Annotated in this window: 54 protein-coding genes and 1 riboswitch (1 of these 55 only partly in view); of the genes, 15 read left to right on the top strand and 39 right to left on the bottom strand. The window is 64.9% G+C overall.

Annotation, left to right across the window (positions count from 1 at the left end):
• Positions 1-422, bottom strand: the 5' portion of a protein-coding gene (locus QM685_RS30340; protein WP_415122499.1) for a haloacid dehalogenase type II. 301 nt of this gene lie to the left of the window's left edge; 422 of the gene's 723 nt are visible here — the first part of the coding sequence; it begins with the start codon at positions 420-422; the stop codon falls past the left edge of the window.
• A 112-nt stretch (positions 423-534) separates the two neighbouring features.
• Entirely contained in the window at positions 535-1,260 is a 726-nt protein-coding gene (locus QM685_RS30335) for a haloacid dehalogenase type II (RefSeq protein WP_415122410.1), read from the bottom strand.
• A 295-nt stretch (positions 1,261-1,555) separates the two neighbouring features.
• On the opposite strand from QM685_RS30335, the gene QM685_RS30330 reads away from it, so the two are divergent.
• The 4 genes from QM685_RS30330 to QM685_RS30315 all read left to right on the top strand — a co-directional run bounded on the left by QM685_RS30330 (position 1,556) and on the right by QM685_RS30315 (position 6,210).
• Complete coding sequence (locus QM685_RS30330) at positions 1,556-2,464, top strand: DMT family transporter (protein WP_415122408.1); 909 nt, start codon at positions 1,556-1,558, stop codon at positions 2,462-2,464.
• A gap of 164 nt (positions 2,465-2,628) precedes the next feature.
• Entirely contained in the window at positions 2,629-3,495 is an 867-nt protein-coding gene (locus QM685_RS30325) for a LysR substrate-binding domain-containing protein (protein WP_415122406.1), read from the top strand.
• Between the two features lie 151 nt (positions 3,496-3,646).
• Positions 3,647-4,942: an MFS transporter gene (locus QM685_RS30320; RefSeq protein ID WP_415122404.1), complete on the top strand. Its 1,296-nt coding sequence runs from the start codon at positions 3,647-3,649 to the stop codon at positions 4,940-4,942.
• Positions 4,943-4,950: 8 nt separating this feature from the next.
• A complete protein-coding gene (locus QM685_RS30315) occupies positions 4,951-6,210 on the top strand; it encodes an amidohydrolase family protein (RefSeq protein ID WP_415122402.1) in 1,260 nt (419 codons plus the stop codon).
• A gap of 51 nt (positions 6,211-6,261) precedes the next feature.
• On the opposite strand, the gene glmS is transcribed toward QM685_RS30315, so the two are convergent.
• The 5 genes from glmS to QM685_RS30290 form a co-directional block, all read right to left on the bottom strand.
• Complete coding sequence (gene glmS, locus QM685_RS30310) at positions 6,262-8,079, bottom strand: glutamine--fructose-6-phosphate transaminase (isomerizing) (RefSeq protein ID WP_415122400.1); 1,818 nt, start codon at positions 8,077-8,079, stop codon at positions 6,262-6,264.
• Positions 8,080-8,138: 59 nt separating this feature from the next.
• Positions 8,139-9,500 carry a bifunctional UDP-N-acetylglucosamine diphosphorylase/glucosamine-1-phosphate N-acetyltransferase GlmU gene (gene glmU / locus QM685_RS30305; protein WP_415122398.1) on the bottom strand — a complete coding sequence of 454 codons (1,362 nt, stop codon included), beginning with the start codon at positions 9,498-9,500 and terminating at the stop codon, positions 8,139-8,141.
• Positions 9,501-9,636: 136 nt separating this feature from the next.
• Complete coding sequence (gene ttcA / locus QM685_RS30300; protein WP_415122396.1) at positions 9,637-10,683, bottom strand: tRNA 2-thiocytidine(32) synthetase TtcA; 1,047 nt, start codon at positions 10,681-10,683, stop codon at positions 9,637-9,639.
• A 3-nt stretch (positions 10,684-10,686) separates the two neighbouring features.
• Positions 10,687-11,082 carry a dihydroneopterin aldolase gene (locus QM685_RS30295; RefSeq protein WP_415122395.1) on the bottom strand — a complete coding sequence of 132 codons (396 nt, stop codon included), beginning with the start codon at positions 11,080-11,082 and terminating at the stop codon, positions 10,687-10,689.
• A 96-nt stretch (positions 11,083-11,178) separates the two neighbouring features.
• A complete protein-coding gene (locus QM685_RS30290) occupies positions 11,179-12,018 on the bottom strand; it encodes an SDR family oxidoreductase (RefSeq protein ID WP_415122393.1) in 840 nt (279 codons plus the stop codon).
• A gap of 13 nt (positions 12,019-12,031) precedes the next feature.
• Between QM685_RS30290 and QM685_RS30285 the strand changes: the two genes are divergently transcribed.
• Positions 12,032-13,234 carry a class I SAM-dependent methyltransferase gene (locus tag QM685_RS30285; protein ID WP_415122391.1) on the top strand — a complete coding sequence of 401 codons (1,203 nt, stop codon included), beginning with the start codon at positions 12,032-12,034 and terminating at the stop codon, positions 13,232-13,234.
• Between the two features lie 31 nt (positions 13,235-13,265).
• Positions 13,266-13,460, top strand: a complete 195-nt coding sequence (locus QM685_RS30280; RefSeq protein ID WP_415122389.1) for a DUF2905 domain-containing protein — start codon at positions 13,266-13,268, stop codon at positions 13,458-13,460.
• Between the two features lie 16 nt (positions 13,461-13,476).
• Here the strand turns inward: QM685_RS30280 and QM685_RS30275 are convergent, their stop codons facing one another.
• The 4 genes from QM685_RS30275 to QM685_RS30260 all read right to left on the bottom strand — a co-directional run bounded on the left by QM685_RS30275 (position 13,477) and on the right by QM685_RS30260 (position 18,401).
• Complete coding sequence (locus QM685_RS30275; RefSeq protein ID WP_415122387.1) at positions 13,477-14,709, bottom strand: multifunctional CCA addition/repair protein; 1,233 nt, start codon at positions 14,707-14,709, stop codon at positions 13,477-13,479.
• Entirely contained in the window at positions 14,706-15,359 is a 654-nt protein-coding gene (locus QM685_RS30270) for a glutathione S-transferase family protein (RefSeq protein WP_415122385.1), read from the bottom strand. Before QM685_RS30270 ends, QM685_RS30275 begins: the two co-directional genes overlap by 4 nt.
• Before the next feature lie 39 nt (positions 15,360-15,398).
• On the bottom strand, positions 15,399-16,352 hold the full coding sequence (locus tag QM685_RS30265; protein ID WP_415122383.1) for a complex I NDUFA9 subunit family protein: 954 nt from the start codon (positions 16,350-16,352) through the stop codon (positions 15,399-15,401).
• Between the two features lie 81 nt (positions 16,353-16,433).
• Positions 16,434-18,401: a transglycosylase SLT domain-containing protein gene (locus QM685_RS30260; RefSeq protein WP_415122381.1), complete on the bottom strand. Its 1,968-nt coding sequence runs from the start codon at positions 18,399-18,401 to the stop codon at positions 16,434-16,436.
• A 20-nt stretch (positions 18,402-18,421) separates the two neighbouring features.
• Between QM685_RS30260 and QM685_RS30255 the strand changes: the two genes are divergently transcribed.
• The gene (locus QM685_RS30255; protein ID WP_415122379.1) at positions 18,422-19,021 is read left to right on the top strand and encodes a 5-formyltetrahydrofolate cyclo-ligase; all 600 of its coding nucleotides are present in this window, start codon (positions 18,422-18,424) and stop codon (positions 19,019-19,021) included.
• A 73-nt stretch (positions 19,022-19,094) separates the two neighbouring features.
• Here QM685_RS30255 and QM685_RS30250 read toward each other — a convergent pair whose 3' ends face one another.
• Entirely contained in the window at positions 19,095-19,607 is a 513-nt protein-coding gene (locus QM685_RS30250; RefSeq protein ID WP_415122377.1) for a winged helix DNA-binding protein, read from the bottom strand.
• A gap of 211 nt (positions 19,608-19,818) precedes the next feature.
• Between QM685_RS30250 and pxpB the strand changes: the two genes are divergently transcribed.
• The 5 genes from pxpB (at position 19,819) to QM685_RS30225 (ending at position 24,483) form a co-directional block, all read left to right on the top strand.
• Positions 19,819-20,472: a 5-oxoprolinase subunit PxpB gene (gene pxpB, locus QM685_RS30245; protein ID WP_415122375.1), complete on the top strand. Its 654-nt coding sequence runs from the start codon at positions 19,819-19,821 to the stop codon at positions 20,470-20,472.
• The gene (locus QM685_RS30240; protein WP_415122373.1) at positions 20,469-21,521 is read left to right on the top strand and encodes a biotin-dependent carboxyltransferase family protein; all 1,053 of its coding nucleotides are present in this window, start codon (positions 20,469-20,471) and stop codon (positions 21,519-21,521) included. Before pxpB ends, QM685_RS30240 begins: the two co-directional genes overlap by 4 nt.
• 19 nt (positions 21,522-21,540) lie before the next feature.
• The gene (gene pxpA / locus QM685_RS30235; protein WP_415122371.1) at positions 21,541-22,293 is read left to right on the top strand and encodes a 5-oxoprolinase subunit PxpA; all 753 of its coding nucleotides are present in this window, start codon (positions 21,541-21,543) and stop codon (positions 22,291-22,293) included.
• Positions 22,294-22,735: 442 nt separating this feature from the next.
• Positions 22,736-23,530, top strand: coding sequence for a DUF969 domain-containing protein (locus QM685_RS30230; protein ID WP_415122369.1), 795 nt, complete (start codon positions 22,736-22,738; stop codon positions 23,528-23,530).
• Positions 23,527-24,483 carry a DUF979 domain-containing protein gene (locus QM685_RS30225; protein WP_415122367.1) on the top strand — a complete coding sequence of 319 codons (957 nt, stop codon included), beginning with the start codon at positions 23,527-23,529 and terminating at the stop codon, positions 24,481-24,483. Before QM685_RS30230 ends, QM685_RS30225 begins: the two co-directional genes overlap by 4 nt.
• 77 nt (positions 24,484-24,560) lie before the next feature.
• Here the strand turns inward: QM685_RS30225 and QM685_RS30220 are convergent, their stop codons facing one another.
• From QM685_RS30220 to QM685_RS30125, 20 genes are all read right to left on the bottom strand, one after another.
• Entirely contained in the window at positions 24,561-24,839 is a 279-nt protein-coding gene (locus QM685_RS30220) for a hypothetical protein (protein ID WP_415122365.1), read from the bottom strand.
• 125 nt (positions 24,840-24,964) lie between these two features.
• Positions 24,965-25,246, bottom strand: a complete 282-nt coding sequence (locus QM685_RS30215) for a hypothetical protein (protein WP_415122363.1) — start codon at positions 25,244-25,246, stop codon at positions 24,965-24,967.
• Positions 25,247-25,371: 125 nt separating this feature from the next.
• Complete coding sequence (locus tag QM685_RS30210; protein ID WP_415122361.1) at positions 25,372-25,650, bottom strand: hypothetical protein; 279 nt, start codon at positions 25,648-25,650, stop codon at positions 25,372-25,374.
• 182 nt (positions 25,651-25,832) lie between these two features.
• Entirely contained in the window at positions 25,833-26,111 is a 279-nt protein-coding gene (locus QM685_RS30205) for a hypothetical protein (RefSeq protein ID WP_415122359.1), read from the bottom strand.
• Complete coding sequence (locus QM685_RS30200) at positions 26,108-26,590, bottom strand: DUF2778 domain-containing protein (RefSeq protein WP_415122357.1); 483 nt, start codon at positions 26,588-26,590, stop codon at positions 26,108-26,110. Before QM685_RS30200 ends, QM685_RS30205 begins: the two co-directional genes overlap by 4 nt.
• Before the next feature lie 4 nt (positions 26,591-26,594).
• Entirely contained in the window at positions 26,595-27,071 is a 477-nt protein-coding gene (locus QM685_RS30195; protein ID WP_415122355.1) for an Hcp family type VI secretion system effector, read from the bottom strand.
• A 743-nt stretch (positions 27,072-27,814) separates the two neighbouring features.
• Positions 27,815-28,975, bottom strand: a complete 1,161-nt coding sequence (locus tag QM685_RS30190) for a TraB/GumN family protein (RefSeq protein ID WP_415122353.1) — start codon at positions 28,973-28,975, stop codon at positions 27,815-27,817.
• The gene (locus QM685_RS30185; protein WP_415122351.1) at positions 28,968-29,987 is read right to left on the bottom strand and encodes a peptide ABC transporter ATP-binding protein; all 1,020 of its coding nucleotides are present in this window, start codon (positions 29,985-29,987) and stop codon (positions 28,968-28,970) included. The genes QM685_RS30190 and QM685_RS30185 overlap by 8 nt, the downstream gene beginning before the upstream one ends.
• Positions 29,984-30,988: an ABC transporter ATP-binding protein gene (locus tag QM685_RS30180; protein ID WP_415122349.1), complete on the bottom strand. Its 1,005-nt coding sequence runs from the start codon at positions 30,986-30,988 to the stop codon at positions 29,984-29,986. The genes QM685_RS30185 and QM685_RS30180 overlap by 4 nt, the downstream gene beginning before the upstream one ends.
• 2 nt (positions 30,989-30,990) lie before the next feature.
• Complete coding sequence (locus QM685_RS30175) at positions 30,991-31,908, bottom strand: ABC transporter permease subunit (protein WP_415122347.1); 918 nt, start codon at positions 31,906-31,908, stop codon at positions 30,991-30,993.
• A gap of 7 nt (positions 31,909-31,915) precedes the next feature.
• Positions 31,916-32,926, bottom strand: coding sequence for an ABC transporter permease subunit (locus tag QM685_RS30170; RefSeq protein ID WP_415122345.1), 1,011 nt, complete (start codon positions 32,924-32,926; stop codon positions 31,916-31,918).
• Between the two features lie 155 nt (positions 32,927-33,081).
• On the bottom strand, positions 33,082-34,713 hold the full coding sequence (locus QM685_RS30165) for an ABC transporter substrate-binding protein (protein WP_415122343.1): 1,632 nt from the start codon (positions 34,711-34,713) through the stop codon (positions 33,082-33,084).
• 206 nt (positions 34,714-34,919) lie between these two features.
• Complete coding sequence (locus tag QM685_RS30160) at positions 34,920-36,578, bottom strand: ABC transporter substrate-binding protein (RefSeq protein ID WP_415122341.1); 1,659 nt, start codon at positions 36,576-36,578, stop codon at positions 34,920-34,922.
• Positions 36,579-36,716: 138 nt separating this feature from the next.
• Positions 36,717-37,088, bottom strand: coding sequence for a type II toxin-antitoxin system VapC family toxin (locus QM685_RS30155; protein ID WP_415122339.1), 372 nt, complete (start codon positions 37,086-37,088; stop codon positions 36,717-36,719).
• Entirely contained in the window at positions 37,085-37,282 is a 198-nt protein-coding gene (locus QM685_RS30150; protein WP_415122337.1) for a type II toxin-antitoxin system VapB family antitoxin, read from the bottom strand. The genes QM685_RS30155 and QM685_RS30150 overlap by 4 nt, the downstream gene beginning before the upstream one ends.
• A 161-nt stretch (positions 37,283-37,443) precedes the next feature.
• Positions 37,444-38,274, bottom strand: a complete 831-nt coding sequence (gene metF / locus QM685_RS30145; RefSeq protein ID WP_415122497.1) for a methylenetetrahydrofolate reductase [NAD(P)H] — start codon at positions 38,272-38,274, stop codon at positions 37,444-37,446.
• 11 nt (positions 38,275-38,285) lie between these two features.
• Complete coding sequence (locus QM685_RS30140; RefSeq protein ID WP_233832590.1) at positions 38,286-38,639, bottom strand: phage holin family protein; 354 nt, start codon at positions 38,637-38,639, stop codon at positions 38,286-38,288.
• A gap of 179 nt (positions 38,640-38,818) precedes the next feature.
• Positions 38,819-40,237: an adenosylhomocysteinase gene (ahcY, locus tag QM685_RS30135; RefSeq protein ID WP_415122335.1), complete on the bottom strand. Its 1,419-nt coding sequence runs from the start codon at positions 40,235-40,237 to the stop codon at positions 38,819-38,821.
• A 33-nt stretch (positions 40,238-40,270) separates the two neighbouring features.
• A riboswitch (S-adenosyl-L-homocysteine riboswitch) is annotated at positions 40,271-40,405 on the bottom strand.
• Between the two features lie 116 nt (positions 40,406-40,521).
• A complete protein-coding gene (locus QM685_RS30130) occupies positions 40,522-41,256 on the bottom strand; it encodes an LrgB family protein (protein WP_415122333.1) in 735 nt (244 codons plus the stop codon).
• Entirely contained in the window at positions 41,253-41,744 is a 492-nt protein-coding gene (locus tag QM685_RS30125) for a CidA/LrgA family protein (protein WP_415122331.1), read from the bottom strand. The genes QM685_RS30130 and QM685_RS30125 overlap by 4 nt, the downstream gene beginning before the upstream one ends.
• A 114-nt stretch (positions 41,745-41,858) precedes the next feature.
• On the opposite strand from QM685_RS30125, the gene QM685_RS30120 reads away from it, so the two are divergent.
• Positions 41,859-42,809, top strand: a complete 951-nt coding sequence (locus QM685_RS30120) for a LysR substrate-binding domain-containing protein (protein ID WP_415122329.1) — start codon at positions 41,859-41,861, stop codon at positions 42,807-42,809.
• Between the two features lie 60 nt (positions 42,810-42,869).
• Here the strand turns inward: QM685_RS30120 and QM685_RS30115 are convergent, their stop codons facing one another.
• Entirely contained in the window at positions 42,870-44,534 is a 1,665-nt protein-coding gene (locus tag QM685_RS30115; protein ID WP_415122327.1) for a GMC family oxidoreductase, read from the bottom strand.
• Positions 44,535-44,883: 349 nt separating this feature from the next.
• On the opposite strand from QM685_RS30115, the gene QM685_RS30110 reads away from it, so the two are divergent.
• Positions 44,884-46,572 (top strand): isovaleryl-CoA dehydrogenase, encoded by a 1,689-nt coding sequence (locus QM685_RS30110; protein ID WP_415122325.1) that lies wholly within the window; start codon positions 44,884-44,886, stop codon positions 46,570-46,572.
• 185 nt (positions 46,573-46,757) lie between these two features.
• A complete protein-coding gene (locus tag QM685_RS30105; protein WP_415122323.1) occupies positions 46,758-48,176 on the top strand; it encodes a coniferyl aldehyde dehydrogenase in 1,419 nt (472 codons plus the stop codon).
• A 680-nt stretch (positions 48,177-48,856) separates the two neighbouring features.
• On the opposite strand, the gene QM685_RS30100 is transcribed toward QM685_RS30105, so the two are convergent.
• The 6 genes from QM685_RS30100 to fliF all read right to left on the bottom strand — a co-directional run.
• Entirely contained in the window at positions 48,857-50,314 is a 1,458-nt protein-coding gene (locus QM685_RS30100; RefSeq protein ID WP_415122321.1) for a flagellar hook-length control protein FliK, read from the bottom strand.
• A 127-nt stretch (positions 50,315-50,441) separates the two neighbouring features.
• Positions 50,442-50,891, bottom strand: a complete 450-nt coding sequence (fliJ, locus tag QM685_RS30095; RefSeq protein ID WP_415122319.1) for a flagellar export protein FliJ — start codon at positions 50,889-50,891, stop codon at positions 50,442-50,444.
• Between the two features lie 278 nt (positions 50,892-51,169).
• Entirely contained in the window at positions 51,170-52,798 is a 1,629-nt protein-coding gene (gene fliI, locus QM685_RS30090) for a flagellar protein export ATPase FliI (protein ID WP_415122317.1), read from the bottom strand.
• Positions 52,792-53,481, bottom strand: coding sequence for a flagellar assembly protein FliH (fliH, locus tag QM685_RS30085; RefSeq protein ID WP_415122315.1), 690 nt, complete (start codon positions 53,479-53,481; stop codon positions 52,792-52,794). The genes fliI and fliH overlap by 7 nt, the downstream gene beginning before the upstream one ends.
• Positions 53,468-54,463: a flagellar motor switch protein FliG gene (fliG, locus tag QM685_RS30080; RefSeq protein ID WP_415122313.1), complete on the bottom strand. Its 996-nt coding sequence runs from the start codon at positions 54,461-54,463 to the stop codon at positions 53,468-53,470. The genes fliH and fliG overlap by 14 nt, the downstream gene beginning before the upstream one ends.
• A partial coding sequence (gene fliF, locus QM685_RS30075) for a flagellar basal-body MS-ring/collar protein FliF (RefSeq protein WP_415122311.1) occupies positions 54,453-56,199 on the bottom strand: 1,747 nt, incomplete at its 5' end. The genes fliF and fliG, both read right to left, overlap by 11 nt.

Raw genomic sequence — 56,199 nt, 5'->3', positions numbered from 1 at the left:
GCATCGAAGTCCACAGCCAGCTTCTCGTTGGTCACCCGGAAGCTACGATTGTCCACATTGGAAACAATCACGAGCTTGAAATACTTCTTCAAATACTGAAGCGTGCTGGCTGAGTCCGGGAATGCCGGCCAGTCACCGACCGACGAACCATAGGCGACGGCTTCGTCCCAGGTGTAACTCGCGTTCCACTCTTCGGCCAACCGCTTGAACACTACCTGCAGCAGCCGGTCATAACGCATGGCCGGTGTGATCTTCTGCTGATATGACTCATGGCGCGCGTGCGCTTCGAGAATTTCGTCCCGCGCCAGCTGTTTTGCGGCGCGTGACGCCAGCTCCGACAGACCCGATGCGATGCCTGACTCCCAGTCGATGAGCGTCCCGTAGCAGTCAAATGTGAGTGCCTTGAAATCCGTCAAAGCCACAACGCCCCCTATGTTTCCGTCGCCTGAAGTCGAATTCGACATTCAGCAGTGGTCTCGTCCGCACCGGCGCGGACAACGGTCGCGCGGCCGCCGCTGACGAGACGACATTGTCTTACTTCTTCGCCAGTGCTTCCTGGTGCGCCTTCGCAAGGTCACCCATGCTGTTGAAGCGGAAGTCGATGTTCGGCTGCGAGCCCGGATTCATCGTGGCGCCGAAGCCCTGCTGCGCGTGGCGGCGATAAATCCAGCACGACGCCAGTCCGAACGCGTTCGCAGGCTTGTGGTCGTGAAAGAGACTCTCCGCCGTATGCAGAATCTTTTCCTTCCTGATGCCACGATCGGCGAGTTTCTCGAGCATGTACTCGAAGTTTCGAGGCGACGGCTTGTACGAACCCACGTCTTCCGCCGTGATGATGGCATCGAACTCAACCTTCAGTTTGGCGTTGCTGTACGTGAAGCTTTCGTTATCGACGTTCGACAAAATCACCAGCTTGTAGTGCTTCTTCAGATACTGCAACGCTTCGGCGCTGTCTTCGAACGCCGGCCAGTTCTGTACCGAGCGACCGTATGCCACGCACTCTTCATGCGTGAACGGCAGACCCCATTCTTCGGCGAGGCGCTTGTACACGATGGGCAGCAATTCCTGATAGCGCTTGGCCGGCGTGTATTTCTGCTGCGACGACTCGTGACGAGCGTGGGCTTCCAGAACCTGGTCACGCGTAAGCGGCGTCCTGGCACGTTCGAGCAAGGATTTCAGGCCCTGGAAGATGCCGCTCTCCCAATCGATCAAGGTGCCGTAGCAGTCGAAGGTCAGCGTGTCGAAGTCGGTCAGTTCCACGGTTACTCCTGTCAGATATGCATGATGGAAGACCACAGTCTATTGAGCCCGTACGGCAACCAGAACTTTTATCGATCGACCACGCAGCAGTTTTCACTGACTCCCGGCGCCTCTTCAGCAGCTTCTGCTGCTGGTGCTCAACCACGCGTCAAATTAGGTACTTACCCTGGACCTCAGTCTTCCCCGCGACACGAGAGCCCTACGAGACATACGAAATCTTGCGCCTCCTTCTCTACGAGGACAACGAAGACAGCGCTGCCCGACTCCTGCAGATTCACGCAATCTGGAGGACAAAATGGCCGTACTTGGGGTCGCGATTACCGTCTTGATGTGGAGCACGCTTGCCACCAGCGTCGACCTCCTGCACGGAGTACCGACGCTGTTCGTCAACGGCGTCGCGCTGACGATCGGTGGACTCATCGGCGTGCCGTGGGCAAAGCACTGGAAACTATCGCTTGGACTTCTGGCGGCAGGTAGCGGCCTGATGTTCGTCTATCACGTTATCTATTTCTACGCGTTGCAGCTTGGCGACCCGATTGGGGTAAGCCTCCTCCACTATCTATGGCCGGTACTGATTCTCTGCCTCGCTAGTCGTCTGTCTTCCGAACAGGCGAGACCTCGCGCCCCATACTTCAGTGCGGCTCTCGGATTCGGCGGGGCCATTGCGGCATGCTGGTCCGTCCAGGGCGCCAGCAATGAACCGACTATGCTCGGCCATCATCTGCTGAACCAGGTTGCCGCGTATGCGCTCGCTCTTCTTTCAGCGTTTGCATGGGCCGGATATTCGGTGCTCGGCAAGCGTTACAGCGCGGTATCGAGCCACGCGGTCGGAGCGTTCACGCTGCTCGCGGGACTAGGGTGTCTTGTTCTTCACTTTTCGATGGAGCAAACACCAACGATAACGACCCGTGACTGGCTGGTGCTCGTCTACATGGGTCTCGGCCCGATGGGGTTGGCGTTTTACCTCTGGGACTTCGGCATGAAGCGGGCGAATACGAGCGTTACGACAGCGTTGAGTTATGCGACGCCAGTGCTCTCCACTGTATTCCTCGCTCTGTACGCTGCACGTCCTCTCACTATGACTCTCTGGGTGGGTGTTTTGCTGGTCACGGCCTCGATTGCCCTCGCCCGGCCGCGCCCCGGTGGCCAAACCACTCAGGCTGATCTTCTTGATGAGCTTACAGGGACTGTCGACCGCTCCTAGAACGCCTGCATTGAGAAAGGCGCACCGACGACCGTATATGTCATCAGGAACGGCCTTCCGGTACTCTACGGCCAGTGACCTCAATCAGGCTATGCTGAGGCGTTTCCACTCATGACATCAGCCTCGCGCACATGGCTCTCTCACCTCTGCCTCCGCTCGCGTGTTTGCAAGCCTTCGAAGCCAGCGCCCGCTATCTGAGTTTCACTCGGGCGGGCCAGGAGCTTCATCTTTCCACGAGCGCGGTCAGCCGACAGATTTCACAGCTCGAGACATTCCTGGGGCGTCGACTGTTCGTGCGTGAGCACAACGCTCTCAGATTGACGCCGGCGGGAGAAACCTACGCCGTCGACGTTCGCCGGATGTTGGAACTGTGCACGAGCGTAACGTCGAGCCTGATGGCCCGAGTTGTCAAATCACGGCTCACCGTGTCCTGCACGGCCGGCGTCTCCACGCTATGGCTGGCGCCCCGGATTGGGTCATTCATCGATGCCAACCCGGACGTGGACCTTCGAATCATCGTTCGCGACCATTTTGGTGTTGTCTCGCCAGCCGAATACGACGTCGGCGTCTTTTATCTGCGTAACGCCGAGGTGCCGGGGACCCATACTCATAAGCTCTTCGACGAAGAAGTGTTTCCGGTTTGCTCTCCAGCCTATGCAAACGGACGCCAATTGACGCCTGATGAATTGCTCTCGAGCACGCTGCTCGTGCTCGAGGATGCCGAGCGAAGCTGGATGTCGTGGCACAGTTGGTTCGAGCGCGTCGGTCTCGAGCGTCCGACTCTCAACCAGACCATCATCGTGAACAGTTATCCCCTCATCGTGCAGCTCGCGACCCACGGCAAGGGGGTCGCGCTCGGATGGAACGGCGTGATTGACCCGCTCCTCGAACACGGCTCACTTGTCCGGGCGTCCGACGCTCACGCAACGATGGGCGGTGCGTACCACATTACGTGGCCATCGGAACGCGCCGAAACCTCCGCCGCGCGCCGCTTCCGCAAGTGGGCGACAGCTCAGGCGAAAGGCGTGTGACAGCCTGAGCCTGAGATCCCCGGTTGCGGTTGCATTTCTTGCAACCGCGTTTGCGAAATTAACGTTATGTCGCCGGCACGCCAAAAATTACATTGGTTACGTGACGACGACATAACGTTCACCTCGCTCAACGTAAACCGGGGAGATCTCAATGGCCGCAGGTGCATCAAACAGTTATCTGGTGGGCAACCCGCCCGCGCATACGGTGACTCGGCGAAAAGCGATTTTCGCCACGGTCATCGGAAGCGGTCTGGAGTGGTTCGACTTCTCCGGATACGCCTTCTTCGCCGCAATCATCGGCAAGCTCTTCTTTCCCGCAGGTAACGAAACGACCTCGCTACTCCTGGCACTGGCGACATTCGGCGTGGGTTTTGTCATGCGTCCGCTTGGTGGCATCGCATTCGGTATCTATGCCGACAAGGTCGGACGAAAGCGCGCGCTTTCTCTTGCGATGCTCGTGATGGCACTCGGCTCGGCCATCATCGCGCTTGCTCCCACGTACCAGTCGATCGGCATTGCAGCCCCCTGTCTTATCGTCGTTGCGCGGATGCTGCAAGGGTTGTCGGCGGGCGGCGAGATGGGCGGCGCGACCGCCTTCCTGACCGAACACGCTCCGGTGAACCGCCGCGCATTCTATTCGAGCTGGATTCAGACAAGCGTCGGCTTTGCCGTCGTTATCGGCAGCATCACCGGCGCAGTTATCACTTCGAGCATGTCACCCGAATCGCTGACCTCCTGGGGCTGGCGTATTCCGTTCATCATCGGCATGCTCGTGGCGCCGGTCGGCTATTACATCCGACTGAAAATCGAGGAAACGCCGGAGTTCGCCTCCGAGAAGCGTCACGCCAGCACGCCGCTGCGAGACGTCATCCGTGAATACCCGCGTAGCGTGCTTTCGAGCCTCCTGATGGTCGTGCTATGGACGGTCTGCACGTACGTGATTCTCTTTTACATCCCAACGTACGTTGTGAAATACCTGCACATGCCCCAGCGTGAGGGATTCATCTCGGGCATCGTCAGTGGTGCAGTACTCATGGTGATGGCGCCGCTCTTCGGCGCCTTGTCCGACCGGGTCGGCAAGCAACGCGTCCTGAGTATCGCGGCCGTCGTCATTCTGTTCGCCAGCTACCCGTTGTTCTCGCACCTCATCAAGTCGCCTACGTTCGGTACGTTGCTGACGTTTCAGGTCGTTTTTGGGGTTCTCATTGCGGCCTATACCGGTCCCATCCTCGCGCTGTTCACCGAGATGTTTCCGAGCCGTGTTCGGACAACGGGACTGTCCCTCGCCTATAACGGCGCCGTGACCATCTTTGGCGGATTTGCATCGTTCATCATCACCTGGCTCACCGCGGCAACGGGAGACGCCGAATCCGCTTCGTACTACATCATCTTCGCCGCTGTCGTGAGTCTGCTTGGCACGTGGTTGATGAAGCCCTACCAGTCTTGAGGATTCCCATGAGCAAGCTCGTACTCGGCGGGGTCGCGGTTTTCGACCCGGTGACCAGCACACGCCGGACCAGCGTCAACGTCTGTATTGCCGACGGGAAAATAGTCGCGATCGGCGAGGTCCCGCCGTCATTCAGCGACGCGCGCACGCTGTCTCTGCCGGGACGCACCGTCCTTCCCGGCTTCTACGATCTGCATGTTCACGTGGTGGCAGGACACTCCAATCTTGGACGGAGTGCCGCGATGCCCAATTTCCTCGCCGCGCTCAAGACCTTGCCGGTGCTGCGGGGTATGCTGAATCGCGGGTTCACGACCGTACGGGACGCGGGTGGCGCGGACTTCGGGATGTGTGAGGCAGTCAACACCGGCGTGCTCTGGGGGCCGCGCATTCTGTCGTCAGGCAAGGCGCTGTCGCAAACGGGCGGACACGGCGATTTCCGTCAGCGTAACGACAAGCTGGACGATGCATGTGGCTGCCTCGGGCGGTTGGGGTCCATCTCCCGGGTAGTCGATGGCGTCGAGGCGATGCGGCTTGCCGTACGCGAGGAGCTGCTCAAAGGTGCGTCACAGATCAAGGTGATGGCATCCGGCGGTGTTGCTTCCCCGAATGACCCGATTACCAACACGCAATACTCGGAGGACGAGATTCGGGCAGCGGTCCAGGAAGCCGAGGCTGCCGGCACGTATGTCATGGCTCACGCGTACACCGCGCGCGCGGTCCGGCGAGCCGTTGAGTGTGGCGTCAAATGTATCGAGCACGGCAATCTTATCGACGAAGATACCGCTCGACTTCTCGTTGAGCGCGACGTTGCGGTTGTCCCTACTCTGTCGACGCTCGACCGGCTCTCGGAGAAAGGGCCTGCCCTGGGATTCCCCGCCGAATCGCTTGCAAAAATCGATGGGGCCCGCTCTGTCGGTCGCAAGGCGCTGGCTTTGATGGCGCGCGTGGGCGTGAAGGTCGGGTTTGGCTCGGACATGCTGGGAGAGCTACATGCCTGCCAATCCGACGAGTTTGCAGTTCGAGCCGAAGTGCTGGGCAACGTCGAGGCAATCCGCTCGGCGACCTGTATCGCCGCGGAAATCACCCGGGAGCCGGGGCTGCGGGGCACTATTGCGGTCGGTGCCGTAGCCGACCTGGTCGTGGTCAATGGAGACCCGGTAGAGGACATTTCCCTGCTGCTGGGTCAGGGCGAGCACATCCCTGTCGTTATCAAGGGCGGCGTCGTTATGAAAGAGGAAGGCCGGCTTCTCGAACCCGTCGCCGGCTGACAAGTGCAGGCGGCAGTACTACTTGCATCTCCCGACCATCAAAACGCTCGCTCACTCCACCGTCACCGACTTCGCCAGATTCCGCGGCTTATCCACATCCGTCCCGCGCGCACACGCGGTGTGATACGCCAGCAACTGCAACGGCACCACGTGCAGAATCGGCGACAGCACCCCATAGTGCTCCGGCATCCGGATCACATGCAGCCCTTCGTCGTTGACGATCTTCGTATCCGCATCCGCGAACACATAAAGCTCGCCGCCGCGCGCGCGCACTTCCTGGATATTCGATTTCAGCTTCTCGAGCAGCGCATCGTTCGGCGCCACCGTCACCACCGGCATCGCCTCCGTCACGAGCGCCAACGGGCCGTGCTTCAGCTCTCCGGCCGGATACGCTTCCGCATGGATATACGAAATCTCCTTGAGCTTCAGCGCGCCTTCGAGCGCAATCGGATAGTGCATGCCGCGTCCGAGGAACAGCGCATGTTCCTTGCGCGAAAACTCCTCCGACCACGCGATGATCTGCGGCTCCAGCGCGAGCACGCTATTCAACGCGGCCGGCAGATGGCGCAACTGCTTCAGATAGCCCGCTTCCTGCTCGTCGCTCAGGCGTCCGCGCAGCTTCCCGAGCGTCGCCGCCAGCGTGAACAGCGCGACTAGCTGCGTCGTGAATGCCTTCGTCGACGCCACGCCGATCTCGCGGCCCGCGTGCGTGAGGAACGCCAATTCGGTCTGCCGCACCATCGCGCTCGTCGCGACGTTGCAGATCGCCAGCGTGTGCTGGTGGTCGAGGTTCTGCGCATGCTTGAGCGCCGCGAGCGTATCCGCTGTTTCGCCCGACTGCGAGATCACCACCACGAGCGACTTCGGATTCGGCACCGATTCGCGGTAGCGATACTCGCTCGCAATTTCCACCTGGGTCGGGATCTTCGCGAGCGATTCGAGCCAGTACTTCGCGGTCAGCCCCGAGTAGTAACTCGTGCCGCACGCGAGAATCAGCAGGCTGTCGATGTCCGCGAACACCTTTTCCGCGCCGTCGCCGAAGATCGAAGGATCGAATGTATCGGTTTGCGGAATCGTGTCGGTGATCGCGCGCGGCTGCTCGAAAATTTCCTTCTGCATGAAGTGGCGATACGGGCCGAGTTCGACCGCGCCGCCATATGCCGCCACCTGACGCACTTCGCGTTGCGCGTCGTTGCCGTCGCGATCGGCGATGCGCACGCTGTCGAGCGACAGTTCGCAGACGTCGCCTTCCTCGAGGAAGATGAAGCGCTCGGTGCTGCCCGCGAGCGCGAGCGCATCCGACGCGAGGAAGTTCTCGCCATCACCGAGCCCGACCACGAGCGGCGAACCCTGGCGCGCGCCGACCACCGTGTGCGGCTGGTCCTTATGCAGCACCGCGATCGCATACGCGCCATGCAATTGCGCGACCGCCGCGCGCACCGCCGCGAACAGATCGCCGCGATACAGGCTGTGAATCAGATGCGCGATAACCTCCGTGTCGGTCTGCGAGACGAACTTGTAGCCCTTACCCCGCAGCATTTCGCGCAGCACTTCGTAATTCTCGATGATGCCGTTGTGTACCAACGCGAGCGCATCCTGCGAGAAGATCGGATGCGCGTTGTCGGTGACCGGCGCGCCGTGCGTCGCCCAGCGCGTATGCGCGATGCCCGTCACGCCTTCGAGGTCGCCGTCGCGCACCTGGACTTCGAGGTCGGCGACGCGCGTGACGCTGCGCGCGCGGCTCGGGCCGTTCGCGCCGAGCACGGCGACGCCGCACGAATCGTAGCCGCGATATTCGAGGCGACGCAGTCCTTCGATCAGGACCGGGACGATGTTACGTTGCGCAACCGCGCCGACAATACCGCACATGGTTTATTCCTTTTCAGTGCCGGATTCAGGGTGCGCGCGTCGTGCGCGCATCGTATCGATCAGCTCTTCTTCCTGACCGGACGCACGTAGCCGGTTCTGCTCGTCTGGGTCTTGTCGTTCAGCACCAGCGCGTCCGGCTCGACGTCCTTCCAGACGGTGGTGCCCGCCGCGATGGTCGCGCCGCGCCGCACACGCACGGGCGCGACCAGTTGCGTGTCGGAGCCGACGAACACGTCGTCCTCGATTACCGTGCGGAATTTGTTCGCGCCGTCGTAATTGCAGGTGATGGTGCCGGCGCCGATATTCACGCGCGCGCCGATATCGGCGTCACCGATATACGTGAGGTGATTCGCCTTCGAGCCGCGGCCGAGCACCGCGTTTTTCACTTCGACGAAGTTGCCGACATGCGATTCATCGTGCAGCGAAGCGCCCGGGCGCAGCCGCGCATAGGGCCCCAGCACGACGTTCGCGCCGACCTCGGCGCCTTCGATATGCGTGAATGCGTCGACGCGCGTACCCGCGCCGATGCTCGCGTTGCGGATCACGCAGTTCGGCCCGATGCTCACGTTGTCGGCGAGCGTCACGCGGCCTTCGAACACGCAGTTCACGTCGATCGACACGTCGCGCCCGCATTCGAGCGTGCCGCGCACGTCGACGCGCGCCGGATCGGCGAGCGTCACGCCGGCCACCAGCAGCGCATCGGCGACATTGCGCTGCTGGATCCGCTCGAGCTCGGCGAGCTGCTGCTTGCTGTTCACGCCGAGCGTTTCCCATGCGTCGTCCGGCTGCGTGGTGACGACTTCGAGCCCCGCTTCGATCGCCATCTCGACCGCGTCGGTCAGATAGAACTCGCGCTGCGCGTTGTCGTTCTTCAGCGCCGCGAGCCAGCCGGCGAGACGCGCGGTCGGCGCGACGATGATGCCGGTATTGATCTCGCCGATCCGCAACTGCTCGGGGCTCGCGTCCTTCTGTTCGACGATGCGCCGCACGTTGCCCTGCTGATCGCGCACGATGCGGCCGTAACCGGTCGGATCGTCGAGCGTGACGGTGAGCACGCCGTAGCCGTCATGGCCCGCGCGTTCGGTGAGCGCGCGCAGCGTGGCCGCGCGCGTGAGCGGCACGTCGCCGTACAGGACCAGCGTGGGTAGCGAGGGATCGAGCAGCGGCAACGCCTGCTGGACCGCGTGGCCGGTGCCGAGCTGCTGCTCCTGCACCGCGAATTGAATATCAGGTGCCGCGACGGCTTCGCGCACGGCCTCGGCACCGTGGCCGATCACGACGATGAGACGCGCGGGCTTCAGCGCGCGGGCTGTGTCGATGACATGAGCGAGGAGCGGCCGGCCGGCCAGGGGATGGAGCACCTTGGGAAGCGCGGACCGCATGCGCTTGCCGGTACCTGCCGCCAAAATCACGATGTTCATGGCGTCGGCGATAAGACGAGTTTTGAAGGGCCGATTTTACCATGCGGCACTGCACGAAAAAGGCCGCAAGTGCGGCCTTACCACGTTTCCCGCCAGCGCAAATTCGCCGCAATGCCTGCAGAACAGGCACGTTTCGTTAGAGATCGTCGAACTGGACCAGCGAAATGGTCTTCGCGCCGGTAAGCGGCGCGCCTTCGTCGGCGCCGGTCGAGCACGGTTCCTCGTCGAACGCGATATCGCCTTGCGGATCGGCCTCGCCGGTCGCGCGCAGCCCCGCGAACGGGAACAACTGGTGATCCATCAGATGCGACGGCACCACGTTCGACAACGCGTTGAACATGTTTTCGATGCGGCCCGGGAAGCGCTTCTCCCAGTCGCGGATCAGCGCCTTCATTTCCGCGCGCTTCAGATTCGGCTGGCTGCCGCACAGATTGCACGGAATGATCGGAAACTCACGCAGCTCCGCGTATTTCTCCAGATCGGCTTCCTTCACGTACGCGAGCGGGCGGATCACGATGTTCTTGCCGTCGTCCGATTGCAGCTTCGGCGGCATGCCCTTCAGCTTGCCGCCGTAGAACAGGTTCAGCAGCAGCGTTTGCAGGATGTCGTCGCGATGATGGCCGAGCGCGATCTTCGTCGCGCCGAGCTCGCCCGCCACGCGGTACAGGATGCCGCGCCGCAGCCGCGAGCACAGCGAGCAGGTGGTCTTGCCCTCCGGCACGAGCCGCTTGACGATGCTGTAGGTGTCCTGGTTCTCAATATGAAACGGGATGTCGAGCTGCTTCAGATATTCGGGCAGCACGTGCTCGGGAAAGCCCGGCTGCTTCTGGTCGAGATTCACCGCGACGATGTCGAAATCGATCGGCGCGCGCTCGCGCAGCCGCATCAGGATGTCGAGCATCGCGTAGCTGTCCTTGCCGCCCGACAGGCAGACCATCACCTTGTCGCCGTCCTCGATCATGTTGTAGTCGCCGATCGCCTGGCCGACCTGGCGCGCGAGGCGCTTGAACAGCTTGTTGTTCTCGTACGCTTCCTTCTGCTCGCGGCGCGTGAGCGCGGATTTCGCGGCGCGCGCGGTATTCGTGGCTTCGGCCTGCGCGGCTTCGGTGGCCTGCGCGGCGCGCGCGGCCGCCCCGGCACCCGCGCCGCGCATCCCTTCGTGCAGCATTTCCGGCGCACTCATCGCTCAATCCTCCTTGACGCGGAACACTTCGACACCGACCGCGTCGCAGTCCGGATACACATCCGGCTTCTCGGTCGACACGCGCGCGGCGCGCACCTGCGGATGCTCGAGCATCGTGCGCACGAGGTCGTCGCACAGCGTTTCCTGCAGATGGATATGGCCTTGCGCGACGCGCTGCGCGATCGTCGAGCGCATGAAGTCGTAGTCGACGACTTCGTTCAGCTTGTCGTGCACCGGCGTGGACATCGCGAGCGGCACGAACAGTTCGACGTTGATCACGACGCGCTGCTCGCCGCGCTTTTCGAAGTCGTGCACGCCGATATTGATGTGCACTTCGTAATTGCGCAGAAAGAGCCGGCGGCAATCGGCGAGCCGGGGATGCGAAAGAGCGGCAAACATGTTCGTTCCAGTCAAAAAAGCGTGCGGGGCACGCAAAGGGGCGCTTTACCGTGCGCGGCGGCCGCCTCGGCGAGGCAGGCAAGCCACGCGCGCGTGTCAGGCGCCCGTCAAAAACATCACGTCGCGCGGCAGCGGCACGAGATGCTGCCCGCCGTCGACCACCAGCGTCGTTCCGGTGACGCCGGCTGCATCCGCGAGATACAGCGCGGCGGCGACGATATCCTCGGGCCGCGACGCACGGCCAAGCGGTGTCATACGGTGAGCGGCCTCGAACCCGTCCTGGGTCTGGTCGCCCGATTGCATCGTCAGGCCGGGCGCGAGCCCGACCACCCGGACCTTCGGCGCGAGCGCCTGGGCGAGCGCGACCGTCGCGGTTTGCAGCGCCGCCTTCGACAGCGTGTACGACAGATAGTCCGGGTTCATGTTGTACAGCTTCTGATCCAGTACGTTGATGACGACGCCGCGCTGGCTTTCGTCGCTCGACGCGGCATCGGGCGTCGCCTCGAACAGCATGCGCGCGAGCACCAGCGGCGCGCCGACGTTCATCGCGGTCAGCTTCAGCAGCAGCTCGTAGCCGACGTCGCGCGGCGTGTCTTCCTCGAAGCGCGACGCGTTGTTGACGATGCACGACGGCCGGCCCAGCGCGGCGGTGCAGTCCGGCAGCAGCCGCGCAACCTGCGCCTCGTCGCCGAGTTCGGCATGCAGCGCGACCGCGCGGCGGCCCATGGCGGCGATTTGCGCGACCACTTCGTCGGCTTCATCGCGCGACGCGCCGTAGTGGACCGCCACGTCCCAACCGCGCGCGGCGAAGCCGAGCGCGAGCGCACGCCCGATGCGGCGCGCGCCGCCGGTAACCAGCACGGTGCGGGATGCCGCAGGCGGCACTTCAGGCGGCGCTTCGGCCGGGCGGGCAGCGGTGTCCGGGGAGACGGTCATTTACAATGCGAAGATGAATCTGAAAGCTCACCAACCCGATAGTTTACCTGCTCCCGGCCCGAGCGCGCTCGAACAGTCCGACGCGCTCGTCGCGCGGATCCGCGCGCAGCTCGACGCGGCCGGCGGCTGGCTGCCGTTCGACCGCTATATGGAGCGCGCGCTGTACGCGCCGGGACTCGGCTATTACAGCGGCGGTGCGCGCAAATTCGGCCTGCGCGGCGACGACGGCAGCGACTTCGTCACCGCGCCGGAATTGTCGCCGCTCTTTGCCGCCACGCTCGCGCGTCCGCTCGCCGAAGCGTTGCAGGCAAGCGGCACGCGCGACGTGATGGAATTCGGCGCGGGCACCGGCAAGCTCGCGGCGGGCCTCGTCAATGCGCTCGACGCGCTCGGCACCGAATTCGACAGCTATTCGATCGTCGATCTGTCCGGCGAGCTGCGCGAGCGTCAGCGCGAAACGATCGCGGCCGCCGCGCCCGCGCTAGTCGCGAAAGTGCGCTGGCTCGACGCGCTGCCGGAGCGCTTCGAGGGCGTCGTGATCGGCAACGAGGTGCTCGATGCGATGCCGGTGCGGCTCTTCGCGCGGAGCGGCGGGGTCTGGCGCGAGCGCGGCGTGGTGTGGCGCGAGTGCGCGTTCGCGTTCGAAGACCAGCCGGTCCCGGCCGACGCGGATCTCGCGCTGCTTGCCGAAATCGACACCGCCGGCGACACCACCGGCGAAGACTACGTGACCGAAACGCACGAAGCCGCGCGCGCCTTCACCCGCACCGTCTGCACGATGCTCGAGCGCGGCGCGATTTTCCTGATCGACTACGGCTTTCCGCGTCACGAGTATTACCACGGGCAGCGCGCGCAGGGCACGCTGATGTGCCACTACCGGCACCGTGCGCACGGCGATCCGTTTCTGTACCCGGGTCTGCAGGACATTACCGCGCACGTCGAATTCACCGGCATCGCGGAAGCGGGCGTCGAGACCGGCGCGGATCTGCTCGGCTTCACGTCGCAAGCGCGTTTCCTGCTGAACGCGGGCATCACCGACGCGCTCGGCGAAATCGACCCCGCCGACACCGCGCGCTTCCTGCCCGCGGCGAATGCGGTACAGAAGCTGCTGTCCGAGGCGGAGATGGGGGAGCTCTTCAAGGTGATCGCGTTTTCGCGCGGACTCGACGATACGCTGCGGGCATTTTCGAGCGGCGACCGCTCGCATACGCTATGACTGTTACTCTGCCTCGGCCTGGGAACGCGCGATGATCCGTTGGCTTTTGACCACCTTCGTTGCCGTCGCGGTGCTGTCGTCCTGCTGGCCGTGGCTCAGGAAGATCGGTATCGGACGGATGCCCGGCGACGTGACGTTGCGGCTGTTCGGGCGGGAATATCCGTTTCCGTTCATGTCGACGCTGGTGCTGTCGATGCTGTTGTCGCTGCTGGCGCGGGTGTTGTAGCGGTCGGCGGCGGGCGTTAACCGATCGCCGCCTCCACTGCGCGAACCCGCTCCTCATGCACGGCATCCCTGATGCCGGCCGGCGTATCCGCAAGCCGTTTCGCGACGGCCCCCGCATCGACGCCGCGCGCCGCAACCAGCGCAACCCTCAGCCGCTCTGCCTGCGGGTACTCGCAGGTCTCGAACCCAAGCCGCCCGCGCGCATCGGATTCGCACGCCTGCAACGCCTCGGCGAACCGTGCCGGTTTCCTGATCGCGTCGCTGCGCTCGAGCAACCGCACCAGCGCAGCCGCCCCGAACTCCATCACGCGATGAATATTGCCGTGCTCGCGCGCGACCAGCACCGCGAGGTCGCGGCACTCGTTCGGCACGCGCAGCCGCTCGCACAGCGGTTTCAGCAGATCGACGCCGCGGCCCTCGTGGCCGATGTGACGCGGCAGCACGTCCGCGGGCGTGGTCGCCTTGCCGAGATCATGGGTCAGCGCGGCAAAGCGCACCGGCAGCGTGTAGCGCTGCTGCGCCGCATGATCGAGCACCATCATCACGTGGACACCCGTATCGACCTCGGGGTGATAGTCCGCGCGCTGCGGCACGCCGAACAGTGCATCGATCTCCGGCAGAACCCGCGCGAGCGCGCCGCATTCGCGCAGCACCCCGAACATCCGCGACGGCTTCTTTTCCATCAATCCGCGCGAGACCTCCTGCCACACACGCTCCGCTACCAGCGCATCGGCTTCGCCATCGGCGACCATCTTGCGCATCAGCGTCATCGTCTCCGGCGCGACCGTGAAATCGACGAAACGCGCCGCAAAGCGCGCGATGCGCAGAATCCGCACCGGGTCTTCGAGGAACGCATCGCTGACGTGGCGAAACAGTCGCGCCCGCAGATCGGCCTGGCCATCGAACGGATCGATGACCGGCCCCGTCAGTTCGCCATCCGGGCGCAGCTCGCGCGCCATCGCGTTGATCGTCAGATCGCGGCGCGCGAGATCTTCCTCGAGCGTCACGTCCGGCGCATAGAAAAACTGGAAGCCGTGATAACCGGCCGCGGTCTTGCGCTCGGTGCGCGCGAGCGCGTATTCCTCGTGCGTCTGCGGGTGCAGGAACACCGGAAAGTCCTTGCCCACCGGCCGATAGCCCTGCGCCACCATCTGCTCGGGCGTCGCCCCGACCACCACGTAGTCGCGGTCCTGCACCGGCACGCCGAGCAATTCGTCGCGGACTGCCCCGCCTACTGCATAGATATTCATGGGCATTCGTCTTGATACGCAATCGCGTGTGTTTCCCTGCGCGCGGCTTCGATCCACGCATTGACCGCCGGCAATGCGGCAAGCCGCTCGACATAGGCGGCGGAGGTCGCCGACAACGCCGGCTTCCATGTGTTGAAGCGCATCGCAACGGGCGCGTACATCGCGTCGGCAATGCCGAACTCGCCGAACAGGAACGGGCCGCCATAGGTTGCGAGGCAGTCGCCCCAGATCGCCTCGATCCGCACGATATCGGCGAGCGCGCCCGGCGTCGCGTTCTTGCCGGGGAACGACGCGCGAATGTTCATCCACATATTCGAGCGCAGTTCACCGAAGCCCGAATGCATCTCGGCGCTGATGCTGCGCGCGTGCGCGCGCGCCGCCGCGTCGCGCGGCCACAGCGCATGCTGCGGGAAGCGCTCGGCGAGCGTTTCGGCGATCGCGAGCGAGTCCCAGATTGCCCGCCCGTCGCCGTCGATCAGGCACGGCACCTTGCCCGGCCCGCGCGGCGCCTGCGCGCGCACCAACGCGTTGGTGTCCGGCTCGTTCAGCAGGATCAGCACCTCTTCGAACGGGATGCCGAAATGCGTGAGCAACAGCCACGGGCGCATCGACCATGACGAGTAGTTCTTGTCACCAATAAGCAGCTTCATGCTTTGTATGAGAGAAAAGAGAGGGAGAAAGAAAAGGCCTCAGCGCCCGGCGCTGGCGCGGAACGTGTCGAAGCGCGAACGCGTGGACGCGCCGGTCAGATACGTGGGCGCGATCGCCTCTATGCTGGTCGGCTCCAGACCGAGTTCGGGCGCGAGCGGCCCGCTCAGCACGTTGGGCACCTTCATCGAATCGAGATTGTCGCGCGAAATCATCGGTTCACCCGGCGCCATTTCGAAGCTGAGTGCCTGCAGGCGCGCAAGCGGCTCGGGCAGACGGATGATGCGCGCATGCCGGCCGATCACGTCGCCGCAATACGCGACGAGGTCTTCGAGCGTGTAGACGGTCGGGCCGCCGAGCTCATAGGTGCGGCCGCTCGCGGCGTCGAGATCGAGCACGTTGACGATCGCTTTCGCGACGTCGCCGACATAGACCGGCTGGAACTGCGCATCCGGCATGGCGAGCGGAATCGCCGGAAACACGCGCTGCAGGAACGCGAACTTGTTGAGGAATTCGTCCGCGGGGCCGAACACGACGGATGGGCGGAAGATCGTCCACGCGATGCTAGCCGCATGCACGGCCTTCTCGCCGTCGGCCTTCGAGCGCGAGTACATGCTCGGGCCATTCGGCGCGGCACCGAGCGCGCTCAGATGAATCAGCCGATGCACGCCCTTGCCTTCGCACGCGGCGACGATGCGCGTGGGCAGTTCGACATGCGCATGCGCGAACGCCTCGCCATATGGTTTGCCGCGTTTGCCGTTCAGGATGCCGACGAGATTGATCACGCAATCGGCGTTTTCGACGAAACGCGCGAGCTGGACCGGATCGAACACGTCGGTTTCGACCACGTCGATCGGCAGCATGGTGAGATGGCGCGCGTTGTAGCGGCGCCGGGTGGCGATGCGTACGTCCTTGCCCAGCTCGACGAGCGCGTTGACGAGGTAGCTGCCGATGAAGCCGGAGCCGCCGATGATCGCAATGGCTTGATGTCGCATTCTCGACTCCCTGAGGAAGCCGCGGCAACGGCTGGCGTGGCGCGCCGTGGCTCCGGACGGGGCCACGGCGGCACGGCGCGCTTACGGTGCGATGTAACCCAGACGCGCCTTCAGCGATTGCGGACGGCCTTCGAACAATGCCGCGTAGTAGACCGTGTTGGACAACACATTCTTGACGTAGTCGCGGGTTTCCTGGAACGGAATCGCCTCGGCGAAGATCGCGCCTTCGACCGGGTGCTGCAACGACTGCCGCCAGTTGCGCGGACGGCCCGGACCTGCGTTGTAGCCAGCGGTGGCCAGCACGGCGGACCCGTCGAACTGATTGTAGATCATCGCCAGGTAGTTGGTGCCGAGCAGGATATTCGTGTTGATGTCGTTCATCTGCTCGCGCGATACCGGGCCGAGGCCGATCTTCCTCGCGACCAGTTGCGCGGTGGCCGGCATCAGTTGCATCAGGCCGCCCGCGCCGACTTCCGAGCGCGCGTTGATGATGAAGCGCGACTCCTGGCGAATCAGCCCATACGCCCATTCGATATCGAGCCCGCTCGACTGCGCGTCGCGCTCGACGATATCGCGGAACGGCGACAGGTAGCGCAACGAGAAATCATGCTCGCTCTTCGTGCGGTCCGCGGTGTTGACCGTGCGGTCGTAGAGCTGGATGCGGCGCGCGTATTCGGCGGCGGCGAGCAGTTGCCGGTCGGTCATGTTGCGCAGCGGCCAGTTCCATTCGCGATTGCCTTCGAGCCGCAGATTCAGCGCGTAGAAACGCTGCGCGAGCTCGAAACCGGGCGTGTTGGCGGCCTGCTGGACTTCGGCGTCGGTGACCGTGGTTTTCGGCGGCACGGTGATCTTCTGGCCGAGTTCTTCCGCGGCGAGCTGGCCGTAGAAGTTGAAGTTCTGCGCGATCGATTCGAATTCCTGGCTGGCCGTGGCCGTGTCGCCGGCCTGCTTCAGCGCGCGCGCATGCCAGTACACCCACGACGGCTGCTTGCGCAGCGCTTCCGGCATCTGTTCGATCGACCAGCGCACCATGTTCCAGTCGCCGGCGAGCAGCGCGCTGCGGGTGCGCCATTCATACGCGGGATTCGACAGCGGCGCGTTGGCCGACAGCCGGAACCAGTCGACCGCGCCGGGCACCTGCTTGACCGCCGCCTGATAGCCGATCGTGCCCCAGCCGATCGCGCGCTCGGGCGAATTCAGCGACGGCGCGACCGACGCGAACGTGGCGGCCGCCATCGCCGGATCGTTGCGCGCCATGCGCGTGATCGCGAGCAGCGCCAGTTGATGCGATTGCGGATCGGGGCCGACGCCGCGCGCGAGCAGCAGCGGCGGCGTATTGACCGCCTGGCCGAACAGCACCGGATCCGGCGCCTGGTCGCCGAGCGCGTCGACGAGCTTGCTGCCGGTGTTCGTGTAGTTCTGTTCGTACGCGAGGCGGATCTGCTGCCAGATGTCGTCGGTGCTGAACTGGCGGTTCACGCCGAGCACCGTGATCAGGTCGACGCAGCCGTCGCCGTACCATTTCGGCTCGGTGAGCAGCGCGCGTGCCGCGTCCGCGACGTTCTCGCCGCGCGACGCGCGCGATTCGAGCGCGTAGCACTTGACCTGGGTGTCGTCGTTGAGCACGAACTTCGCGTACTGCTGGTCGAAGTTGCGCCAGTCGTGGCGCGTGCCGAGCACGGTCAGGTAGTCGTTGCGCAGGCGATCGGCGATCGCCTGGCCGTCGTACTTCTGCAGGAACGCGAGCACCGGCGCGTCCGGCGCGTCGACGCGCGCATGGCCGGTCGAATCGAACAACTGCGGCTTGATCTGGAAATACTCCAGATACGACGGCGCCGGGTAGTCCGGGATCATGCTCGCGAGCTGGGCCGCGCGCGCCGCGTCGTTATTGCGCGCGGCTTCGCGAAGCTGGACGAAGATCTGGTCGTCGTTCGTGAGTTGCGAGAGGGGAAGAGGCTTGACGGCCGAGGCGGTGCTGCACGCGACGAGCGCTGCTGCGGCCAGCGCCATACCAACCGCGCGATATACTCGAAAGAGGCGTTTTGACATCGTTGTTTCTGGAGCGCAAATTGGACCCAAGCATAGCATGCAACCCTGTCCCGATAACGAAAAAGGCGTTGCGCCAGAGACTACTGGAAGCCCGTCTGCAAGCGGCTTCCGAGCCGGCGAAGAATGCCGCGCTCGGGCGTCGCGTGCTCGACGCGCTGAAGCACTACGCGGTGGACAGCGTGGGGTTCTACTGGCCGCTCGCGGGTGAGTTCGACGCGCGCGGCGCGCTCGCCATCTGGCTCGCGGCCGATGCGCGTCACGAAGCCAGTCTGCCGATCGTCAAGGAACGTGGCACGCCGCTCGAGTTTCACGCGTGGACACCCGACACGCCGATGAAAACCGGTCATCACGACATTGCCGAGCCGACTTCCGGGCGCGTCGTGCTACCCGAACTGCTGTTCGTGCCCTGCGTCGGTTTCGACGACGACGGCTATCGCCTCGGCTACGGCGGCGGCTACTACGACCGCACGCTGGCCGGCTGGCCAGCTCAGAAAAAGCCGATCACAGTCGGTATCGCGTACGAAGCGTGCCGCACGCAGGCGCTGCGGCGCGAGGCGCACGACATTGCGCTGGATCTGATCGTCACCGAAGCGGGCTTTCATCCGGCGTTGCCGGACTGAACGCGAACCGCGGCGGCGTGAGTCACGCGCGCCGCGGTTCGCTAGTGTTATCGCGCCGTCACAATCGCGCCAATCACAAGGACGCCGCCGCCCGCGCCGCCGTGTCGTACAACCCGGACGCATTGCGCATCAACTGCGCGGCCTCGCCGATCTGCTCGTTGGTCAGCCCGCTTTCCCGGAGCGTCGTAATCAGACAGCTCTCGCGCACCTCGCGATACTTCAGACACAGCTCGCGACCCGCCTCGGTCGCCGAAAAGAACACTTCCTTGCCGGTCTTTTCGCTTTTTACATACCCTCTAGCTACGAGCTTCTTCAGCGCATAAGTCGCGACGTGCGTGTCCTCGATGTTCAGCACGAAGCAGATATCCGCCAGCTTCTTGCGGCGCTCGCGGTGGCTCACGTGGTGCAGCAGCGACACCTCGATGGCGGTCATGTCCTTGTCGCCGGCCGCCGACATGCAGCGCACCATCCAGCGGTTGAACGCATTGCTCGCCATGATCAGCGCGTACTCGAGCTCGGACAGTTCCGCGCTGGTCTCGGAGACGAGATGTTCGGACGAAACGATCTTGGTGGGATGGCGCGCCATACGGGATTCCGGGAATGGGGTGGAAAAGTGTCGAAAGTGTACGACGGCCGTCTGTCCCCGATGAACTCGGCAAAAACGCTTATTGATAAATCATCGACATTTTATTGATAATGTATTCTCCTATCGTCGCCAACCCCGTGCCGCCGCTCATGTGCCAACACGTCACGCCGTCCGCCGGTGCCCCTTCCGACTCGACCAGGGCCGTCCAGCCATGAGCCAACCCCGCATTTTTCCGCTCGGCGATGCCGCGCTCGTCTGCGAAGCGCCGCCGCCCGCCACGCTGGAATGCCAGCGGCGCGTGTGGGCCGCGGCCGTTGCCGCGCGCGACTGGCCGCACGTGCTCGAGGTCGTGCCCGGCATGAACAATCTGACGCTCGTGCTGGATCCGCTCGAGGCCGACCCCGACGCGCTCGCCGGACAACTGCTCGCGGCCTGGAACGCGGCGGCCGGCATGGACGCGCCCAGCCGCGACGTCGAGATTCCGGTGCAGTACGGCGGCAAGTTCGGCCCCGACCTGCAAACGGTCGCCGGGCACACGGGGCTCAGCGTGCGCGAAGTCGTCGAGCGTCATGCGGGCGGTGACTACGTGGTGTTCTTCCTCGGCTTCCAGCCGGGCTTCGCGTATATGGGCGGACTCGAAGCCGCGCTGCACACGCCGCGCCGCGCGTCGCCGCGCCTGGAAGTGCCGGCGGGGTCGGTCGGCATCGGCGGCGAGCAGACCGGCATCTATCCGGCGGCGTCGCCGGGCGGCTGGCAACTGATCGGCCGCACCGAGGTGCCGCTCTTCGACCCGGCGCGCCGCCCGCCCACGCTGCTGCAGCCGGGCGACCGGGTGCGCTTCACGATCGCGGGGATGCACGCATGATCGACGTGATCCGCGCGGGTCTTCTGACCACGATCCAGGACCTCGGCCGCCACGGCTACCGGCATCTCGGCGTCGCGATGGGCGGCGCGCTCGACCGGCTGTCGCTCGAAGTCGGCAACCGGCTGGTGGGCAACCGGCCCGACGCGGCCGGCCTCGAAATCACCTTCGGCCCGACCGCGCTGCGCTTTCTGCGCGCGACGCGCGTCGCGATCACCGGCACCGAATTCGGCGCGACGCTCGACGGCAAGCCGGTCTATTCATGGTGGAGCCTGCCCGTGCAGGCCGGCCAGGAACTCGTGCTGAACGCGGCGAAGCGCGGCATGCGCGGCTACGTGTGCGTCGCGGGCGGCATCGATGTGCTGCCGTTGCTCGGTTCGCGCAGCACCGACCTCGCCGGCCATTTCGGCGGACTCGGCGGCCGCGCGCTCGTCGATGGCGACCGCCTGCCGGTCGGCGCGCCGCCGCAGCGCGGCCATCCCGGCTTCACGCCCGAGGCGCCGGAATTCGGCGTGAAGGCGCCCGCGTGGTGCAAGTTCGTGCTGGTTCACGAGCCGCAGCGGCGCGGCCGTCATCCGTCGGGCGTGCCGTGGGCGGTGCCGATCCGCGTGCTGCGCGGGCCCGAATACGACAGTTTCACCGAGGCCGCGCAGCAGTCGTTCTGGTCCGACGAGTGGCTCGTCACGCCGAACAGCAACCGGATGGGCTACCGCCTCGCCGGCACGGAGCTGCAACGCACGCACCAAGCCGACCTGCTGTCGCACGCCGTATTGCCGGGCACGATCCAGGTGCCGCCGAACGGCCAGCCGATCGTGCTGATGAGCGACGCGCAGACCACCGGCGGCTATCCGAAGATCGGCGCGGTCATCCAGGCCGATCTGTGGAAGCTCGCGCAGGTGCGCCTGAACGCGGCCGTGCGCTTCATCCCGGCGACGCCTTACGAGGCGCGCCAGGCTTTGCTGGAAGAACGCGTGTATCTGCGGCAGATCGACGCCGCGATCGCGATGCATGAAGAGCGCTGCGCGCGCCGCCAGGCGATCGCGGCGCAGTAACACCGTAAAAGGAATCTCCATGGAAATCGATCTGAACGCCGACCTCGGCGAAGGCTGCGGCTCCGACGAGGCGCTGCTCGACCTCGTCAGCTCGGCCAATATCGCGTGCGGCTGGCACGCGGGCGGCCCCAACGCGATGCGCGACTGCGTGCGCTGGGCGGTACAGAAAGGCGTCGCGATCGGCGCGCATCCGAGCTTCAACGATCCGGACAATTTCGGCCGCAAGGAGATGGACCTGCCGGCCGCCGAAATCTACGCGGGCGTGCTGTACCAGCTCGGCGCGCTGTCGGCGATCGCGCAGGCCGAGGGCGGCCGCATCGCGCACGTGAAGCCGCACGGCGCGCTGTACAACCAGGCCGCGCGCGACAGCGCGATTGCGGACGCGATCGTGTCGGCGGTGCACGACTTCGATCCGTCGGTGGCGATATTCGCGCTCGCCAGCAGCGGGCTCGTGAGCGCCGCGCGCAACGCCGGCCTGACCGCGATCGAGGAAGTATTCGCCGATCGCGGTTATCGCGCCGACGGCTCGCTCGTGCCGCGCAAGGAGCCGGGCGCGCTGCTCGACGACGAGGACGAAGTGCTCGAGCGCACGCTCGCGATGATCCGCGAACAACGCGTGCGCGCCGTCGATGGCCAGTGGGTGCCGCTGAACGCGCAGACCATCTGCCTGCACGGCGACGGCCCGCATGCGCTCGCGTTCGCGCGACGCATCCGCGGCGCGCTGGAAGCGGCCGGCATCGAGGTGCATGCGGCGAGTTCGGCGCGCGCTTGAACGGTGAGTTTGAGTGGTGCGCTTGAACGGTCCATCGGAGCGATGAATTCAGCGCCGAACTTGAGCAATCAATTTTGAGCGTGGAGTATGAGCATCGCCCGCGCGATGTTCCAGGTACTCCCGACCGCGCACGCCGCCTCGCCTGAACGCGCGTGATTGATCCGGCGCCCCGCTGCCGCGCGGGGCGCTCGTCCATGCGCGCCGGGCGGCAAGCCAGCAGCAGCGTTACAAGTCGAACCGAAGCCGGTCCGCAAGCAAAGCCCTTCGCGGCCTGCGCCGCAAAACCGTGGTCTGCAGGCATGCATGGATAGACGCAGTACCAGCCAGCGCGGCCGCAGAGCCGTGGCAGCAAGCCGGCGTGCCAACCCCACGCCGGTTCACGTCAGCCGCCATCCGCGGCGAAGTTAGAACCCCGGGTCAAAGCCCTGTTTGGAGACTCCTGATGCAGACAACCGTCAGTTTATGGCCGCTCATCGGTGTGGCCGTCATCATCGCCGGCTTTCTATTGCGGTTCAATCCGATGCTGATCGTGGCCGTCGCCGCGATCGTCACCGGTTTCGCCGCGCACTTCCCGCCTGAAAAAATCCTCGCGCTGATCGGTACCGGCTTCATCAAGACGCGCAATATCCCGCTGATCATTCTGCTGCCGCTCGCCGTGATCGGCCTGCTGGAGCGGCACGGCCTGCGCGAGCGCGCGCAGGCGTGGATCAGCGGCATCAAGGCGGCCACCGCCGGGCGGCTGCTGATCGTCTATCTGCTCGTGCGCGAGCTGACCGCCGCGGTCGGCCTGACCGGGCTGGGCGGCCATCCTCAGATGGTGCGTCCGCTGATCGCGCCGATGGCCGAAGGCGCAACCGAAAACCGCTTCGGCAAGATCGGCGACGCGGTGCGCTTCCGGCTGCGCGCGTTCTCGGCGGCGACCGACAACGTCGGCCTCTTCTTCGGCGAGGACGTTTTCGTCGCGTTCGGCGCGATCGTGCTGATGACGACCTTCCTGAAGGAAGCGGGCATCGTCGTCGAACCGATTCACGTCGCGGTGTGGGGCATTCCGACCGCGATCGGCGCGTTCATCGTGCATGGCTTCCGGCTCTGGCTGCTCGACCGCAAGCTCGAGCGCGAATTGCGCGGCAATGCGCCGGGCGGCAGCGCGGCGGCGTCGGCGCAGACGTCGACGTCGGCGTCGACGCCATCGCCCACCCAGTCGCAAGCGCCGCGCGCCACCGGAGACGAAGCATGACCTTCACGATCAACTATCTGTTCTGGCTGCTCGGCGTGGTGCTGCTGATCGTCGGCGGCATGATCGTCGCCGATCGCGAGCATCCGCGCCGCCTGACCGCGGGCGGCTTCTGGATTCTCTACGCGCTGATCTTCCTGATCGGCGACCGCCTGCCGCCCGCGGTGGTCGGCGTCGCGGTGATCCTGATGGCGCTGATCGCGGGCTCCGGCGGCGTGACCGCCGGCAAGCCGAAAACGCTGTCGCTCGAAGCGCGCAAGGCGAGCGCCGAGCGGCTGCGCAACAAGCTGTTCGTGCCCGCACTGACGATTCCGGTCGTCACCGTGATCGTCACGCTGGCGGCGAGCCACCTCGTGTTCGGCGGCGTGCCGCTGATCGAGAAGGCCAACGTCACGCTGATCGGCTTCGGCATCGGCTGCGTGATCGCGCTGGCGATCGCCTGCGTGATGACGCGCGACACGGTCGGCCAGTCGATGAAGGAAGCGCGCCGCCTCGTCGATGCGCTGTCGTGGGCAGCGGTGCTGCCGCAGATGCTCGGCATGCTCGGCCTCGTGTTCTCCGACGCGGGCGTCGGCAAGGCGGTCGCGCACGTCACCACGTCGTACATCAGCCTCGACTACCGCTTCATCGCGGTGGCCGTGTACTGCATCGGCATGGCGCTGTTCACGATGGTGATGGGCAACGGCTTTGCCGCGTTTCCGGTGATGACGGGCGGCGTCGGCGTGCCGATCCTCGTTGGCGTGTTTCACGGCAATCCGGCAGTGATGGCCGCGATCGGCATGTTCTCCGGCTACTGCGGCACGCTGATGACGCCGATGGCGGCCAATTTCAATATGGTGCCGGTTGCGCTGCTGGAATTGCCCGACAAGAATGCGGTGATCAAGGCGCAGATTCCGACCGCGCTGACGCTGCTGGTGATCAATATCTTTCTGTTGAATTTCATGATGTTTCTGTAGCGTTTTTGTGTTCCTTATCGGTGAGGCGCCGGCCGTCGTCGGCGACGCCTCACCGCCCGCGAGTTATTGATGTTGATTTAACGTCTGCGTGTACGACGTAAATGGCCGATGATCGTCCAGGATGCTACGGCGAACACCAGTGACAGGACGAAGCTCACCAGGTACAGCGTTCCGAAGACGATGTCCGAGTTGGTCTCGCTGCCGTGTGAATCCAGTGCCTTGAAAAGCGGGGCAAAGAACTCATAGCCCTCGCCGCTCGCAAACCATTCATCAACACCGGGCAAGCACATAATCCCGACTCCAACGGGGAGTGTCATCACCAGTGCGAACACGATGCAAAACAGCGCTTTTTTCATCGCACCTCCACCGTGCCGTCGTATCGGGTCTGCTCACGCGATGAAAACAGATGCAAGCGAAAGCTATTACATCGCATACTGTCTATGTATGAACGTTCAGTCATCAATGGCTCGATCATCGGGACTTAGCTACGGGACGTACGACGCAAACGGCCAACAACCGTCCAGCCTGCAACGGCCAGCGCCAGCGATACGACGAAACTGACAATGAGCACCGTTCCGACGATGATGTCCGAGCTGCTTTCACTGCCGTGGGAGCCCAGTGCCTTGAAAAGTGGGATAAAAAGAAACTCATAGGCTGCATCGCTCGCAAACCATTTAGCAACAATCGGGACGCGCATAATCCCGACTCCGACGGGCAGTGTCATCACCAGTGCGATCACGATACAAATCAGTGCCTTTTTCATCGCACCTCCACAGTGCCGCCGTATCGGGTCTGCTCACGCGATGAAAACAGATGCAAGCGAAAGCTATTGCATCGCATACTGTCTATGTATGAACGTTCAGTCATCAATGGCTCGATCATCGCGATTCAATGGCGGTCCGTACGACGTAAGCGGCTAACAACCGTCCAGGCCGCAACGGCGAACACCAGCGACACAATGAAGCCCACCAGGTACAGAATTCCGACGACGATGTCCGAGTGGCTTTCGCAGCCATTCGAACCCAGTGCTATGAAAAGCGGTTTCAGGAAGTCATAGCCCGCACCGCTGTCAAGCCATTCATACACGCCCGGTAAACGTGCGATCCCGACTGTGACGGGCACTGTCATCACCAGTGCGAGCAGGATGCAAATCAGCACTTTTTTCATTGCACCTCCACCGTGCCGTGATATCGGGGCACCGTTCCGGGGACGAACGCAAGTGGCTGTGCTCTCAGGTATGAGCTCAATGCCTTGAACTGCTCACGGGATGAACGCGGAAGTAAGCGAAGGTTATTGCGTCGCGTACTGTCTATGTAACGCCTAGTCATCAATGTCTCGATCATCGGGACTCAGTTACGGGACGTACGACGCAAACGGCCAACAACCGTCCAACCCGCAACGGCCAGCGCCAGCGATATGACGAAACTGACCAGGTACAGGGTTCCAAAGATGACGTCCGAGTGGCTTTCGCTTCCGTCCGCGCCTAGTGCATCGAAAAGCGGCGCAAAGAACTCGTAACCCTCGCCGCTCGAAAACCATTCGGCAACACCCGGGATATGCATAATCCCGACTCCGACGGGCAGTGTCATCAGCAGAGCGAGCACGATGCAAATCAGTGCCTTTTTCATTGCACCTGCACCGTGCCGTAGTATCGGGTCACCGTTCCGGGGACGAACGCAGGTGGCTGTGCTTTCAGGTATGAGCGCAATGCCTTGAATTGCTCACGGGAAGGAAGCGTAATACAACCGTCACTTTCCCCGGATCGTCCGACAGGATGTAAGCGAAAGTTGCTGCGTCGCACGCCGTCTATGAACGTCCAGTCGTCAATGCCTCCATCATCGCGATACAGGGCAAACCATTCCGTTCGATGCGTACTCGCCCCAATGTCTTTGATTGCATCCCGGAGCCAGCCAAGATGTCCGCCGCTTTCCCGGTCGACGATGTAATACATGCCTTCGGGAATAGCGCCCGCCTCCGCCACGTTCGTGGAATCCGGATCATTGATATACGACCCATGGCCCGAAAACGCCAAAACACTACCGAACCCCGGGCAAACCAGCATCGACGTTGCGCGCCGATTCAACGTGAAAGTACAGGACACTGGCATCTCACTAATCCTGCCTGTTCGCGCGAACGTCGATAAGGGCAGTGACCGTGCCGCTGCGTCCTCCCAGCCTGTTCTGCAAAATGTGCTCGTGCTTCATTCTTGCAAATGACAGACGCACCTGTTCGTGGCAACACTGGCCACCGCCAACAGGCTCGACATAAGAGACGATCACGTCGTACATCGTGATCCTTGCGTACTCGTGGGGAGTACCGCCGGCCTTGCGCATCGTGAGTTTCGCCTCGGAGATATGCTCGCCGGAGAAGCAGTATCTCGCCAGGTTCGGACTTGCCCGGTCCATCAGGTGAGTGAACTCGAGGTCGGAAACAGTCGCTTTTGCGACGCCGCCCCCTGAGCCGGTGTGCATTGCCGATTGCTGGGCAACCTGCCAGCGCCATCCGATTACATCAATTTCGTTGAGATGGGCCGCATCCTGCGATTCACCATCAATACCGTCGATCTTGATAAAGATATCCTGCGCCATCGTCGAGTCCTCCTCCTGTTAGTTGAATGAACGAAGCTAACAGCGCGAGGACGCAAAACAAACAGGACTATTCCGAGAATTACAAAGATCACTCAAATTTTTTTTAGCGACCGCACTCGCGACGTCCGCAACTCGTGGGGCGCTGCGACCGGACGACACCTGGCAAAAAAAACCCCACCGCCACCCTTCAGAAAGCCCCCCAATCTGCCGTACTCCAGGGCTGAGCCTGTGTGAAGTCCTTTCTTCAGGACGCAGATCATGCATAGCCCCATAAAAGGAGACGAAGTGCAGAAGTCCCATCTCACGATCCGGACCAGAATCCTGCTGATATCAGTTGCGCCGCGCTGACCTTTCTCGCCGGCCTCGCGGGCATCATCGGTTTATCGCTGTTGAGCGCGGATGCGGCGTCGGCCCGTCCGCTGTTCATGGCGCTGATCGTCACGGCGTGGCTCGGCACCGTGATCGCGGCGGCGTCGGAAGAGCCGCGCCGCGGCATCGAGCGGGTCAATCAGGCTGTCAATCAGATGGACGAAGTCACGCAGCAGAACGCGGCGCTCGTCGAGCAGGCAGCGGCGGCCGCGCAGTCGCTGGAAGAGCAGGCGGCAAGCTCGCCAGTGTCGTGTCGACGTTCAAGGCGGGCAGCGTGGAATCGTCCGCGTCATGGACCGGCGCACCGCAAATCCCGAAGAAGCGCGCCGACGCCGACTGGCAGACCTTCTGATCCCGCCACGACACCTTCGGCCTCAAGCCGGCTCGACCACGAAGCCGTGCTGCCGCAACAGTTGCAGCACGCCTTTCGGCCCCCCCAGATGCAGCGCGCCGATCGCGACGAACAGCGGTTTGTTCGGCCCGGCGAACTGCAGCATCCGCGTGACGAAGCGGCGGTTGCGCTCGTAGAGGATGCGGTTGTCGATCGACGCGGAAACGCGCTTGTCACGCGCGAGCTTTTCCGATTTCGCGGCCTCCCATGCGGCGATCGCATCCGCATCGCCGACCCGCCACAGCCGATGCAGCGTGCGCACGTCCTCGACGTTCTGCGCGGGCGTCTGCACCAGATCCTGCGCGAGCATTTCGCGCTGCTGCGCGGCCGAGAGCCCGGTGAACGCACGCATCTGTTGCGCGAGCGTTTCGAGTCCGACGATCTTGCCACGCGTCTTCAGATACACGTTCTGCAATTGCGCTTCGGTGCCGTATTCGGTTTGCAGACCGGCGGAGAGCGAATCGTAGGTTTCGACCACGAGCGACGCGAGCCACGGCCGCATCTTCTTGATCGCGTCGAGCGCGGCCGGATTGCCGCGCAGACGCAGCGCGAGCTTGCGCCACAGCGGCTCGGGCAACAGGCCCGGCAGGCAGTTGTGCTTGCACACGCCGTACTTCGATACGTCGTCCTGCGACACGAGCAGTTCGTCGGGGGAGAGTTCGAGCGCCAGGGTCGGCGAGGCGGCCAGCGCGGCGAGAATCGGCGCGCGGAACGGTTGTCCGGCGGGATAGTCGACCGGATCGCCGACGTGCAGCGTGCCGAGCACGTAGATGGTGGTGGTGCCGCGCGTCGCGACATAGAACGGCATGCGCGCCGGCTGCTGGCGCACCGGGCCGCTGGCGGTGGTGCCCGGTGCCGCGGGCGGTGCAACGGACGGCGGCGGCGCGCCGGGTACCGCGACGGCCGGCCGGCCCGCCTGGGCCGGCGTATTTGCCGCGGCACCGGCCGCGTAAGCGCTGTCCACGCCGAGCGCGAACACGCCGGGCAACAACATGCCGATCAGCGCGCCAGTCAGCACGCGATATACGCCGGCGAGCGCGGCGCTTGCCGGCGCACGCACGCTTCTGCGCCGCGCGAACACGGCCGCGCGGGCGCCCTCACGCAAGCGGCGCGCAAGACGACGCGCCGCCCTCACATCAGGCATCCACGTCCCCCACCTCTTCGGCGCGGTGACACGAGACCTGACGGCCATCCACTTCACGCAGCTTCGGTTCCTCGCCGCGGCAACGTTCGATCACGTACGGGCAGCGCTGGTGGAACGTGCAGCCCGACGGCGGATTCAGCGGCGACGGCATCTCGCCTTGCAGCTTGATCTTGATCGTGCGGTCCGCCTCGAAGATCGATGGCGTGGCCGACATCAGCGCGCGCGTGTACGGATGACGCGGCTTCGAGAAGATGCGCTGCTTGTCGCCGAGCTCCGCGACGCCGCCGAAGTACATGACCATCACGTCGTCGGCGATGTGCTCGACCACCGACAAATTGTGCGAAATGAACACGTAGCTGGTCTTGAACTGATCCTGCAGATCCATGAACAGGTTCAGGATCTGCGCCTGGATCGATACGTCGAGCGCGGACACCGGTTCGTCGGCGACGACGATCTGCGGATCGAGAATCATCGCGCGCGCGATCGCGACACGCTGGCGCTGACCGCCGGAAAACATGTGCGGATAGCGCTTCGCATGCTCGGGCCGCAGGCCGACCGTGCGCATCATCTGCGCGATCCGTTCGGCGCGTTCGGTGGCGGACAGCGCCGTGTTGATCGCGAGCGGCTCGCCGAGCGTCTGCTCGACGGTCTTGCGCGGATTGAGCGACGCGAACGGGTTCTGGAACACCATCTGCACGCGCCGCCGGAGCGCCGCGATCTTCTCGTGATTCGCGCCGGCCACATCCTCGCCATCGATCAGCAGACGCCCAGCGCTGGGCGTTTCGATCATCGTCAGTTGACGCGCGAGCGTCGACTTGCCGCAACCGGACTCGCCGACCACCGCGAGCGTCTTGCCGCGCTCGAGCGCGAACGACACGCCGTTCAGCGCCTTCACCGTGCCCTGCGCGAACATGCCGCGCTTGACCGTGTAGTAGCGCGCCAACTGCTCGGCGACCAGTACGTAATCGCCCGCGTGATCCGAGCGGCGCGGCGTTTCGGGTACTGCGTTCATCGGGCGCCTCCTTGCGGGTGAACGTTGGCGTCCTTGCCGGGGTTCAGCGGCTTGATGCAGCGCACGCGCGTGACTTCCGCGTGGCCTGGCAGCGGCGCGAGCGCCGGACGCGCCTTCATGCAGTCGTCGACGACGTACTTGCAGCGCGGCGCGAACAGGCACCCTTTGGGCCGGTCGTCGCGGCCCGGCACCATGCCCGGCAACGCCGCGAGCCGCACCGCGCCCACGTTGTGCTCGGGAATCGCGGCGAGCAGCGCTTCCGTGTACGGATGATGAGGCGCCGCGAAGATGTCGGGCACGCGGTTGGTTTCGATCACCTCGCCAGCGTACATGACCGCGACGCGCTGCGCGACTTCCGAGACCACGGCCAGATCGTGCGAAATCAGCACGAGCGCCATGCCGCGTTCCTTCTGCAGGCGCATCAGCAGCTCCATGATCTGCGCCTGGATCGTCACGTCGAGCGCGGTGGTCGGCTCGTCGGCGATCAGCAGCTTCGGGTTGCAGGCGATCGCCATCGCGATCATCACGCGCTGGTTCATGCCGCCCGACATCTGATGCGGAAACGCGCCGATGCGGTTCTTCGCGTCCGGAATGCCGACCTGGTCGAGCAGTTCGAGCGCGCGTCTGTCGAGCGCGCCGCCGCGCAGGCCTTCGTGCAACTTCAGCACTTCCTTGATCTGATAGCCGACCGTGTAGCTCGGATTCAGGCTCGTCAGCGCGTCCTGGAACACCATCGCGATGTCCTTGCCGATGATCCTGCGGCGTTCCTTCGCGGAGGCGTTCAGCAGGTTCTTGCCATTGAACGTGACTTCGTCGGCGCTGACTTTGCCCGGCGCGTCGATCAGGCCCATCAGCGCCATCATCGTCACGCTCTTTCCGGAGCCCGATTCACCGACCACGCCGAGCACTTCGCCCGGCGCGAGGTCGAGATTGATACGGTCGACGGCCGGCAGGCCGCTGAAGTTGACCGCGAGATTACGGATGGTCAATAAATTGTTCATGTTCAGGCCATCCGTTTCAGTTTGGGATCGAGCGCGTCGCGCAGCCCGTCGCCGAGCAGGTTGATCGCGAGCACCGAAATCAGGATGGACAGGCCCGGCATCGTGACGATCCACCATGCGCTGTCGATGTAATCGCGCGCCGACGCGAGCATCGCGCCCCACTCCGCCGACGGCGGCTGCACGCCGAGACCGAGAAAGCCGAGCGCGGCCGCATCGAGAATCGCCGATGAAAAACCGAGCGTCGCCTGCACGATCAACGGCGCCGTGCAGTTCGGCAGCACCTGCGAGAACATCAGGCGCAAGGTGCCCGCGCCCGCCACGCGCGAAGCCGTCACGTACTCCTTCTGCAGTTCGCCCTGCGCGGACGCGCGCGTCAGACGCACGTAGCCCGGCAGCGCGACGATCGCGATCGCGAGCATCGTGTTGATGAGGCCCGGGCCGATGATCGCGACCACCGCGACCGCGAGCAGCAGCGACGGCAGCGCGAGCAGCACGTCCATGATGCGCATGATCGGCGTGTCGGCCCATTTCTCGAAGAACGCGGCGATCAGCCCGAGCACGATGCCCGGAATCAGCGCGAGCACGACCGACACGAAGCCGATCCAGAACGACAGCCGCGCGCCGTACATCAGACGCGAGAGGATGTCGCGGCCCGCTTCGTCGGTGCCGAGAATGAACTTCCAGTTGCCGCCGTCGAGCCACGCGGGCGGGATCTTCACGAAGTCGCGGTACTGCTCGATCGGGCTGTGCGGCGCGATCAGCGGCGCGAAGATCGCGATGAAGACCAGCACCAGCACGACGATGCCGGCGCCGACCGCGCCGCGGTTGCGCGAGAAGTTCGCCCAGAATTCGCGAGCCGCGAGCGCGCGGCCGCTTGGCGGCGTGACGGATTGGGGGACTGTATTTTGTATGTCTGCCATGGTGGCGTTACCTCGTATGGCGGATGCGCGGGTTCAACACGCCGTACAACAGATCGACGACGAGGTTCACGACGATCACCAGCGTGGCGATCAGCAGAATGCCACCCTGCACGACCGGATAATCGCGCCGGCCGATCGCGTCGATTAGCCACTTGCCGATGCCCGGCCACGAGAACAGCGTTTCGGTCAACACCGCGCCCGCAAGCAGCGTGCCGACCTGCAGGCCGATCACGGTGACGACCGGAATCAGCGCATTGCGCAGCGCATGCACGACGATCACGCGCGCCGGCGACAAGCCCTTCGCTCGCGCGGTGCGGATGTAGTCCTCGCGCAGCACTTCGAGCATCGACGAGCGCGTCATGCGCGCGACGACCGCGAGCGGAATCGTGCCGAGCACGATAGCCGGCAGGATCAGATGGCTCAGCGCCGACTTGAACGCACCTTCGTCGGTGGACATCAGCGAGTCGATCAGCATGAAGCCGGTCACGTGCGGAATGTCGTATTCGACCGCGATGCGGCCCGACACCGGTGTCCAGCCGAGCTTGACCGAAAACACCATGATGAGGATCAAGCCCCACCAGAAGATCGGCATCGAGTAGCCGGTCAGCGCGGTGCCCATCACGCCGTGATCGACGACCGTGCCGCGCCGCAGCGCCGCGAACACGCCCGCGGGCAGACCGACGATCAGCGCGAACAGCATCGCGCAGATCGACAGTTCGACGGTGGCGGGAAAGCGTGCGAGGAATTCGCCCATCACGCTGGTATTGGTGATGATCGAGGTGCCGAGATCGCCGTGCAACGCGCGGCCGATGTAGTGGAAATACTGGATCGGCAGCGGCTCGTCGAGCCCGAGGCGGTGCATCGCGGCGGCATGCATCGCCGGATCGACGCCGCGCTCGCCCATCATCACTTCGATGGGGTCGCCCGGGATCAGGTGGATCAGCGCGAACGCGAGGATCGTGATGCCGATGAACGTCGGTATCACCATGCCGATGCGGCGCAAAACGAAGCGGAACATGTTCGCCCCTATGGTACTGGTGATGAAAAAACGCAACCGGCGACGAGGGCTCGTGACCCCGGTCGCCGGACCATTTCGACCAGTTTTCTAACCGTGCGAAAAGCGTACTGTACTGCGGCGTACTGTATTGCGGCGGACTGCGCGAACTTTACGAATTACTTGACGCTGACGCCGTCGAAGCGCACATAGCCGAGCGGTTCGATGCGCATGTCGACCACCTTCTTGCTGACCGGCTGGTAGACCGTCGAGTGGGCGATCGGCGAGAACGGCAGCTGCTGCGCGAAGATCTGCTGTGCGTCGCCGTAGATCTTCGTGCGCGCGGCGACGTCGGAGGTCGTGCGGCCCTTCTGGATCAGATCGTCGAACGGCTTGTAGCACCACTTCGAGAAGTTGTTGCCGTTGATCGCCTCGCAGCCGAGCAGCGTGCCGAGCCAGTTGTCCGGATCGCCGTTGTCGCCGGTCCAGCCGATCAGCATCGAATCATCCTCGCCCGCGTGCGCGCGCTTGATGTACTCGCCCCACTCGTACGTGACGATCTTCGCCTTCACGCCGATCTTCGCCCAGTCGGCCTGGATCATTTCCGCCATCAGGCGCGCGTTCGGGTTGTACGCGCGCTGCACCGGCATCGCCCACAGCGTGATCTCGAAGCCGTTCGGAAAGCCCGCCTTCGCGAGCAGATCCTTCGCCTTCGCCGAATCGTAAGGCGCGGCTTTCAGGCCCTTGAAGAACGACCACTGCGTCGGCGGCATCGGGTTCGTCGCCAGCTGGCCCGCGCCCTGGTAGACCGAGTCGATGATCGCCTTCTTGTTGATCGCCATGTCGAGCGCTTCACGCACTTCGACCTTGTCGAGCGGCTTGTGCGTCACGTTGTACGCGAGATAGCCGAGGTTGAAGCCCGGCTGCGACGGCATGTCGATGTTCGGCTCGGCCTTCAGCGGCGCGATATCGGCCGGGCGCGGATAGGTCATCACCTGGCATTCGTCGCGCTTGAGCTTCTGAACGCGCACGCCGGCATCCGGCGTGATCGAGAAGATCAGCTTCGAGATCTTCACCGCGTTCGGCTTCCAGTACTGCGGGTTGCCGTCGAAGCGGATCGTCGCGTCCTTCGTGTAGCTGCGGAAAATGAACGGGCCGGTGCCGACCGGGAACTGGTTGATGTCGGCGGCCTTGCCCGCCTTCAGCAGTTGATCCGCGTATTCGGCCGACAGGATCGATGCGTATTCCATCGCCAGATTCTGGATGAACGGCGCGTTGACTTCCTTCAGCGTGAACTTGACCGTGTACGGGTCGACTTTCTCGACGCTCGTAATCAGCTTGTCGAGGCCCATGTCGGTGAAGTACGGGAACTGCACCGGATACGCCTTGCGAAACGGCTGGTTCGGATCCAGCATGCGCTGGAACGTGAAGACGACGTCGTCCGCGTTGAATTCGCGGGTCGGCTTGAAGAACGACGTGGTCTGGAACTTCACGCCGTGACGCAGATGGAACGTGTAGGTCTTGCCATCCGGCGAGACCTCCCACTTCTCCGCGAGGCCCGGCTCGACTTTCGTGCCGCCGCGTTCGAATTCGACGAGGCGGTTATAGACGGTGAACGTGTTGGCCGTGAAGTCGACGCCCGTCGTGTATTGGGCCGGATCGAAACCCGCTGGACTGCCTTCTGAGCAGTAAACGAGTGTCTTGTTCGGAATCCCTTGCGCATGCGCGCCGGTCGCGCCGATCAGGGATGCCGCTGCGGCGGCGACGAGCGTGGTCCTACGCGCGACGCGCAACAGATTGTTTTGCTTCATGTTTCCTCCAGGTTCGGGGCCGGCTTGCGCCAGCGTAGCCGGATATTACTTGAGCTTGGCTCGCAGCACCAAGCGGAGGAAATTCCCGCTGTTGACTATCGGAAACACCCGCGGCAAGCGTCAAACCGCCCGCCGGCGCGGCCCGCACGGGCGGTTCGCGTCGACGGACGGGCGGCGCAAGCGCCGCAAAAACGCGCCGCCTGCGCTTATTTGAGTCCTACTCCCATGAATTGCGTCGGCCCGAACGGATCGATCTTGAAGCCCACCACGTTCTTGCTGATTGGCTGATACACGGTGGAATGCGCGATCGGCGTGAACGGCACCTGATCCTTGAAGATTTCCTGCGCCTGCGTGTAAGCCTTGGTGCGATCGGCCATGTTGGTCGTGCTGCGGCCCTGCTTGATCAGGTCGTCGTAAGGCTTGTAGCACCACTTCGAAAAGTTGCTGCCGTTGACCGCGTCGCAGCCGAGCAACACGCCGAGCCAGTTGTCCGGGTCGCCGTAATCGCCGGTCCATCCGATCAGCATCGCTTCGTGCTCGCCCGCATGCGCGCGGCGGATGTACTCGCCCCACTCGTACGTGCCGATCTTCACCTTGACACCGATCTTCGCCCAGTCGCTTTGCAGCATTTCCGCCATCAGGCGCGCGTTCGGGTTGTACGGCCGCTGCACCGGCATCGCCCACAAGGTCAGGTCAAAGCCGTCCGGATAGCCCGCCTCCTTGAGCAGCGCTTTCGCCTTGTCGACGTCGTACGGCGCGTCTTTCAGATTCTTGTCATAGCCCCATTGCGTCGGCGGCATCGGATTGGTCGCCGCCTGGCCCGCGCCCTGATAGACCGCCTCGATGATCGCCTTCTTGTTGACCGACATATCGAGCGCGCGGCGCACGAGCACGTTGTCGAGCGGCTTTTTCGTCGTGTTGTACGCGATATAGCCGAGGTTGAAGCCCACCTCGCTCGGCATCGCGAGCGACGAATCGGCCTTCACCGCGGCGATATCGGCGGGACGTGGATAGCTCATCACCTGGCATTCGCCGCGTTTCAGTTTTTGCAGGCGCACCGCCGGATCGACCGTGATCGCGAAAATGAGCTTGCCGACCTTCACGACACCCGGCTTCCAATAATCGGGATTGCCGTCGAAGCGGATCGTATCGTCCTTCGTATAGCTGCGGAAAATGAACGGACCGGTGCCGACCGGATACTGGTTGATGTCGGACGCCTTGCCCGCCTTCAGCAACTGGTCCGCATATTCAGCGGACAGGATCGACGCGAACGGCATCGCGATCTGTTGCAGGAACGGCGCGTCGACCTCCTTCAGCGTGAAGCGCACGGTGTACGGATCGATCTTCTCGATCTTCGCGATGTTCTTCGCGAGACCGAGATCGTTGAAGTACGGGAAATTGACCGGATACGCCTTGCGGAACGGATTCTCGGGATCGAGCATGCGCTCGTAGGTAAACACGACATCGTCCGCGTTGAATTCGCGCGTCGGCTTGAAGAACGACGTGGTCTGGAATTTGACGCCGTGGCGCAGGTGGAACGTGTAGGTGAGACCGTCCGGCGAGACGTCCCATTTCTCCGCAAGGCCCGGCTCGATGTCCGTGCTGCCATGCGCAAATTCGACGAGCCGGTTATAGACCGTGTACGAGCCGGCGCTGAACTCGACGCTGGTCGTGTATTGCGCGGTGTCGAAGCCGGCCGGGCTGCCCTCGGAGCAGAACACGAGCGTCTTGTCCGGCAGCGAAGCCGCCTGCGACGCGGCGGGCGCGAGACCGCTCACGGCCACCGCGAACGCGGCGAGAGCGGGAAGGCAGAACTGCTGAAGCGCGAGCAGCCGTTGTGCCGCGGTCTTTCCTGTCACTGTCATATCGTCCTCCGCACAGCAGCCGGGTTAGCTGCGCTTCGATCATAGACAGCACAAAAATGAGCTTCAACAGGGACTTACCACGCTATTTGAGGCGGATTCAGACCTGGGATCATCAGTAGCGCCGGGTTTTGGAATGGACTAGTGCAACAGGTCTGGCGTCAGCCCCAGGTCATCGACCGCTTTCGCCAATCGCTTGTCCCGCGTCCAAACAGTCGTTCCCGGCTGCAAGCGCGCGGAGGCCAGCAACGACGTGTCCACGTAGCCGATGCCACGGTTGAACAGCCCTTCGCGCTCGATGAGGAACAGCGTTTCCTCGGGCGTTGCGACAAGCGTGCCCGGCAAATCGCGCAATGCGCCGAGCACGGCCTCACGATTTCGCAGGCTGCCGAGTGCGATCTCGGCAATCACGAACGGGTGAACGAGCACCTGGCCGTCTGCCAGCAGACCGACCAGCACTGGATCGGACGCATTGATGTGGTCGATCCAGACGGACGTATCGACAAGGATCATTCCGCGTCCCGGCGACGACGCGGAGCGGCTTCGATACCGGGCTGGCTCCCGCCAAGGTTGATGAGCCGTTTGGCCGCTTCACGCTGGATCAGGGCTTTGAGCGCCTCGCGCACGAGTGCCGATTTTTCCTGGATACCCGTATAGGCCTGGGCTTTGGACAGCAAATCGTCATCAAGGGCGATCGTGGTTCGCATGGTCACTCCTGGCAGGTCATTCGACTGATAGGCACACATTTTGACATCGAATGATGCCGATAATGGTGGCAGCCATGCCGATCAGGCGGTGTGCTTCCTGGCCCGGATGGGTTCTTCACCCATTGCAGACCGCCCCCTCGTTCGACAGATCGAGCGCTGCTTTACACGCCCAGCCGTTCGCAGATCGACTTCGTCGCCGTCGCGGCGTTCAGCGTGTAGAAGTGCAGGCCCGGCACCTTCGCGTCGACGAGCCGCTGGCACAGGTCCGTCACGACATCGAGCCCGAACTCGCGGATCGACTCGCGGTCGTCGCCGAAGCTCTCCAGCCGGCGCGCGATCCAGCGCGGCACTTCGGCGCCGCACATCTCGGAGAAGCGCATCAGTTGCGAGAAGTTCGTGATCGGCATGATGCCGGGCACGATCGGCACGTCGACGCCGAGCCGGCGCGCATCGTCGACGAAACGGAAATACGCGTCCGCATTGAAGAAGTACTGCGTGATCGCCGAATTCGCGCCGGCCTTCACCTTGCGCGCGAAGTTCTCGAGATCGTGACGCGGCGAGCGCGCCTGCGGATGGTATTCCGGGTAGCCGGCCACCTCGATCCAGAACCAGTCGCCGAACTCGGCGCGGATGAAGCTGACGAGCTCCGACGCATAGCGCAGCTCGCCGACCGCGCCCATGCCGGACGGCAGATCGCCGCGCAGCGCGACGATATGGCGGATACCGTGCGCGCGGTACTCGTTAAGGATCGCGCGCAGGCTTTCCTTCGACGAGCCGACGCACGACAGATGCGGCGCCGCTTCGAGCCCTTCCTTCGCCATGTCGACGACGGTATCGAGCGTGCCTTGCTGCGTCGAGCCGCCGGCGCCGAAGGTGACGGACACGAACTTGGGTTTGAGCGGCACGAGTTGCGCGCGCGTCGCGCGCAGTTTGTCGACGCCTTCCTGCGTTTTCGGCGGGAAGAATTCGAATGAAAGTTCGATCGGATTCATATTCAGGGAGGTCAACCGAGGCTGCGGTTGCCGAAAATAAGCGCGGACAGCAGCCACGACACGATGCTGTACAGGATCGAGCCGAAGAACGCCGACCAGAAGCCCGACACCTCGAAGCCCTTCAACAGCGACGCGCACAGCCAGAAGCACAGCGCATTGACGACGAGGATGAAGAGGCCGAGCGTGAGGATCGTGACGGGCAGCGTGAGCAGGATCAGCACCGGGCGCAGCACCGTATTGATGAGGCCGAGCACGATCGCGACGATCAGCGCCGTGCCGAAGCTGCGAATATGGATCGACGGCACGAGGTAGGTGATGATCAGCAGCGCGAGCGCGTTGATGAGCCAGGTCAGCAGCACGGTCATGTAGAGAGCTCCTTGTAAGCACCTGCGGGGGCAGGCTGTCCATGTAACGAAAAGCGGCGCCGGCGAACAAAGCGGCGCATTGCGCGCCGCCCGTGATCAGACCGTCATGCCGCCGGCGCCGCCGCGCCCGCGAGCCCGGGTGCGGCGATGCGCACGGCAGGCTCGCGGCGGGCGCGAGCTTAGTAGCGGTAGTGGTTCGGCTTGAACGGACCGTTCTTGTCGACGCCGATGTAGCCGGCCTGTTCGTCCGACAGCACGGTCAGGTTCGCGCCGATGCGCGCCAGATGCAGACGCGCGACCTTCTCGTCGAGATGCTTCGGCAGCACGTACACCTTGTTCTGGTACTTCGCGCCCTGCGTGAACAGTTCGATCTGCGCGAGCGTCTGGTTCGTGAACGAGTTCGACATCACGAACGACGGGTGGCCGGTCGCGCAGCCGAGGTTCACGAGACGGCCTTCGGCCAGCAGGATCACGCGCTTGCCGTCCGGGAAAATGATGTGGTCGACTTGCGGCTTGATGTTTTCCCACTGGTACTGGCGGGTCGACGCGACGTCGATTTCCGAGTCGAAGTGGCCGATGTTGCAGACGATCGCGTTATGGCGCATCGCCTTCAGGTGGTCGTGGTTGAGCACGTGGTAGTTGCCGGTCGCGGTCACGAAGATGTCGGCCTTGTCGGCCGCGTATTCCATCGTCACGACGCGGTAGCCTTCCATCGCCGCCTGCAGCGCGCAGATCGGATCGATTTCGGTGACCCACACGGTCGCGCCCAGACCGCGCAGCGATTGCGCGCAACCCTTGCCCACGTCGCCGTAACCGGCGACGACCGCGATCTTGCCCGCGATCATCACGTCGGTCGCGCGCTTGATGCCGTCGACCAGCGACTCGCGGCAGCCGTACAGGTTGTCGAATTTCGACTTCGTGACCGAGTCGTTGACGTTGATCGCGGGGAACGGCAGACGGCCTTCCTTTTCCATCTGGTACAGACGGTGCACGCCGGTCGTGGTTTCCTCGGTGACGCCCTTGATGTGCGCGAGGCGCGTCGAGTACCACACCGGATCCGCGTCGAGGTGCTTCGCGATCGACTTGTACAGCGCGACTTCTTCCTCGTTGGTCGGTTTGGCGATCACCGAGCGGTCTTTTTCGGCCTTCGAACCGAGGATCAGCAGGAGCGTCGCGTCGCCGCCGTCGTCGAGAATCATGTTGGCGAACTCGCCGTTCGGCCATTCGAAGATGCGGTGCGAGAACTCCCAGTATTCGTCGAGCGATTCGCCCTTGAACGCGAACACCGGCGTGCCGGCCTGCGCGATCGCGGCAGCGGCATGGTCCTGGGTCGAGAAGATGTTGCAGGAGGCCCAGCGCACATCCGCGCCGAGCGCGGTCAACGTTTCGATCAGCACACCGGTCTGGATCGTCATGTGCAACGAGCCGGCAATGCGCGCGCCCTTCAGCGGCTGCTGCGCCTTGTACTCTTCACGCGTTTGCATGAGGCCGGGCATTTCGGTCTCGGCGATCGTGAGTTCCTTGCGGCCCCAGTCGGCGAGCGACATGTCGGCAACGACGTAATCCTGTTTTTGGGAATCGATGACTGCGGCGTTCATCACGCCCTCCTTTCTAAAAAATTGACTAGAAATGTGACGTGAGCGCGGTTTGATGCGGTGGATGGGAGCGCGCGACGCGCATCCCGGCCCTCCGATTGAAGCCTTCGAGCCTGGCAGGCGGCCGGCGAATAAGGATCCGCGGTACCCGTCGCAACGCTCCTCGAAGACGAACGGCGATTGTAGCAAATCGGGATGACGGCGTCGCGGGACGGGCGAGGCGCGCGAACGCATGACCAGCCGGGCACATCACGATAGTGCGTGGCCCGCGGAGACAGCCCCCGGCTTCAAATCGGCAACAGCCCCAGCATCGGCGCAAGCAGCACCATCGCGACGCCGGCGATCATCATCGTCAGGCTCGCGACCACGCCCTCCTCGCTGCCGAGTTCGCGCGCCTTCGCGGTGCCGACGCCGTGCGCGGCCGCGCCGAACAGCGCGCCGCGCGCGAGGCGCGTGCGCAGCGGCACGAACGCGAGCACGAATTCGCCGAACAGCATTCCGCAGACGCCCGTCGCGATCACGAACAGCGCGCTCAGATCCTTCGGCGCATGAATCCTGTCGCAGACCGCGAGCGCGAACGGCGTCGACACCGAGCGCGTCATCAGGCTGCGCTGCAATTCCGGCGACAGATGCAGCAGCTTCGCGAGCATCAGCGAGCCGCCGACCGCGACTACGATACCGACCGTCACGCCGACGGTGAGCGAAATCCAGTGGCGTTTCAGCAGCGCGCGGTACTCGTAGATCGGCACCGCGAACGCGACCGTCGCCGGACCGAGCAGCCACATCAGCCAGCGCGTGTCAGCGAAGTAGACCCGATACGGAATGTGCGCGAGCACGACGATTGCGACGAGCGCGGCGGGCACCGTCAGCATCGGCGTGAGCCACGGCGAGCGGACGCGCGCGTACAGCGCCTTCGACGCGACATACAGCGCGACCGTCAGCACGAGACAGCCGGCCGCGATCAGGCGCGACGCGTCGTCGGCAGGCAGCGACGCAAAGAGCGACGAATAGCGCGCGCTCATTGCCGGGCACGCGGAAGAGCGGCCGCGTTTCGCGCGACCAACACGCGCCGCAGCGCGAGACGCCGTTCGAGCCGCGCGGCCTGATCGACCGCGCAGGCCACCGCGACCATCACCATCAGCGTGCCCGCGATCACGACCAGCGCGAGGCGCCAGCCGTCCGCGCGGAACAGACCGCCGTATTGCACGGCGGCGACCGCGGCCGGGATAAAGAACAGCAGCATGTCGGACAGCAGCCAGTCGGCGCCGGCCTTGACCCAGCGCGGCGCGATGCCGCCGCTGAACAGCAGCGCGAGCAGCACGGCAAGACCGATCACGCCGCCCGGCACTGGCAGATGCAGCTTGCGCGCGGCGCAATCGGCGGCCATCCAGAGCGCGGCGATCGCGGCGCTCTGCACGACGATCCGCGCCACGCGGCCGAGGCCCGACGCGCCGCCCGCGCGGCCGGCAGCGGCGGACGTCGTTGAGCGAGTGAAACCCGGCGCGGCCATGACATTCCCTGAATGAGCTTCGAATGAAAGCCAGTATAGGGAGCGCCGCATCATAAACATAATGACTTACAATCATCCAGATCATTCCAATCTGGAATTCTGGAGAGCGGAATCATGGAACTCCGTGCGTTGCGCTATTTCGTCGAAGTGGTCCGTCAACAGAGCTTCACCGTCGCCGCCGAGCAGATGTTCGTCACGCAGCCGACCATCAGCAAGATGGTCAAATCGCTCGAGGACGAGATCGGCTCGCCGCTGCTGCTGCGCGACGGCCGGCAGATGGTGCTCACCGACGCCGGCCGGATCGTCTATCAGCGCGGCCAGGACGTGCTCGCCGCGCACGCGCGGTTGCAGGCGGAACTCGACGATCTCGACACGCTCGGGCGCGGCGAGCTGACGATCGGCATCCCGCCGATGGGCGGTGCGCTGTTCACGCCGGCGATCGCCGCGTTTCGCCAGCGCTATCCGAAGATCGAGCTGAAGCTGTTCGAACAGGGTTCGCGCGCGATCGAAGCGGCGCTGATCAATGGCGAACTCGAACTCGGCGGCGTGCTGCAGCCGGTCGATCCCGACAACATCGACGTGCTGCCGATGAGCCGCCAGTTGCTGTGGCTCGTCGCGCGTACCGGTTCACGTTGGGACGCGTTGAGCGAAGTGCCGCTCGCGCAGCTCGCGAACGAGCCGTTCGTGTTCTACGGCGAGAGCCTGGCGCTGAACGACGTCGTGCTGAACGCGTGCCGCGCGGCGGGTTTCGCGCCGGCAATCGTCGGGCGCAGCGGGCATTGGGATTTCATGGCGGCGCTGGTGCTGGCCGGCGTCGGCATCGCGCTATTGCCCGCGCCGTATTGCCGGCGGCTCGATCCCGCGCAGTTCACCTGTTTGCCGGTCGTCGAGCCGGAAATTCCGTGGGAAATGGCGATCGGCTGGCGCCGCAACGGCTATCTGTCGCATGCGGCGCGCGCGTGGCTCGACGTCGCGCGCGAGACGCTGCCGACCCAGGTCAGCGATGATTTCATGCTCGGGCCGGGAATTGGCTTCAACGGGATTGCGGCGCCGCAGGGCGAGTAGACGGGAGAGTGGAACGCGGCGAGCGGTCGCGCCGCGTGGCACATCCGGCAACGCGTCCTGTCACGCTGCCCGCGCCGCCACCCCACCCGCGCTTGCGCTCGCGGCCATCGCCGCTGGGTTCAATGCTCCCTCCCGCCGCGCCGCCGCGATCAACTCCGCCGCGCGCTCGCCCATCATCACCGTCGGCGCATTGGTGTTGCCGCCGATCAGCGTCGGCATTACCGACGCATCGACGATCCTCAAGCCCGTCACGCCGCGCACGCGCAATTGCGGATCGACGACCGAGCCCGCATCGCCACCCATGCGGCAAGTCGCGACCGGGTGATAAATCGTGTCCGCATGCGCGGCGATGGTTTGACGCAGCTCGGCATCCGACTGCCCCGGCCGCGTATACAGCTCACGGCCGCCATGCAGCGCGAGCGATGGCGCATCGAGAATGCGCCGCGCCATCTTCACGCCGTCGACGAGCAGATCGAGATCGCGCGCATCGCTCAAAAATCGCGGATCGATCAGCGGCGCGACGCGCGCATCGGCGCTCGCCAGCGTCACCGTGCCACGGCTATGCGGACGCAACACGCACACGTGCAGCGAATAACCGTGCCCCCAATGCATATGGCGGTTGTGATCGTCGACGATCGCCGCGCAGAAATGCAGTTGCAGATCGGGCCGATCGAGCGTCGGCCGGCTCTTCAGAAAACCGCCCGCCTCAGCAACGTTGCTCGACAGCATCCCGCGCCCGTGCCGCATGAACGTGACGAACTGCGGCAGCATCCGCGCGATGCCGCGCACCGAAAAGCCGGTCGGCTCGATCGACGGTACGCGCTTGTTGATCGTGAAATCGACGTGGTCGATCAGGTTCCGGCCGACCTCCGGCGCATCGAGCAGCACATCGATGCCGAGCGAGCGCAAATGGTCGGCCGGCCCGATGCCCGCGCACATCAACAGTTGCGGCGAATTGAACGCTCCCGCGGCGAGCACGACCTCGGCGCGCGCGTCGAGCGTTTCGCCGCGCCCGCCGCGCACGATCTCGACGCCGCTCGCGCGTTTGCCGTCGAACACGACGCGCAGCACGGTCGCATCGGCAATGGTGTGCAGATTGGCGCGCGGGCGATCGTAGATATACGCGCGCGCGACGCTGCAACGGCGGCCGTCGCGCTGCGTCACCTGATAGAAGCCGACGCCTTCCTGGTCCGCGCCGTTGAAATCGGGGTTCGGCTTGTAGCCCGCTTCGAGCGCGGCCTGCACGAAGCGTTTCGAAAACGGATTCTGAAAACGCAGATCGGACACGGTCAGCGGCCCGGCGTCGCCGTGCCATGCATCGGCGCCGCATTCGTTGCCTTCGGCGCGGCGGAAATACGGCAGCACGTCGGCCCACGACCAGCCGTCGCAGCCGAGCGCCGCCCATTCGTCGTAATCGAGCGGATGGCCGCGCGTATAGACCATCGCGTTGATCGCGCTCGATCCGCCGAAGCCGCGCCCGCGCGGCTGATAGCCCCGGCGGCCGGCGAGTCCCGGCTGCGGCGTGGTCAGATAGCCGTAGTTGGTCTTGAGCTTGTGCGGCACCACCGCAGCGACGCCGACCGGCATGTTCACGAACAGATTGCGGTCGGTGTGCGGTCCCGCTTCGATCAGCGCGATGGTCGCGTCGGGGCAGCGATCCGCGAGACGGCTCGCGAGCGAGCACCCGCCCGAGCCCGCGCCGACGATGATGTAGTCGTATTGCATGCGCTCCTCCTGATGGGCCGCGTTGCTCGCGGCCCCTGTCTCGTGCACACTTGTCTACGTGTGTTTTACGCGCATTGTAGGGAGCGTTTCGGGGCTGCGGCGGCTTCGGGCCAGAGCGATTCCTCTAAACGCCGGCGGCGTCGCGCCCCTATGATGAAAGACGCGCGCGATCAGTGCGCATAGCCCGCGCGCGGCGTCCAACCGGCCGCGCACGGCATTCAAACATGGCGCGACGCGCGTCGTCCCCCCGGCACACGGCATCACCCGCGGCGATCAAACAGGCCCGGCAGATCGTGGCCGATCGACCCCGGCAAACCGGCGCACAATGGAAAAAGCACGGAGACAGCAGATGGAACCGCACGGCTTCGGCCAGACTCACGAGGTGACGAATCAGGCGCCGCCGCTCGCGGACTACAACCTGTTCGCGAGCGATGCCGCGTTGTGCGCCGCCGTCGAACGCGATGGCGCGTCGTGGCATCGCGATGCGCTGCTGCGGCACGGCGCGGCGCTGACGACGCCGGACACGCTCGCGCTCGCCGAACTCGCGAACCGTCACACGCCCGGGCTCATCACGCACAGCCCGCGCGGCGAACGCATCGACGCGCTCGAGTTTCATCCCGCATGGCATGAACTGCTCGCGCTGCTGCGTCGCGAAGGTCTGCACGCGCTGCCGTTTTCCGATCCGCGGCCCGGCGCGATGGCCGCGCGCTGCGCCGGCTATTTTCTGCACGCGCAGATCGAATCCGGCTCGCTGTGTCCGCTGACGATGACCTTCGCGAGCATCCCGGTTTTGCAGCGCGAGCCGGCGCTGTTCGGTACGCTGCGCGATCAGTTGTACGCGCGCGAGCACGATCCGCGCGACGTGCCGCTCGCGCGCAAACGCTCGGCGATGATCGGCATGGGCATGACCGAAAAACAGGGCGGCTCGGACGTGCGCAGTAACCAGACGCGCGCGCATCCCATCGACGCCGGCGGACGCGGCGGCGCCTACCGGCTCGTCGGTCACAAATGGTTTTTCTCGGCGCCGCAGTGCGACGCGCATCTCGTGCTCGCGCGCACCGGCACGCACGAAGGGCTGTCGTGCTTTTTCGTGCCGCGTTTCGCGCCGGACGGCAGCAAGAACGCGGTGCAGATCCAGCGCTTGAAGGACAAGCTCGGCAATCGCTCGAACGCGAGCAGCGAAGTCGAATTTCTCGACGCGTACGGCATCCTGATCGGCGACGAAGGGCGCGGCGTGCCGACCATCATCGAAATGGCGAACTACACGCGGCTCGATTGCGTGATCGGCAGCGCCGCGTTGATGCGCGCGGCGCTCGTGCAGGCGATCCATCATGCGCGGCATCGCAGCGCGTTCGGCCGGCATCTCGCCGAGCAGCCGCTGATGCGCAACGTGCTCGCCGATCTCGCGCTCGAATCGGAGGCGGCGACGGTGCTGTTCATGCGTCTCGCGCGCGCGTTCGAGGACTCGGGCGATGCGGCTGCCAACGCTTCTGCCGCCGAACGCGCATGGCGGCGCATCGTTACGCCGGCCGCGAAGTACTGGGTCTGCAAGCGCGCGCTCGAATTCACCGGCGAGGCAATGGAAGTCTGGGGCGGCAACGGCTACGTCGAAACCGGGCCGATGGCGCGCTTCTATCGCGAAGCACCGGTCAACTCGATCTGGGAAGGCTCGGGCAACGTGATGTGTCTCGACGTGCTGCGCGCGCTGGAACGCGAACCGCAGGCCGCGCAGGCACTGTTCGCCGCGTGGCGGGAAGAGGCGCGCGCGCATCCGGCGCTGGGCGCGGCGCTCGCGAGACTCGCCGCGACGCTCAATGGACCGGAGGAACAGCGCGAAGCCTCGGCGCGGCGCATCGCGCAGCAGATCGTGCTGATCGCGCAGGCGACGCTGCTCGCGCAACACGCGCCGGCCGAGGTCGCCGCCGCGTTCATCGCGACGCGTCTCGCCGACGGCTGCGGCGAAAGCGGTCGCGTGTACGGCACACTGCCGGCTACGTTCGATCACGCGGCGATTATCGAGCGGGCGTTTCCTGTATGAATTTCCCGTTTGAACTTGCCGCGTGAGTTTGCCGCCTGAATTTGCCATCTGAGTGCGACGGAGAAGCCACTGGCTCGACCTGTCTGTCACGCAGACCCGATGCGGCAAACCCAATCAACGCATACCCGATACAAACCAATAAGCGCGCTCCACGCGCACCGTCATCGATCAGGGAGTGGACTCAGATGAAGAACGATCTGCCGGAGGTCGCCGCGCTCGAATCACTGCTGCGCGACCAACGTCATGCGTATCTGCGCGCGCCGTATCCGTCGTGGGACACGCGCGCGACGCATCTGCGCGCGCTGCGCAAACTGATGCTCGACAATCGCGACGCGCTCGCCGACGCGATGCACGCCGACTTCGGCAATCGCGCGAAACAGGAAGTGCTGCTCGCCGAATTCCTGCTCGTGAAGGAAGAGATCGACGCCGCGCTGCGTCACGGCAAGCGCTGGATGAAGCCGCAGCGCCGCCGCACCAACAAATGGCTGCTGCCCGCGCGCGCGAAAGTCGTGCCGCAGCCGCTCGGCGTGGTCGGCATCATCGTGCCGTGGAATTACCCGGTGCTGCTGGCGGTCGGCCCGCTGATCAGCGCGCTCACGGCCGGCAATCGCGCGATCATCAAGATGTCCGAGCTGACGCCGCGCACGTCGGCGCTGTTCGAGCTGCTGATCGGCCAGACGTTTGCGCGCAATCACGTGGCGGTCGTCAATGGCGACGCGACGCTCGCCGCCGCGTTCAGCGCGCAGCCGTTCGATCATCTGCTGTTCACCGGCTCGACGAAAGTCGGTCACGAGGTGATGCGCGCGGCGGCCGCGCATCTGACGCCGGTCACGCTCGAACTCGGCGGCAAGTCGCCGGCGATCATCGGCGCGCATGCGCGCTTCGACAACGCGGTCGACAACCTGATCGCCGGCAAGACGCTCAACGCCGGGCAGACCTGCGTCGCGCCGGATTATGTGCTGGTGCCGCGCGGCAAGGAGCAGGCGTTCATCGAGCGGGCGCGCTCGCGCATGGCGAAGATGTATCCGGAGTTCGCGCAGAACCCGGATTACACGTCGATCATTTCAGCGCGCCACTTCGAGCGGCTCGAACGCCTCGCCGACGAAGCGCAGGCCGCCGGCGCGCAGTTGCATGCGCTGACCGATGCGGTGCCCGATGCCGCGAGCCGGCGCTTTCCGCCGGTCGCCGTGACAGGCGCGCCCGACGAATGCGCACTGATGCAGGAGGAGATTTTCGGGCCGCTGCTACCGCTCGTGCCGTACGACACGCTCGACGACGCAATCGCGTGGATCAACGCGCGTCCTCGCCCGCTCGCGCTGTATCTGTACGCCGACGATGCGCGGACAGTCGAGCGTGTCACGCATGAAACGGTCGCCGGTGGGATGGCGGTCAACGAAACGCTGATGCATCTCGCGTGCGAGAGTTTGCCGTTCGGCGGTGTCGGCGCGAGCGGGATGGGGGCGTATCACGGGTATGAGGGTTTTGTGACTTTCTCGAAGATGAAGCCCGTGCTGATTCAGGCGCGGCTGAATGCGCGCGGGTTGATTGCGCCGCCGTATGGGAAACGGGTGAATGCGTTGTTGAAGATGATGATTAGGTTTTGAGTTTTGCGGGTGGGGGTTGGTTTTTTCGTTGTTCGTGGGGTGTTGGCCTTTCCTTGCATTCATGTCGGTCTGTTGGCGTTGCCCCTGTGCGGGGCGGCACCTACTTTCTTTGCTGCTGCAAAGAAAGTAGGCAAAGAAAGCAGCTTCACACCGCCAATGCTTAAGTGGGCACCCCGGTCCTCTGCCGGTCGTGGTGCATCTGGAATCCGTGCCCTCGCACACTCCGCTTCAGTGACAAAGCGCTCATCCGCTCCCACTCCGCACTGCGTGCGTCATGGACGGGGCTGCCAGGGAAACCGGCGAGATGGCCCGCGCAGCGGGGGCCGTCGGCTGCGCCCCGGCGAGGCGCCGGAAAACGACCGATGGTTCTTGAACGGGACTTCGGCGCGCGCAGCGCCGCCGGAAGAATGATGGCCTTGTCACGAAAGCGGAATGTGCGAGGGCACGGATTCCAGATGCACCACTACCCCTTCCAGGCCAGGGGACCCACTTAAGCATTGGCGGTGTAAAGCTGCTTTCTTTGCCTACTTTCTTTGCAGCAGCAAAGAAAGTAGGTGCCGCCCCGCACAGGGGCAACGCCAACAGACCGACATGAATACAAGGAAAGGCCAACCCCCAAGAACAACGACAAAAAAACACACCACCCGAACAAGATCAAACACCCACGCAGCAAGCCCCCTTCAAGCGAAGGTATCAACAATCCCCACCGAGCGCTGCGAGGCACCACTCGCCACTACCCCACCCAAATCATCCCCACCATCCCCGGCCAGCGCGCCACTACTCCCACCACCACCAGACCCGCCGCGCGAGCGGCCCTCCCCCGCATTCTGCTGCTGACCACTCTGCCGCGCGAAGCCATCGCTGACACTCGCACTCCCCAGCCCGATCCCATTCGACTCCATCGCCTCCCGCAACTTCGGCAACGCCGCCTCGACCGCCTCTCGCACCGACTGATGCTGCGACACGAACAGCGCGTGCGCATGGTTGTCCGCGACCTGCAACACGACCTGCAACGGCCCGAGGTCCTTCGGATTCAACGTCAGCTCGGCGCTCTGCGAATGCGCATTCGACAGAAACACCACCTTCTGGCTCAGCGCATCCTCCCAGTCGCTCGTGCCGACCTGCGGCGCCAGCGTGTTCGCGGCCGCCGCCGCGCTCGCGTTGCCGGTGCTCTGTGCCGCGGCCGTCGTGCTCGCGGCATTGGCCGCCGCCTGGGTGGCGGCCAGCGCGGCATTCGCCGCGTCGGCCGCGCTCTGGGCCGATGCGAGGTTGTCCGCCTGCCCGTTCGTCGCCGCGGCCGCGCTCAGCGCGTCGACCGCCGATTTCGCGTTGGCCGGGTCGGTCAGTGCGGTCGTCGTGGCGGTCGTCACGGCTGCGTGCGTGGCGCCCGCCCCCTTGCCGTCGCCGAACAGGCCGCTCGCGAGTGTCTTGCCGTCCGCCGTGCCGTTCAGGCCGCCTTTCGCGTCAGCGAGGCTGCTCGCCGCCGTCGCGGCTTTCACCGCCGCGCCGCTCGCGAGCGCCTGCGTCGGCACCGCGCCCTGGCCGCTCGCGAGCGCCGAGAGCGCGCTTTGCAACGCGGCCTGCAACGACTTCGGATCGATGGCGCCCTTCTTGCCCGCCGCGTTGCCGGGCGCGCTCGCGGCCGTGCCGGTCAGCCCGGCTACCGCGTCGGCCGCGGACGTCGCAGCGTCGGTCGTGTCGGCGTTATTGGCGGCGGCTTGCGCCTGAGCCTGGGCCTGGGCCTGCGCGGCGGCTACCGCGGCGGCGAGCGCGCCCGCGTCGGTTTGCGCCTTCGTATCGTTCTGCTTCGACTGCTGCGCATGCGCCGACGATGACGCCGCCGTGCTCGCCGAACCACTGCCGTTCTGACCATTGCTCGCGTGTCGCGGCGCGAGCGCGGCTGGCGGCGGCGCGTCATGCACGCTCGACGACGCGCTTTGCGACGCCGCCGCCGAACTCGTCTGCTGCTGGTTTGCGCTCTGCGCGGCCGCGCTGTTTTGTTGATCGATGCTCTGCTGCAAGGTCTGCGCGAACGGGTTCGCGTTGACCGCTGCGTTCACGGCCGCGGCCGTCGACGCATTGCCGCCCGAGCCGAGCAGCGAGCTGATTTGTGAGCCGATCTGTGAAAGAAGCGACATGGGGAATCCTGTCAATCCGTCAAACGGGGTGTGCGGTAGGGCAACGCAGTAGGGCAGCGCAGAAGCAGGGCGGCGCGGTGTGACGCAGGGCGGCGGCCTTCAGCAACGAAGTCCGGCGCCGCTCGCATCACACGCCCTTCGCGCGCATGCGCAGAATTCGTGCGGCGTATTCGTCGGCGTCGCGCTGATCGCGCCGCGCGGCAACCTTCGCCTCGGCCGCTTCGCCGCGTGCCTGCAGCACTTCGTACGAGCCGAGCTTCTGCTTCTGGCGCTGCCAGTCGGGCTTCGCGGCTTCGACGCGCGCGGTGGCCGCCGCAAGCAGATTGCGCTGCTGCTCGATCGCGGCGTCGAGCGTGTCGATGAAAGCCTGGAAGTTGCGCATGTTGCCGGCGGGCATGCCCGACTGCGCGCTCTCGGTGAAGCGCGCGTGGTATTCGTCGCGATACTGCACGAGCGCCTCGAGCTGCGCCGCCACGTCGTTACGTTCGCGCTGCGCGCGGCCGAGGCGTTGCGCGGCGGCGTCCACGTCGTCCTGCGCGAGACCGATCAGCGTTTTGATCGGAAAGTGTTTCGCCATCGTCAGCCTCCTCGGGCCGGTTCACGCCAATCAAGGGCTTGCGAACGTGCTTTTCCGCCTGCGCTGCAAGGACGGCGGGCGACGCCGCAAGGCGGGCGGAAAGGCACGTTCCCCTAAAAAAATAATCTGTCGCGGAACCAGCCGCCAGAAGGACCGGTCACCGCGTCACGCCGTTCGCGAACACGTCGCGTATCACGCTTCATTCAATTATCGTGCCCGGCCCTTCCGGCGGCCCGCACAACCCTGTTATCAATGTAAACCACCAACCTGAACCGGCCCTAGCCGAACAGCGCGTTCAACATCTCGATGCTCGGTTCAAAGTTCGCGCACTCACGAAAACCCTGTTGCAGAAACTGTTCCATGCGCGGATATAGTGCGATCGCGCGATCGAGCACCGCATCGCGTCCACTCGAGTATGCGCCGACGTTGATCAGATCGCGGTTGCGCTGATAACGCGACAGCATCTGCTTGAACATACGCGTTTTGTTCAAATGGTTATCGTCGATCAGCGCGGTCATTGCCCGGCTAATCGACGCTTCGATATCGATCGCCGGATAGTGACCCGCCTCGGCGAGCGTGCGCGACAGCACGATATGGCCGTCGAGAATCGCGCGCGCCGAGTCGGCGATCGGGTCCTGCTGGTCGTCGCCCTCGGTGAGCACCGTGTAGAACGCGGTGATCGAGCCGCCGCCCGCCGGCCCGTTGCCGGTGCGCTCGACGAGCGCCGGCAGCTTCGCGAACACCGACGGCGGATAGCCTTTGGTCGCGGGCGGCTCGCCGACGGCCAGCGCGATCTCGCGTTGCGCCATCGCGTAGCGGGTCAGCGAGTCCATCAGCAGCAGCACGTGCTTGCCCTGGTCGCGGAAATATTCGGCGAGCGATGTCGAATACGCGGCCGCCTGCATCCGCAGCAGCGGCGACACGTCCGCGGGCGCCGCGATCACGACCGAGCGCGCGAGGCCTTCCTCGCCGAGAATCTGTTCGATGAACTCCTTCACTTCGCGGCCGCGTTCGCCGATCAGGCCGATCACGATCACCTCGGCGCTCGTGTAGCGCGCCATCGTGCCGAGCAACACCGATTTACCGACGCCCGAGCCGGCGAACAGGCCCATGCGCTGGCCGCGGCCGACCGTCAGCAGCGCATTGATCGCGCGCACGCCGACGTCGAGCACCTGATGGATCGGTTCGCGATTGAGCGGATTGATGACGGGCGCGGAGAGCGGCGCGTCGTGTTGCGTGCCGAGCGGGCCGAGTCCGTCGAGCGGCCGGCCCGATGCGTCGAGCACCCGGCCGAGCAGCTCCCAGCCGACCGGCAGACGCTTCGCGCCCGCCATCGGATCGGCGATCGGCGCGCTTTCGAGCGGATAGACGCGCGCGCCGGGCAACAGGCCAATCGCTTCGGTGGTCGGCATCAGAAACAGCTTGTCGCCGGAGAAGCCGACCACTTCGGCTTCGGCCATCGGCAGCGAACTGCCGGGCGGCAGCTCGATCATCACTTCGGCGCCGACCGATAGCCGCAAGCCCACGGCTTCGAGTACGAGACCGGCCGCGCGCGTCAGACGCCCGCACGCGCGCAGTGGCTTCGCGATCGCATTGCGCGCGCGCAGCGCGTCGAGCTGGCCGCGCCAGGTCTGGATGTGCGGATTGATGTCGAGCCCGGGATCGTAGGCGGGAAGGCGGGCAGCGTGAGCGGTGGAGCGCGAAGCGGGGTCCGTCATCGGGTGGCCGCCGGCCGGATCGGGCGAAGGCACCTCGGTGGCGCTGTCGGATCCCCTGAAGCCGTCGGCCTTTCCGGGCTCATCCGAGCCTTCGGTGTCCGCCGGCGCCGCCGAGCCGAACGACGCGAGCGCGAGCTCGCGTTCCAGCGGCGTCAGATCGCTCGAGCAGATTTCCTCGACCGTTACCATGTGCTCACCTTACCGAGCGCGGCGGCGACGCGCTGCCAGCGCGTGTCGATGCCCGCGTCCACTTCGCCGGTGCCGGCCTGCGCGCGGCAGCCGCCGCGCTCCACCGATGCATCGGTGCGCACGGTCCAGCCGCGCGTCTGCAATTCCTCGAGCAGATAAGCCTCGACGACCGGCAGATCGGCGGGACTCACGATCAGCGCCGGCGCGCCCAGCAGCGCGGGCTCGGTTGCGAGCACTTCGCGCGCCGCGGCGATCAGCGCGGTCGGGTCATGCTGCACGTGCTGGCGCACGACCTGCTGCGCGATATCGAGCGCAAGCGCGACCAGCGTTTCGGAGATCGCAAGCTGCGCGCCGTCGAGCGCGGTCCTGAAGGTTTCGGCGAGCGCGGCAAGCCGCATCGCTTCCTCGCGCGCTTCGCTGCGGCCCTGCTCGAAGCCCTGCGCGTGCCCCTGATCGTAGCCGGCCTGATAGCCGAGCGCCTGGCCGGCCACGTGGCCGGACGCGATGCCCTGCGCGCGCGCGGCTTCGCGCAGGCTCTCGAGTTCCGCTTCGAACGCGCGCCGGTCGAATTCGGGTTCGGACGGCGGCGGCGCGGGCGGCACCGGGTCGAACGAGGCCATCTCCCAGCGCTGGTAGGCCGAGAGGCTTTCCTTCGCCGTGGAGTTCGCGTCAGACATACGCATCTTCCGCCTTGCCGCCGATCACGATCTGGCCGCTTTCGGCCAGGTTGCGCACGATCTGCAGGATGCGGCGCTGCTGCGTCTCGACTTCGGAGACGCGCACCGGGCCGCGCGCGTCGAGGTCTTCGGCGAGCAGTTCGGCCGCGCGCTGCGACATGTTCGACAGGAACTTCTGGCGCAGCGCGGGCGGCGCGCCCTTCAGCGAGATGATCAGCGCCTCGGACTCGACTTCCTTCAGCAGCAACTGGATCGCGCGATCTTCCAGGTCGAGCAGGTTCTCGAACACGAACATCTGGTCGATGATCTTCTGCGCGAGCTCCGCGTCGTACTGGCGCACGTTTTCGAGCACGCCTTCCTCGTGGTTGCTCGACATGAAGTTGAGAATTTCGGCCGCCGTGCGGATACCGCCCATCGGGCTGCGCTTCAGGTTGTCGCTGCCGGAGAGCAGGCCGGTGAGCACGTCGTCGAGCTCGCGCAGCGCGGCCGGCTGGATGCCGTCGAGCGTCGCGATGCGCAGCAGCACGTCGTTGCGCAGCCGCTCGCTGAAGCAGGCGGAGATTTCCGACGCCTGGTCGCGGTCGAGGTGCACGAGGATCGTCGCGATGATCTGCGGGTGCTCGTTCTTGATGAGTTCGGCGACGGCCGCCGAATCCATCCACTTGAGCCCTTCGATGCCGCTCGTGTCGCTCCCTTGCAGGATCCGGTCGATGATGACGCCGGCCTTGTCGTCGCCGAGCGCCCTGGTCAGCACCGAGCGGATGTACTCGTTCGAATCGAGCGACATGCCGGTGTGCTGCTCGGCCTCGCGCACGAACTCCTGCAGCACTTCGTCGACCTGTTCGCGGGTCACGTTCTTCAGCGCGGCCATCGCGACGCCGATCTTCTGGACTTCGCGAGGGCCCAGGAACCGGAACACCTGCGCCGCCTCTTCCTCGCCGATCGACATCAGCAGCAGCGCGCTCTTCACTACGCCTTCAGCGCTCATCGGACACCCAGTTTTTCACGACGGTTGCGACGATCTTCGGATCCTGGCGCGCGATGCTGCGCGCGAACTCCAGGTTCTTCTCATACTTGTGCTTCGCGTTTTCGAGCGCGAGCGTCTCGGGGTCGGCCTCGATCTCGACGACGGCGCCGTCGCGCTCTTCGGCCGGAATGCCATCGAGCAGCACCGGCTCGTCGGGCGACATCAGCGCGGCGACCGGTTCGGCCGGCGGCGGGAACGCGCGGCGCAGCGCCGGCTTCACCATCACGAAGTAGAGGAACAGGGCGACCGCGCCGATGCCGAGGTAGGTCGCGATCTGCTTGTAGAGCGCGAGCATGTCCGGCGTGCGCCACCACGGCAGGTTCGCGTACGGGTCGACTTCGGCGGTGAACGCGCTGTTGACCACGTTGACCGAATCGCCGCGCGACGCGTCGAAGCCCATCGCGTCCTTCACGAGCTGGGTGATCTGCGCGAGCTTGTCGGCGCTGACCGGCTGCATCGTCACGTTGCCCTTCGCGTCGGTCACCTTCATGTAGTTGACGACCACCGCGACCGACAGCCGGCGGATGCCGCCCATCGGCCGGTCGACGTGGCGCACGGTCTTGTCGAGTTCGTAGTTGGTGGTCGAGTCCTTGCGGTCGCTGACCGGCGTCGTGCTGACCGCGCTCGCGCCGTTGCCGGCGACGATCGGCGCGGAAGCCGGCTGCGGCGGCTGGTTCGACAGCGCGCCCGGCACGCCCGAGGCGCCGCCCTGCGACATTTCGGTCGCGCTACTCGACTGCTGGCTGCGGATCGCCGCCTGCTGCGGATTGCCGTTCGGGCCGTAGTTTTCCGAGGTCTGCTCGCTGTGCGAGAAATCGATGTCGGCGCTCACCTGCGAATGCGCGTTGCCGGCGCCGAACAGCGGCGCGAGGATCGCGTCGATGCGCTGCTGCGTGTTGCGCTCGATCTGCTGGCGATACTTCAGTTGCGACGCGTCGAGGCCGCTGCCGTTGCTCGGCTGGGTCAGCAGGTTGCCGTCCTGGTCGAGCACGGTCACGCCTTTCACCGGCATTTCCGGCACCGCCGACGCGATCATGTGCGTGATCGCGACGACCTGGCCTTCGTCGAGCACGCGGCCCGGATATAGCTGAACGAGCACCGATGCCGACGGCGGTTCCTTGTCGCGCACGAACACGGTCGGCTTCGGGATCGCCAGGTGCACGCGCGCCGATTTCACCGACGAGATCGATTCGATCGTGCGTTCGAGCTCGCCTTCGAGCGCGCGCTGATAGTTGATCTGCTCGTCGAACTGGCTGATGCCGAATTTCTGGTTGTCCATCAGCTCGAAGCCGACCGAGCCGCTTTTCGGCAGTCCCTGCGAGGCCAGACGCAGACGCGTTTCGTGGACCTGCTCGGCCGGCACGAGGATCGCGCTGCCGCTGTCGGAGAGCTTATACGGCACGTTGGCCTGTTGCAGCGCGGCGATGATCGAGCCGCCGTCGCGGTCGGACAGATTGCTGTAGAGCACCTTGTAGTCCGGCGCGCGCGACCACAGGAACAGGCCCGCGACGACCGCGATCAGCAGCGCGACCGCGAACACGAGCGGCGCGCGCGGGTTGCCGCGCATCTGCGCGAGCCCGGACAGACGTTGGCCGAAGTTGCCGCCCACGCCCCCCAGGCCGCCGAGGCCGCCGAGGCCGCCCAGATCGGCAGCGCCGCCGGCCTGGCCGGCGGCGGGCTGGCCGGACGCGGGCTGC

Origin of the sequence: Paraburkholderia sp., from assembly GCF_047605525.1 — a bacterium.
In the GTDB taxonomy this organism is placed as follows: domain Bacteria; phylum Pseudomonadota; class Gammaproteobacteria; order Burkholderiales; family Burkholderiaceae; genus Paraburkholderia.
Note: the sequence above shows the minus strand (reverse complement) of the source record. Positions and strands in the feature narration are given on the sequence as shown.

What these genes read in the sequence shown, in the direction of transcription:
- QM685_RS30330 (WP_415122408.1), top strand. Translation starts at nt 1,556, where the DNA reads ATGGCCGTACTTGGGGTCGCGATTACCGTCTTGATGTGGAGCACGCTT.
- QM685_RS30320 (WP_415122404.1), top strand. Translation starts at nt 3,647, where the DNA reads ATGGCCGCAGGTGCATCAAACAGTTATCTGGTGGGCAACCCGCCCGCG.
- QM685_RS30315 (WP_415122402.1), top strand. Translation starts at nt 4,951, where the DNA reads ATGAGCAAGCTCGTACTCGGCGGGGTCGCGGTTTTCGACCCGGTGACC.
- glmS (WP_415122400.1), bottom strand. Translation starts at nt 8,079, where the DNA reads ATGTGCGGTATTGTCGGCGCGGTTGCGCAACGTAACATCGTCCCGGTC.
- glmU (WP_415122398.1), bottom strand. Translation starts at nt 9,500, where the DNA reads ATGAACATCGTGATTTTGGCGGCAGGTACCGGCAAGCGCATGCGGTCC.
- ttcA (WP_415122396.1), bottom strand. Translation starts at nt 10,683, where the DNA reads ATGAGTGCGCCGGAAATGCTGCACGAAGGGATGCGCGGCGCGGGTGCC.
- QM685_RS30295 (WP_415122395.1), bottom strand. Translation starts at nt 11,082, where the DNA reads ATGTTTGCCGCTCTTTCGCATCCCCGGCTCGCCGATTGCCGCCGGCTC.
- QM685_RS30290 (WP_415122393.1), bottom strand. Translation starts at nt 12,018, where the DNA reads ATGACCGTCTCCCCGGACACCGCTGCCCGCCCGGCCGAAGCGCCGCCT.
- QM685_RS30285 (WP_415122391.1), top strand. Translation starts at nt 12,032, where the DNA reads ATGAATCTGAAAGCTCACCAACCCGATAGTTTACCTGCTCCCGGCCCG.
- QM685_RS30280 (WP_415122389.1), top strand. Translation starts at nt 13,266, where the DNA reads ATGATCCGTTGGCTTTTGACCACCTTCGTTGCCGTCGCGGTGCTGTCG.
- QM685_RS30275 (WP_415122387.1), bottom strand. Translation starts at nt 14,709, where the DNA reads ATGAATATCTATGCAGTAGGCGGGGCAGTCCGCGACGAATTGCTCGGC.
- QM685_RS30270 (WP_415122385.1), bottom strand. Translation starts at nt 15,359, where the DNA reads ATGAAGCTGCTTATTGGTGACAAGAACTACTCGTCATGGTCGATGCGC.
- QM685_RS30265 (WP_415122383.1), bottom strand. Translation starts at nt 16,352, where the DNA reads ATGCGACATCAAGCCATTGCGATCATCGGCGGCTCCGGCTTCATCGGC.
- QM685_RS30260 (WP_415122381.1), bottom strand. Translation starts at nt 18,401, where the DNA reads ATGTCAAAACGCCTCTTTCGAGTATATCGCGCGGTTGGTATGGCGCTG.
- QM685_RS30250 (WP_415122377.1), bottom strand. Translation starts at nt 19,607, where the DNA reads ATGGCGCGCCATCCCACCAAGATCGTTTCGTCCGAACATCTCGTCTCC.
- pxpB (WP_415122375.1), top strand. Translation starts at nt 19,819, where the DNA reads ATGAGCCAACCCCGCATTTTTCCGCTCGGCGATGCCGCGCTCGTCTGC.
- QM685_RS30240 (WP_415122373.1), top strand. Translation starts at nt 20,469, where the DNA reads ATGATCGACGTGATCCGCGCGGGTCTTCTGACCACGATCCAGGACCTC.
- pxpA (WP_415122371.1), top strand. Translation starts at nt 21,541, where the DNA reads ATGGAAATCGATCTGAACGCCGACCTCGGCGAAGGCTGCGGCTCCGAC.
- QM685_RS30230 (WP_415122369.1), top strand. Translation starts at nt 22,736, where the DNA reads ATGCAGACAACCGTCAGTTTATGGCCGCTCATCGGTGTGGCCGTCATC.
- QM685_RS30225 (WP_415122367.1), top strand. Translation starts at nt 23,527, where the DNA reads ATGACCTTCACGATCAACTATCTGTTCTGGCTGCTCGGCGTGGTGCTG.
- QM685_RS30220 (WP_415122365.1), bottom strand. Translation starts at nt 24,839, where the DNA reads ATGAAAAAAGCGCTGTTTTGCATCGTGTTCGCACTGGTGATGACACTC.
- QM685_RS30215 (WP_415122363.1), bottom strand. Translation starts at nt 25,246, where the DNA reads ATGAAAAAGGCACTGATTTGTATCGTGATCGCACTGGTGATGACACTG.
- QM685_RS30210 (WP_415122361.1), bottom strand. Translation starts at nt 25,650, where the DNA reads ATGAAAAAAGTGCTGATTTGCATCCTGCTCGCACTGGTGATGACAGTG.
- QM685_RS30205 (WP_415122359.1), bottom strand. Translation starts at nt 26,111, where the DNA reads ATGAAAAAGGCACTGATTTGCATCGTGCTCGCTCTGCTGATGACACTG.
- QM685_RS30200 (WP_415122357.1), bottom strand. Translation starts at nt 26,590, where the DNA reads ATGCCAGTGTCCTGTACTTTCACGTTGAATCGGCGCGCAACGTCGATG.
- QM685_RS30195 (WP_415122355.1), bottom strand. Translation starts at nt 27,071, where the DNA reads ATGGCGCAGGATATCTTTATCAAGATCGACGGTATTGATGGTGAATCG.
- QM685_RS30190 (WP_415122353.1), bottom strand. Translation starts at nt 28,975, where the DNA reads ATGCCTGATGTGAGGGCGGCGCGTCGTCTTGCGCGCCGCTTGCGTGAG.
- QM685_RS30185 (WP_415122351.1), bottom strand. Translation starts at nt 29,987, where the DNA reads ATGAACGCAGTACCCGAAACGCCGCGCCGCTCGGATCACGCGGGCGAT.
- QM685_RS30180 (WP_415122349.1), bottom strand. Translation starts at nt 30,988, where the DNA reads ATGAACAATTTATTGACCATCCGTAATCTCGCGGTCAACTTCAGCGGC.
- QM685_RS30175 (WP_415122347.1), bottom strand. Translation starts at nt 31,908, where the DNA reads ATGGCAGACATACAAAATACAGTCCCCCAATCCGTCACGCCGCCAAGC.
- QM685_RS30170 (WP_415122345.1), bottom strand. Translation starts at nt 32,926, where the DNA reads ATGTTCCGCTTCGTTTTGCGCCGCATCGGCATGGTGATACCGACGTTC.
- QM685_RS30165 (WP_415122343.1), bottom strand. Translation starts at nt 34,713, where the DNA reads ATGAAGCAAAACAATCTGTTGCGCGTCGCGCGTAGGACCACGCTCGTC.
- QM685_RS30160 (WP_415122341.1), bottom strand. Translation starts at nt 36,578, where the DNA reads ATGACAGTGACAGGAAAGACCGCGGCACAACGGCTGCTCGCGCTTCAG.
- QM685_RS30155 (WP_415122339.1), bottom strand. Translation starts at nt 37,088, where the DNA reads ATGATCCTTGTCGATACGTCCGTCTGGATCGACCACATCAATGCGTCC.
- QM685_RS30150 (WP_415122337.1), bottom strand. Translation starts at nt 37,282, where the DNA reads ATGCGAACCACGATCGCCCTTGATGACGATTTGCTGTCCAAAGCCCAG.
- metF (WP_415122497.1), bottom strand. Translation starts at nt 38,274, where the DNA reads ATGAATCCGATCGAACTTTCATTCGAATTCTTCCCGCCGAAAACGCAG.
- QM685_RS30140 (WP_233832590.1), bottom strand. Translation starts at nt 38,639, where the DNA reads ATGACCGTGCTGCTGACCTGGCTCATCAACGCGCTCGCGCTGCTGATC.
- ahcY (WP_415122335.1), bottom strand. Translation starts at nt 40,237, where the DNA reads ATGAACGCCGCAGTCATCGATTCCCAAAAACAGGATTACGTCGTTGCC.
- QM685_RS30130 (WP_415122333.1), bottom strand. Translation starts at nt 41,256, where the DNA reads ATGAGCGCGCGCTATTCGTCGCTCTTTGCGTCGCTGCCTGCCGACGAC.
- QM685_RS30125 (WP_415122331.1), bottom strand. Translation starts at nt 41,744, where the DNA reads ATGGCCGCGCCGGGTTTCACTCGCTCAACGACGTCCGCCGCTGCCGGC.
- QM685_RS30120 (WP_415122329.1), top strand. Translation starts at nt 41,859, where the DNA reads ATGGAACTCCGTGCGTTGCGCTATTTCGTCGAAGTGGTCCGTCAACAG.
- QM685_RS30115 (WP_415122327.1), bottom strand. Translation starts at nt 44,534, where the DNA reads ATGCAATACGACTACATCATCGTCGGCGCGGGCTCGGGCGGGTGCTCG.
- QM685_RS30110 (WP_415122325.1), top strand. Translation starts at nt 44,884, where the DNA reads ATGGAACCGCACGGCTTCGGCCAGACTCACGAGGTGACGAATCAGGCG.
- QM685_RS30105 (WP_415122323.1), top strand. Translation starts at nt 46,758, where the DNA reads ATGAAGAACGATCTGCCGGAGGTCGCCGCGCTCGAATCACTGCTGCGC.
- QM685_RS30100 (WP_415122321.1), bottom strand. Translation starts at nt 50,314, where the DNA reads ATGTCGCTTCTTTCACAGATCGGCTCACAAATCAGCTCGCTGCTCGGC.
- fliJ (WP_415122319.1), bottom strand. Translation starts at nt 50,891, where the DNA reads ATGGCGAAACACTTTCCGATCAAAACGCTGATCGGTCTCGCGCAGGAC.
- fliI (WP_415122317.1), bottom strand. Translation starts at nt 52,798, where the DNA reads ATGGTAACGGTCGAGGAAATCTGCTCGAGCGATCTGACGCCGCTGGAA.
- fliH (WP_415122315.1), bottom strand. Translation starts at nt 53,481, where the DNA reads ATGCGTATGTCTGACGCGAACTCCACGGCGAAGGAAAGCCTCTCGGCC.
- fliG (WP_415122313.1), bottom strand. Translation starts at nt 54,463, where the DNA reads ATGAGCGCTGAAGGCGTAGTGAAGAGCGCGCTGCTGCTGATGTCGATC.